The organism is Marinobacterium weihaiense, assembly GCF_019061305.1.
Taxonomy (GTDB): Bacteria; Pseudomonadota; Gammaproteobacteria; order Pseudomonadales; family Balneatricaceae; genus Marinobacterium; species Marinobacterium weihaiense.
This window is the reverse complement of sequence record NZ_JAHQZT010000022.1, coordinates 1-42,892: the sequence shown is the minus strand read 5'-3', so window position 1 is coordinate 42,892 and position 42,892 is coordinate 1. Positions and strand designations below refer to the sequence as shown.

The following is a 42,892-nucleotide window of genomic DNA, read 5'->3' as shown; positions in this document are numbered from 1 at the left end:
TGCTGGATGAATTGCTCAATGGCGTGGTACATGATGTCGCGAGCGACGAACCAAGGATAACGCCTTTGGCTTATATGATCATCCGGGATGCGACATTTAGATACTCCTGTATCCATTTTATTGACCGATCATTTCCCTCACGCCTTGCGTGCAACCGCCGCCACACCCTGCCAGTCTTCCAGCTCCAGCGCCGGTTGCTGCTGGCTAAAACGGGCATACAGCTCAACGCCCCGAGCATCTTCCAGAATATCCACCTGCACACCCTTGCGGCGCAATAGATCCTCGGTGCCGCAGGCACTGGTGACATCGCCCACCACCACGCGGCTGAAACCGCGCATAGACACCAGTGTGGCACAGACCTCACAGGGGCTGAGCGAGGTAAACAGCGTGCAGCGGCTGAAATCCTGACGACCGGCATCGCGAATGGCTGAGGTCTCGCCGTGATTATAGGGGTGGTTTTCCTGCACCAGCGTATTGTGGCCCTTGCCCAGAATCCGGCGACTCTTTTGATCGATAATCACCGCCCCGATCGGGCAACCGCCCTCGTCCAGGCTTTTCTGCGCCAGCAACACGGCAATACGCATGAAATCGGCATCGCTCAGGCGCCGGATAAAGGCATCATCGAGCAGCACCGGCAAACTGGCCGTGGGCATATGGGCGATGGCATTGAGTACCGGGATGGTCACGGGGGTATCAACGGAAAACAGCGAATCACTCATACAAGCCTCCTGTGCAGATCATCATCCTGGCTTGAGCCTACCGGCAAAACCAATGTGGCTCCAGCCACACAACAACCGGCTGATCAGCACAAACACCAGAGTCCAGCGTATAACAGCCACTGCCCTCTACCGTTTCGCAGGTCTCAGTAACGGCTTGTCCGTGGACAGGCACGCCATATCAACAAAAAGGTTATAATCTTATTCTTTTAGGTTGGATCGCCAAAGCAGACATGATAGCGTCTGATCATTAGAGCACACTAATTAAGCGAAGACTGGCAAAGGAGATGCTAGATGTCCGTAGACCCCCGTAACGTTATCCTTGCGCGTATTTCAACCGGCCTGTCCGACATGCTCGGACAAATGGGCGCACACGCCACCATGCGCGACATGGGCACCCACAGCAGTCACGAACTTTGGCCGGACTGGCCTGAGAACCAGAATATTGATGACGCCTGTACCCTGCTGAGCGATGCACTTAGTCGCATAGGCACCTTTGATAGCGTTAATCTGACACCTGCAGGTGAAAACATCCGCATCGACATTAAGGGCTGCGAATTCAATCGGTTGGGCAAGATTGAAGCCAACCCGGTGGGTGAACGCTCCATCTGTTTCTTCGGTTTCGGCCTGATCGAGAAGTCACTGGAGCGTCTGACTGGCCACCATTACCGCGTCGAACTGGTGCACCATAACGCCGAGCAGGATACCTGCGAAGAGATTGCGCGCTTTCGGTAATTGATACCTCGAACACTCCCCCATTGGCGGGCACTTTTGCAAAGAGTGCCCGTTTTTTTATTGCAGCTCCGTGCAGCTGATCCCGTAAAACACCACCGATGCCTAACGATAGGTGGGTTCAAGCGCACGCATCACACCGCGCATTGCCACACACGCACTTGCCCGTTTTCCTGAAACTTTATTCAAACCGCTCCAACCCATCCCAGTTTGATATAACCGGCAGACGCTTGAACGGGTGCTCCAGGCCGACATCAGTCAGGCTATACCCGCCGCGTCCGTAATTGCAGGCGGCGCAGGTTATGGCGATGTTGTCGAGTTCATTGCCGCCGCCTTTCGAGTGGGGCCGCAAATGGTCGTACTGTAACCACATGGCAAAAAAAGCAGCGTGGCGCTCGGCGTTGCGTTTACCCCAGCGCAGCGCATCCGGGTAAGCCTTGCCGATTTTTTCACGAATTTCACGGCGGATCACCGGGATGCCGCAGAAGCGGCAGTGGTAGCCATCGCGCTGAAGCAGTGCCGCTTTCACGGCCGCATTGGGCATACGCGCGGGCTCGCGCTGCTCTTTGGGTAATACCAGCTCAAGCACGGGCGCCAGCCTGACCCAAGGGCTGCTTTTACCGATGATCGACTCAATCCACTGTGCAATCACCGGCATATCGGCCTGGCGGATCAGTACCGCAGCCCTGTACCGATCACCGGCCAGATGTGCATCCACAGCCTGACTCAGCAGTTCGGCGGCCTGCCCTATTTCAGCAATGGGAGGCCGAAAACAGGGTTTCAGTATATTTGTCACCTTGGGTCATCCGCTTCCTTGTTGGATGGCGATGGGTTCGTTCCCAGTACCCGACAGGCCGAACCTGGCATCGGTATTTGACAGCCTGTATTAAGGGCCGGTTTGTTCTAGAATCCGCATGGCTGCTTTAGGGTCGGCTGCAATGAGTTGCAGCAGTTTCCGTGTTGGGCCGGTCGGGTTGCGCCTGCGGGTTTCCCAGCTTTTTACGGTTTCAGCGCTGGCACCGATGATACGGGCAAATTCCTGGCGGTTTTTGCCGGATACTTCACGGATCTTTCGCACATCCGGCGTATCGAAGTGGTGAACGGACTTTTCGTCAGGCGTGCGCTCACCCTTTTCAATGGCGACCATCTCTTCGGCACTGGCGAGGAGATCGGCAAAGAGTTCATCGTTCATAGTGGCCTCCCTTATACAAGCTTGTCGGTGAGTGCTTTAAGCATGGCTTTCTGCGTGTCGGTGAGGGTATCTTGCTCGTTCTTCGCATAGATAACCGCCAGATACAGACGCCCAGTTTTGGGCACAAGGCTGTAGTAAATTACCCGTACACCCCCGCTTTTGCCCATGCCGGGCAATGCCCAGCGCAACTTCCTGAAGCCACCTGTGCCTTCGATACGGCGACCGGCCTCGGGGTTGACGATCAGTGCTTCTTGCATAAGTCGAAAGCACTCATCCGTGAGCAATTCTTTTCTGCGCTTGCTGAATCCGTTCAGCTCAATAAATGTAATCATGGGTACATCCGTGTACTTTGTACATGATAGATTTGTCCGAGTCGTTTAACAACCGGCGTTTTGGTCGGCCAACACCTCCCACACCAGTTGGTAGTCCCGTTCGCGGTCGGGTTTGACGAAGGGGGCGAGGTAGTCCAACGTGCGTTCGATGGGGCCGCCGGGTTGGGTGTGGTCGGTGTAGGTTTTGCTGACCTTGTAGCCGGCGGGGAGGTGTTTGATGTCGTCCCAGCCGAGGGATTTTTTCTCAGCCTGAGCGTTGAGGGCGTCCAGGTTGATGTCGGTTTCAGCCGGACCATCGCAGCGGTGGATGCGGTAGCGGGTGCCGTCTTTGAGGTCGGCGGCTTTGGCTTTGCGCGGCAGGCCGACGCCGACCAGGCCTTTGCTGGGGGTGAAGATGATGCGGCCGGTTTGGTCGTACCAGGTGTCGGCTTCGTATTGGCGCATCACCGGGAACTGGACGCGGTAGATGGTGTTGAGTTCGTCCAGGGTCATGCCCAGGGCTTGGGCCACGAGCACGTCGATTTCGACCAGGGCCATGCGGCGGGCGAAGTCGGTGCGCAGGGCGCAGTGGCGTTGCCAGTGGGGTGTCAGGTTGGCGAAGAAGTCGGCGTCGAGCAGTGGGGCCATTTGGCGCAGGTAGTCGGCGCTGCCGTTGGGGGCCAGGCGCTTGGCGGCGTGCAGCAGTGCCCACTGCTGCTGACGGAAGCTGTCCTGCCAGCAGGATTGCCAGAGGTCGGCGTAGTGGGTGGTCATCGCACTTAGTGCAGCCAAACGAATCCAACACCGTTGACGCTTTTCATTCGAAAATTTCACAAATGTAAAATCGTCTAGCATCTGGTGCAAATTGGCTTTCCCTGTGGACTTACATATAAAGTCGAAAGGTAAAGAAATGACCATAGATGCATGATCTAACAACAGCTTTTTACTTCTATAAACATACGAACGTGCACCATTCATATGTCCAACTCCAGGAGGAATAACGGCTGAAATCAATGTCCTTTCACCTGACTGTGACAGCATCCCTCTACTTGCCAACCGATAATACTCCGTCACTCGCTTCGGCTCGGTACGGCCCTCTTCCACCCAACTGACCTTGGGAGTGCGGGCGCGGTATTCGTCGGCGCTGCAGGCGGGGATGTAGTTGGTGCGCGGCAGGTAGTCGTCCGGCAGGGTTTGCAGGTCGAGGCAGTCGTAGTCGCTATTCAGCTTGCAGGGATCACGCGGCGTCTTGTTGAAAGGGTTGCCGACGAAGAAATGCGGACCGGAAAGTATCCACTGGCCGGCATCTTGCGGGAATTGAGTGGCACGTTTGATGGTGCCATCGCGCTGTGCGTAGGTTTCATCAAACATCACCGTGGAGAAATATTCCCCTTTCAAATCTCCCAAACGGCGGGGCTGGGCGGCAAACTTTTCCAGTACGTTGGTCAACTGGCGGGCATGAAGCGCAGGCAAACGGGCCTGCAGCGACGGGGTTCCCGCTTCATCATAGAGCTGGGCAAAGAGCGCCAGTTCGTGATCATGCACCTGAATCAAACGGTCGTGATGGCCTTTGATGTTCCAACTTACCTTCACCTTGCCATCCACTTCCTGCTCGTCCTTGATACCGGGAACATCGCCACTGCCATCATGTTCGAAACAGGCATCAATAGAGCCGGGCACGAACATATTAGCCAAGTGTGTAAAGCTGACCCTTTCCTGCACAGGGCCATACACATTGACGCTATACATGGTGGCGTGGTGCACCTCGGCAAACAGGCGCAGCTCATTGTGAAACTGAAAATGCGCCCTAAGCCGCGGATACACCTCGGCCCTGAACGCCCCGCCTTTGGGGTCGTCGTAAATCCCTTCCGGATGCAGAAAGCCTGCCACGCCCTTGCTGTTACCGATGCGCCAGGCCTGGGGCAAAAAGCATTTATACAGGTTGGTCTGCACGCCTTTAAGCTGCGGGTAGTTCACCGTCGCATTCAAGAAATTCTGGGTGCCTTCCGCCTGCTGGTATTCGGTGAGCCAGGCCTGCTCCACTTCGGGGTAATCGCTGAACAGCTCGTCGCGCAGGGCGTTGAGCCGGCTGGCGGAGAACTTGCGCAGTACAAACAGCGGGTTGTGGTCGCCCAGCACGCCGCCTTCCTGCCATTCCACCTTGAGCCAGGGCGGGTTGCCCAAAATCAGGTCGAAGCCACCGGGGGTGGATTCATCACGGGCGGCGAAGATGTCGGCGTAAACCAGTTCCCAGTGGAAGAAGCGTTCGCGGTCGGCAATCTCCTGGGCCAGTTGCAGGCGCGGGAAGTGTTGGCAGAGCACCTTGAGGTTGACCACGCCGAACTTGTTTACAAACGCCTTGCCCTCGGCTTCATCGGCGGTTTCGGCAAACAGATCGCGCACTTCGCCGCTGGGGCCTGCGCTGAGGGTATCGCCCAGCAGCAGGTTTTCCAGGTCGAATAGCCATTCTTCGCGGCCGGGCAGATCATCGGCGCGGTCGATGGGCCAGAACCAGAGCGCACACCAGTAGTCCATGGCCAGCTTCAGGCGGCGGAAGGCGCTGGCGTTGTTGAGCTGCTCTGAAAGTAGTTCGCCGCTGAGCGCCTCGTCCTTGAAGCTGAGGCTGGTGGTGCGGCCACGGTCCTGGTGGCCGTATATATCGTAAGGGTCGGTGGTTTTGTCGCGCAGCCGCTTGAGGCTTTCGGTGTGCTGCTGCCAGAGTTCATCGATCTTGCGGCTGAGCAGTTTAAGGCGGTCCAGCTCGGCGGCGCTGAACGGGCTGCAAAACGCCTTGCGCCAGTCACTGATCGCCTTGATCTCAAGCGGGTAACGCTGTTTCACCACCTTGTCGGCGTAGCTGGCCATGTTGCTATCGGGCAGCAGGAAGTGCCAGATCTCGTCGGCTGCGCGTTGGCTCTGCCCGGTCAACCCCAGTGGGCTTGGGCGCGGGGCGCTGTTGAGCCAGCAGCCGTCCTGTTTGGCCTTGAGTTTGAGGCTGGACAGCGGGAAAACATCGCGGCGCGCGCCGATCAGCGAGTTGCCGCAGTTGAGCTGCAGCCCCAGCCAGGGGATGAAGCGGTCTTTCGACAGGGCGTTCAGCCAGATGGAGACTTCCGCCAGCTCCACGGCGATGGGGTTCAGGTCCACGCCGAACACGTTGTTGTCGGCCAGGTACATCTTCACCTGCTGCTTTTCCTGCAGGTATTGGTGCTGGGGGATGCGTTCGTTGCGGGCGCGCTGGGCCAGTTCCAGATACCGGTCGGCGAGCTGGTCGATGGCTTCGTTCAAGAAGGCCGCGCTGCCCATGGCCGGTTCGCAGATGTTCAGTTTGAGGATACGCGCGGCGCGGGCCTGCCAGTCCGGTTCGCCCTGCTCGTTTACCAGGGGGTCGAGCTGTTCGGCGTAGAGTTCCTTGAGGGCGTATTTCACCAGTGAGCGGGTGAGCACCTCGGGGGTGTAGTAGCTGGCGGATTTTTCCCGGTCGCGCCCGGCCAAGCGGTAGATGAAGGTGTCGCGCGGGTACACGCGCAGGCGGCGCAGGCCCTGCTCATCGCGGTCGTAGACGCGCTCCTCGTCGCTGTAATCCTCCAGCTCGTCGGCGGTGACGAAGTAGCCGGTGTCCAGTTCGTTGTGCTTGTCGCCTTCGCGTTTGACTTCGTACAGGTCTTCGGTGGCGAAGAAGCCGCGGTAGCTGAGCAGCGCCTCGTACACGGCACCCAACTGGTTGATGCCGAGCTGGGCGTAGCTGATACGGCCACGACGCCTGCGCCCGCGCCCGCTTTTGCCCTCGCGGGACAGGGACATGAGCTGGATCACACGCTGCAACAGGGCGTTGGGGAAGACCACCGGGTTGAGCATTTTGGTGCGCTCGGGATCGAACAGGTGGCTTTTCAGCGAATGCAGGGTGAAGGCATCGGCTTCGATGGCCTCGAACGCCAGGTCGGTTTGCGCCTCGGGCCGGTAGCCTTCATGGATGAGGCGAAACAGGGTGTTCAGGGTGTCGTGCAGATAACGGCCGTTGCGTTCGCGTTCGCTGGTGAGCGGAACCAGTTCCAGTTCGCGCAGGCTCTCCAGCGAGTAGCCCTTGAGGTAGGTTTCGTTGTCGATGGGGGCGTAGCCCAGCTCCGGGCGGGCCTCGATGTAGAACAGGAACAGCAGGCGGTACATGTAGCGCAGGCATTCCAGCGAGAGCTGCGCCGGGTCCAGTTCGTTCTGGCCGGAGTAGATGCCCTTCTTCTGCTGTTTGGCGCGTTCCACCAGCTGACGGGCGGCTTCGTTGCCGAGCAGTTCAATGGATTCGCGCAGGGCGTATTTCAGGTCTTCGGAGACGCCATAGGCGTGCTTGTGGGCGTTTTCGTCCAGGGTATCGAGCAGCGCCTGGCCCTGATCGGCCAGCAGGCTGGTGCGGTGCAGCAGCACGGCCACGGCCTTGAGGGTGTCGGTTTCGCGGCGGCTGAACAGTTCCAGCCAGTCAAAACGCAGCAGACGGCCCTGGGCAAACTTGGCACGGTCGAGCAGCAGCCACTGGCGGGCGCTGCACAGCAGTACCCAGCGCGGCGGGGTGCGCTGGCTGAACACGCCGGTGGCGATCAGTTCCTGCCAGTCGCGCCCTTTCAGCGCCTTGGCCACGGGAGTGGACGCAAGACTGTCGAGCTGGCGCGGCTGCACCGGCTGGGTGAGCGGGTCGGCATCGGGGTCGCCTTCGGGCAGGGCTTCCAGAATCCACAGCAGCGGCCGGCCCTGGCTGTCGGTGAGTTCGGCCAGCAGCGGCAGTTCAAGATCGGTGCCGCCTTCGGTCAGCGGCAGGCGCTGGGGCTTGGCCTCAAAGCCGAACAGCGCCAGCAGTTGCTTGAGCCAGGGGCGCTGCAGGGCAAGCTGGTCGTGCGGGGTTTTCTCGCGCTCCAGTTCCTTGAAGGTATTAAGGGCATCACGGGCGATACGGTTCAGGGCGTTGTGCGGGGCCAGTTGATGCAGCGGCAGGCCGGAAGAATCGCCCTGCTCGCGCCGGGCCTCGCGGGCGGCGTCTTCCTCGCCCTGCCAGCGATCAAGCCGCTCGGTGATGTCGCTGCGGAAAATCTCGCTGAGGTAGTGCTCGGAGTAGAATTCGTTTTCGTTGGAGATGCCAAACCACGCCATGTGTAGTGCTCCTTATTGCTGCTGCCCGGTCAGAACGGCGACGATCTGGATGTAGGGGTCGGTTTCGGTGTGCTGGGTTTCGGCCAGCCAGTGCTGGTATTCGGTGAATACCTTTTCGATCTGGTGCATGCGGTCCTGCTTCATGCGCTGCTTGAAGGCTTCGGGCTGGTCGGAGCGCTCCAGTTGCAGTTCCAGCTGGCTGACGTGCTTGTTGCGCAGGGCTTCCAGTTTGGCCAGGTGTTCGTTCAGGCGCTGGTGGCGTTCGCGTTCGATGCCGTCGCGGCGCTGTTTGAGTTCCTGACGCACGCTGGCGACCACCGGCTTGAGCAACTGTTGCAGGCGGCGGGTGTCCTGTGCAAGCGCGGGGTTGGCGATGGGGGTGCCGTTGAGCTTGAGCTGCTGCAGCAGTTCCATGGCGTCCTGCACGATGCCGACCCGGTTGCTGCGCACCTGCACGGCGAGGGTGGCCTGAATCAGTGCCTGGCCGCGCTTGTTGGGGAAGCCGCCCTGGACGATGAACCAGTGCTCGTCGCGGCCCAGTTTGTCACCCATGCGCACCACCGGCGCGGTGTGACGACCAAAGGCATCCTGCACCCGGCTTTGCAGCCACTCCATCACCGGGTGCAGCGGCCAGAGATATTGCACGGCGCTGAAGGCGGTGTCGTCCCCGTCGCGGCGGCGCTTGATCGCCTGCTGCACGCGCTGCTTGTCGGTGCTGAGGATGAAGCGCTGATCCTCCGGCTGAATTTCACGGGGCAGGAATTTGATCCGCTGTTGCAGATCGACCGGGGCGGTCAAGTCGAGCTGCTGTTTGGCCTCATCCACGCTGAAGGTGACACCGCCCTGCTGCTCGCTGAGCCAGTTCAGCGCCTCGCGGGCGTAGGCCAGATCGGTCGGATACAGGCGCGGGGTTGGCGCGATGGCATCGGGCAGTTCGGCCAGGGTGGTCACCTGCTGGTGCGGCAGGAATTGATCCAGTGCGGTTTCGGCCTGTTCGGCGGTATCGCCAAAGAGATCATCGAACAGGTCGCTCAGATCATCCGCATCCGGCTCGGCTTCGCGGCGGGTTTCCATTACTTCGGTGACTTTGGCCTCTTCCGCCTCTTGGCTGAACAGGCCCATGAATTCGGACGGGTCGCCGATGTTGCGCCCGGCCTGTTCGTCTTTTTGTACCAGCACCTCAAGGATGCGCTGATCACCGCGCACCTTGGCGTCGGTGGATTCGGTCATCAGGTAACGGATCTGCGGCTGGCGCGTTTGGCCGTAGCGGTCGATACGGCCGTTGCGCTGCTGAAACACCATCAGCGACCAGGGAATGTCGTAATGCACCATGCGGTGGCTGAGGTGGTGCAGGTTGATCCCTTCCGAGGCCACATCGGAACAGAGCAGCAGGCGGATTTTGCTCTCGCGGCGGTTGAACTGGTCGACGATGTCGGCCAGATCGGTATCGCGCATGGTGCCCTTGAGGATCGCCAGTTCGCCCTTCTTCAGTTTGAGATCCTGCTGCAACTGGTGCTCCAGGAAATCGAGGGTTTGCAGGCTTTCGGTGAAGATCACCAGGCGGTCGTCTTCGGCTTTTTTCCAGCCCAGCGCCGCGTCGCCCTTGTTCTTGAGCATATCCAGCAGCAGGCGGTATTTGGAATTCTGCTCCGGGGTGATCGCCCGCAGCGCCAGCGCCAGCCCTTCCAGCTGGCTGATGTCGGCGGCGATCTCGTCGGTGATGTCCGTTTTCTGCTGCAGCCGCTTGAGGCGGTTTTCCACCGTGCTCATGCAGGCGGCCGGGCTGGAGAACAGCGCCTTTTCCAGCGTGGTGCGGAACAGGCCGGAGCCGGTCTGACGGCCCGAATCCAGCGAATGGAAATCGGCTTCGGCCAGGTGGCGGTACGCCTGCTCTTCGGCGGCACTGGCGACAGTTTTTTCCAGTTTGATCTCGCGCTGCGGAAAGGCGGTGGCCAACTGCTGCGCCACATCCTGCTTGAAGCGGCGAATCACCAGCCCCTTGTCGCGGAAGTCTTCGTGGGCGTAATCACCGGGGTTGGCGATGGCGGTGGGGTCGAGCATGTTCATCAGGCTGGCAAAACTTTCCGGCTTGCCATCGTGCGGCGTGGCCGAGAGCATCACCAGGGTATCGGAACGGGTCGACAGCAGTTCGGCCAACTGGTGACGCTGGGAGTTGTTGGAGCGGCGCGCCACGTTGTGGGCCTCATCGATGATGATGATGTCCCAGTAGGCCTGCTCCAGATAATGGCGGTATTCCAGCGTCTGCTTGAGCGTATCGATGGAGATGATCGCCCGATCAAAATAGTGGAAAGGGTTGTGGTTGGTGGGGATCTGGTTGCGCACCCGCTGCAGGCCCACGGAATCCAGCCGCACCAGCGGGATGGTAAAGCGCTGCCAGAACTCCTGCTGAAACTGGCCCAGCATGGATTTGGTGGCCAGCACCAGAATGCGCTTGCCGCGCCCGCGGCGGATCAGTTCGCTGGTGAGAATGCCCGCTTCCAGCGTTTTACCCAGGCCCACGGAATCGGCAATCAGAATACGCTGCCGCGGTTGCTGCAATGCCTGACGCACGGGATCGAGCTGGAACGGTAATACATCCATGGCGGCTTCATGGCCCAGGTACACCCGCTCATCGGTGGGCGGCGTCTGCCGCAGCGCGGTGCCGATATAGAGTTGGGCGGCACGGTAGCCGCTGGAGAGATCGTCCACCAGCTCGGTGCTGACCGGATCAAGAATACGGGCGTTCTGTTCCAGCTTGCTCAGAAACAGGGATTCGCGCCCACGCACCAGCTCGGACAGGCCAATGCAGTGCAGCCGAAAGCCGCCATCACTGGCACGATCCACCCGCTGAATACGCCATTCGGCATCACGGATTTCCACTCGCATTCCGGGAATAAACTGGGCAGACATGACACGCGCTTCCTGTATTCGGGGAGTGACAGCAGGGTGTCGGGTGAGGCGTGTAGCACAGCCCTTGCGATCCCTGCGGGCCTGAATTTTCGCCGGGGGATTCTAACACTTCGGCTGGGGGTTGGGGCGGGTATTTTTTAACGGCAAACGACAGGATGTGACGGTTGGAAAGTGTATGAAACCTTCTACGCTTGATATGTCCCACACCTCAAGAGGCTCGCCATGCATCCTTTTGCCTGTTTTGACTTTACCCAAAAACCACCACTGTCACCCTTGGATGAACTGCTGCAGATTGAGTTGGCCGAAGCGTTGGAGAATAAAACGCATACAGGCTGCTTCGTTCCCCTGCCCGCACAAACAGGAATCGGCAAAACCCACAGTGCCGCGGCGCTGATGCTTGAGCGCATGCTGGCGCGAATCGAAGCCGAATTGACCGGTGAGGAACTGCCAGGACCAGTCAGTTACATGACCAGCACTGTGGATAATGTTCAATCCGCTTTTCGCTTGTTACAGCAGCTGATCTCAACACAAACCCTGGATGACAAGCCAAGATTTACCAATGATCAACAGGCTTATCTGCTGAGCAGGATTATTTATTTGCCGGCCCAATCCGAGCAGATGCTGACGATGCAGCATGATGACGTCGAAATCCTGCTTGATGCTTTCGACCTATGGCAGTTACCGCAATTGACCAAGGACTGGAAAAGCCTGCAGAACCTGAGCAGCCATCTGGATGAACATCCCCGCCTGAAAGCCGAGATGCGTGAGGAACTGCACAGCCGTGCGGGCCAGCTATTTCATCGTATCGTGGATGGTATTCAGCGCCAGAACCGACAACATGAGGTGTGTTTAAACCATCGCCAACAACAGGCTGTTGACAGGCTCTTGCCCGGCGACAAGGTGAGGCGTCAATGTGCCGATGCACTGTTTATGACCACTCACAAGTTTTTTAATGGTTACCAAAGTGCATGCCACCGTATTTACCCTTTGCGCAAACTGGCCGGGCAGCTCCTGATCATTGATGAAATCGACCGGCAGAACGAGGTCATGCTGGATCTGATGTGTCAGCAGCAAGTGCGTGACCTGATCAACGTCACTCGCACACTGAGCACCAACCTTTCCCGTCACCGCATTGAGGATTCGCCCCGTTATACCGATGTGGAAGCGCTGTTTGAGCCATTGATTCAGCAACTCGAAGCCTTCGAGACCCATTGGCAGACCGCCTTTTCCTTCAACGTGTCCGGTGACAGCCTCGGAGACAAACCGGTGCGCCTTTTTTCCGATCGGACACTGACGCATGTAAACAGCCATACCCACCGTCTGTTTCTTGAGTCCGACAACGTCAAACGCAAAAACCTGATTGTCAGCCATGACCGTGAACTCGCCACCGAAGATGGTGCCCATCTTGACCGCCTGACCCGCTTTGTAAACGAGGCCGACTGGATTTATCGCGGTTTTCTGACCTGCATGCGCAAGGCTGTATGGCTAATTCTACGCAACACCACACATCAGGCTCCCGGCATCGATGGTGCCTTTCAGGAAGCGGTGCTGTCACTACTGGCGCAGCTCAATCTGTCCCAGTTTGCCGAAGATGTATTTGCATCCTTTGACAGCCAGATTCCTACCCGCGGGAGCAAACCTGACCAGCAGTTACGGATGGCACAGCGCAGTTATCATGACAGCGGTCTTAAAATGATCGATATCGCCCGCGCCCCAGGGGTGACCGATAGTGTAGGTTGCCATTTTCATGGTTTGACCGTGTCGCCTACCGGTTTGCTCGCACGGATGGTGGGTGCGGGTGCTGCCATTCTGGGGATCAGTGCTACGGCGGCATCGGAGACAGTGATTGGCAACTTTGATCAGCAGTACCTGCGTACCCGTTTGGGGCAAGGCTACCGCCAGCTGACGCCCAAGGAACAAACGCGTATTCATGACTACTATAGAAGCCGCCGTAACTACACCGCAGCCGGTGTTGAAGTGAATGTTCAATCATTACGCCACTCCCAGGCCTGCATTCAAAAAATTCTTGGCTCCAGCTCGCCAAGGCCGGGGGCCATTCTGATGGGCTTGCTTGGCAAGGAAGACTTCAAGGACAACCAGGCCAACCTGATGCTTGAACGTTTTTCAAAGGTCATTCAGGCCGTTGAGTATTTTGCCACCAGCAAGCATGGGCGCTATATGTTGGTCATGCTGCCGGCAACACTGAAAAAACAGCAAAGTAGTGGTTTTATCGAGCAACTGCAGTGTCATCTTGCTCCCTTGTCGACACGGCCGATCAGAATATTTGCCGGCATGGATGCGCAATCGATGCGTGAAGGACACTTCACGGCGCTACAGGACCATTTGTCATCCACCACCGACAAGGTGGTTGTCTTTTCCACCTATGCATCCATGGGCGAAGGCAAAAATCCCGATTACCCCGTTGGGGTTCAAGCGGATCTTGAGAACTTGGTGTGGGTGGGTGAAGGGCCGGCACCCGCACAGGCCACAACCGATATCGACACACTGTATTTGGCACAACCCACTCACCTGCTAATGGATGACGCCGAAGAACCCTATCGCCGTCGCCTGAAACTGCTGCACCAGGTATTGAGCCTGCAGGAGTCCGGCTGGATCGCACATGAAGAGGCCCGCTCATGGTCCTTTCAAATCCTGCAAGGCCAGGAGCAGATGCGTAATCTTGGTCGCTATTATCGTACCGGTGATGCGGACCGCGCCATCCGCCGCATCATCGAACAGGCCGTTGGGCGCACCGCACGTACCGCGTTCAAGCGACCGCAGATTGATCTGCTGCTCGATCAGGCGCTGGTAACAAAACTGGCGGATGACCACCGTAGTCACCACACCCTATCCCACGAATATAGGGCGCTACGTGACTACTGCCGCGCGGCGCTGAATAGCACGCCTGAGCTGACACCCGATACCCGACAGGCGTATAACCGCGCGCGGCTATTCACGCTGGATACCCTGGCACTGATACGCGAGTTGCTCAACGGTGTACGTGAGGGTCGCCGTGACGCCATTCATAACTGGGAAGCCCTGCGGCATCAGCTATTACGTCACCCGACACTGCCGGAACCGGATACCCGCTGCCCCAAGTTATATTTGTATTCACCTGAATTGCCCTATGCCTACCAAGGCTCACTGGAAGTGGACGGACCGACGCAGGCATCGAATCCGGCGGATATCAAACTGTTTGATCAGGTTGAAAAGCCGCGCTGGGTGGGTGAAGAGCAGAGTCGATTGGCCTTGCTGATGCGCAACCCGGTTGCACGGGCCCACTTTGAACAACAGGGGTTTGCACGCCAATGGCTGCAGGCGTCTTATGTGATGACGCCGGGGGCATTCAGCAATATTTATCTTGGCGCCCTTGGCGAAGAATGTGTCAGGGCGCTACTGACCGATGCGGGGTTTACTATTACCCCTATGCCGGAAAATTTGTATGAAGTGTTCGACTTTATCGCAACATCGCCAAACGGGGTACGCCTTGCCATTGATGCCAAACACTGGCAACACAGCGGCGATGCAAGTTGGCACAGGGTAAAAGCCACCAAGCTTGAGCACCATAGCGATATCCGCCATGTCGTCTACATTAACGCTATTGCGCTGGACAGCCCGATGCAGACGCTCGATCACGACCTGAAACCGGCACCGCCCTCGGAGGCCGAGGTGCTCTGCCTGCCGGGCCTGATCGATACCGAAACCGGCGCTTCGATTAGCCAACATCTGCACCAGCTGATCACATGGACAGGAGAGATTGCATGACTCTGATTCATACCAGCCTCATCGATTCAATGGATTACAAGGCTGATGCCTTTGACGAACGTTTTGATCTTGTTGCCATCCAGTATCCGGGACTTGATAAGCAGGCGCTTGCGACACTTGTTTCGGCTGTCTACAGAGCCGCCGGTGGCAACATGCTCGCTCTGGCGCAGTACGGGAAGGAGAAATGTTATGTCCTGATGTTCAAGAAAGGCCAAACGGTTGAGTTTGATTTATCTGATGTCGGGGTCAGACAGATCCAATCCGTTGATACCTTGCCCCAATGGCTGGTCAGTATTTTGCTGGTACGAGCCCTACCACACCTGCAACCGAGTGCAACTCACGACTGGTTTGAGGCCAACGGTTTTTATTACTGCGTAGAAACCAAACACTACAAAAATCGTCTGGGTAAGGAACTGATCTGTGTGGAGGTCGAACCATCCTGGGCAACCGGTACCCCTTGGCAACATATTGCACTCAAAACAGCCAGTTTTACCCCCGCCCACTGGCATCTGGATGCCGACGGTCAACCTTACCCAAGGGCGAGATTCAAACCCCGCTTTGCATTTGATCTGTTGAGCCAAAACGTTGGGCGCAAGCACGATGGCGAGTACTTCAAATTGCCCCGTTACAGCGACAGGCGCAACCGGTCAAAAGCACTGCATATCGATCAAAACAACCCAGAGGCTTTTTATGAATCGCGCGCGGGTGTATTGGCACTGTGTCTGGAAACCTTTACTCAGGTATACAGCGGGCTTGCCACTCTGCAACTTAAAACGCTGGATGTAGAGCAGGTCCGTATCGCGGAGAAAGATGCGAATCAGCAGTACGCCGGGCTACACGCGTTGATTGCAGAGACGCCACTCAACATCGTCGATCTTGCCGTTGACCCATCCGCTTCACATCGCCTGCAAACCCTGCTGAAAACACTGGGCCATACCGCGGTGATCGGAGCACAAGTAAAACCGGGGCAGTACAACCTTGTGCTTGCTGAAAGCGCTGATTATTACAAAGAAAACGGGCTGACTGATCCTTACCCCGAGCTTTATCAATCACATGCCAATGAGCTACTGCAGTTTTGTGATGCCGGTCGCCTCATGAAAGCCAGCAAGAAACAGGCGCCTAAAATCTGCGAAGTGCTGCTGAAGGAGCTGTTGATCAAGCGGGAAGTCAAGGAGCGCTGCCTGCTCGCTCCCTATCCTGACATACCGGAAGCACTCGTGTTCATTTATCCGGTCAAGCCGGACGTACCTAAACTCAAGTGGGACGCGCCCTGGCCCTGGGCCTGCGCTGAAGTCAGTCACAAGCGTCTTGATCTGTTTTACGCCACTGAAGACTTGGTAGAAGAGATCATGCTGGCACTGGATGACACCCAGATCAAAACACTTTGCACGGGGTATCAGCGGCCGCATTTTATTTTTAATCGGAACACCAAGACCGTCCTGCTGATTCATGATACCGGCGCCGTCACACTCCCCAACCATGAGAGCCTGCATCAGCAGATGCAGCTTTTACTGCAAAAGACCGGGCAGGCCATTCCTGTAGAGCTGCTCAAGCGCTACCTGAATCAGGCCGAGGAGGTCAGCCAAACGTTCAGTAAACAGTTGAATCAGGCCATACAAAACGCCATCAACAGTGAAGTTGAGCCCGGCACACTGAAAGCAATTGGTTACAAGAAAAATGAGCACAAGGTCTTCCACGACTGGCTCAATGAGCATGGCTACCCTTTGCGGGGGTCTTATGCAGCAAAAGGAGGGGTTTTGGAAGGCATGACCAGTATCTGGTTCAGCCATGCGCACAAGCTGTACTTCTGCGGCTTGAAAGGCGCCCCTCAGAAAAAAATGATGAATTTTGGCCGCATATACCGTTTGCAGCACGATGAGGACGGCTTACCGGAATGGTATCTAAAGTCGCTGGAGGTGTTACATGTACGCCACCGTAATCCGACTGTTTACCCCTATGTATTCAAGCACCTGCGCGAGTTTGTCGAGCATGGAAATAAAACATCCAGCGACAGTGCCTCTGCTGGTGAGGGGTGACCGACCTCACTCCACCCAGCGCTGACGATCGCTGTCCACCACCGTCTGCCCCACTGGGGCCAGGGCGATCATCGCCAGTTTGAGGTGCTGAATGCCGAAGGGGATGCCGATGATGGTGATGAAGCAGGCCACGGCGGACATCAGGTGACCGATGGCGAGCCAGACGCCGGCAAAGATGAACCAGATGATGTTGCCGATCAGGCCCAGCACGCCGGTGCCGATGTCATCGCGGCCGGTGAGGTCGCGGCGGTTGACCGGTTCCTTGCCAAAGGGGAAGAAGGAAAAAGCCCCCAACACGAAGCAGGAACGTGCCCAGGGGATACCGACGATGGTGATCAGCGCCAGCAGGCCAAAGAACCACCAGGCCAGCCCCATGATCAGGCCGCCGAATACAAACCAGATGATATTGCCCAGTAATCGCAGCATTGTGTTTCCCTCCTTGGCAGCATCGATGGGTTTCCACGCTGCACATGTTGATGTGATGAGCCGTGTTGCGCCCGGCTCAGGGCTTAGGCATTTAGTGATCGGCCAAAGCGTTCGAACTGCATCTCGCGCAGCCGGCTAAGGGTGCGCTTGAAGGCAAAGCCCAGATACCCATCGGGGTACAGCGCGTCCATCGGCACCTCTGCCTCGATCAGCAGGGGGACGCCGCGGTCGTAGCATTCATCGACCAGAGCAATAAAGCGGCGGACGCCATTATCACGCACCGACATGCGTGGCAGCTGACGGTCCCCTGCCACTACGCGACTGGCACCATCCTCGGTACCACGAGCGATGCGTGCTTCCTGACGCTCGGCCACCAGGCAAGGCACCTCACTGAGCAATATCTGGCGAAAACGATCGCAGAGTTGGATGTAATCGTTGGCCGCCAGTGGCACTTCACAGAGCTGATCATAGCGACACCAGAGTTGATATTCATCCTGTTGCACCACGTGGATCTGGCGGCTGCCCAGCGTCAGAGGCTCGGAACGACGCTCACCCTGCCGGTGGGCATTGAACGCGGTTGCCAATGGCGTCCGCCCGCTCTGCTGCACCCAGTAGCGCTGCACCGTCACACCCGGATGCAGGCGGTGATCTTCAGGGCCGTTCACCGCCAGTATCTGCATACCGGCCTGGATCGCGTTGATGGCGGGCACAAAGCGTTCACGGTTGAAGCCGTCAGCATAGAGCTGCTCCGGCGGCTGGTTGGAGGTCGTCACGATGACCACACCTTGCGCCAGCAAGCGCTGTACCAGCCCGCCCAGCACCACCGCATCGCCGATATCACTGACGAAAAACTCGTCCAGACAGAGCACCCGCACCTCTTGCCCAAGCGTAAAGGCCAGCGCGTCCAGCGGGTTGACGGTGCCCTTGAGCTGAAACAGGCGCTGGTGCACCCAGCGCATGAAGTGATGAAAATGCTGGCGGCGCGCAGGCACTCTCAGGCTGTTATGGAAGCTGTCCATCAGCCAGGTTTTGCCACGGCCTACCGCTCCCCAAAGGTAGAGCCCCTGCACCGCAGCACCCCGCGTGCGTAATGGATCATGCAGCTGGTCGTGCAGCTGCTGCAGACTATCCACGGCGGTGGACTGGGCAGCATCGGGCGCAAAGCCTTGGCGCAACGCCTGCTGATAGTACTGCAGCGGGCCCGGCTTCATCCTTTGCCCTGCTCCTCCAGACGACGCTCGATACGCTCAAGCTGTTCGCTCATCAGCACCATACGCTCACGCATCCAGTGGACTTCGGCCGCTTCGCCTTCGCCGCTTTCCAGCTGTTCGGCTGCGCTTTCCTTCTGCATCACGTCCAGCACGATACCAATCATCATGTTAAGGAACACGAATGCCGTCAGGAAGATGAAGGTCAGGTAGTAGATCCAGCTGTAGGGGTAATCATCCATGGTGGCGTACATGACATCGGTCCAGTCCTCGAAGGTGGCGACGCGGAACAGGGTCAGCATGGCGATACTGATATTGCCCCAGAGCACCGGATCCACGCTGTTGAACATGAAGCTGCCGATGGCGGCATAGATATAGAAGATGATGAACATCAGCAGTGCGACATAGCCCATGCGCGGAATGGACTTGACCAGTGCCGCCAGCAGTACGCGCAACTCGGGAATCATCGACACCAGTCGCAACACGCGGAAGACGCGCAACAGGCGTGCGACCAGTACCATTTCCGAATCATTGATCGGTACCAGACTCGCCACCACGATGATGAAGTCGAAAATGTTCCAGCCGCTGCGGAAGAAGTTCAGCAGGCGTTTTTCCGCCGCCATGCGCACGATGATCTCGAACAGGAAGAACAGGGTAACGCCCAGGTCCAGCCAGCGCAGCAGCTGATCAAAGCGAGAAGCCTCTTCATAGGTTTTGGCACCGATCAGCAATGCCGAGGCGATAATCACGCCGATGACGAAGGTCTCGAATAGCTTGTTGGCGCGCAGACGTTCCAGACTGTCCTGCAGGCGGTTCCAGTAAAGCTTCATGGTGAACACTTCTCCGCAACAGATGCGATGGGAATTGATAACGGCCGCGGATTATACGCCAGCGCCGCTTCAGCCCCAATGCTCCTCTTCATCGCTCAGATCGAAGCGTACGTCATGACCATCCGCCCCCAGCTGCCAGACCTCTTCCGGCTCGCCGTCTGCAGCAAAACGTACCAAGCCGATGCCGGCATTATTGACCAGTCGACACCCTTCCGCCGCACCTTCGGGCCGGCGTGGCGACACCCGCATCAGACGTCGACGGGTAAACCAGTTCAGCGGCGACGACGGTGCGTAGAGCCAGCGGTTCAGGCGGTCGAAAATTTTCAGCAGGCGGTGCGGAAATTCATTTTTCAGGCCGCTGCTGGTGATCTGCCAGATCTTGGGGCTGCCCTTGCGGAAACGGATTTCGATGTCGTAGACAAAGGAATAATGCACATCACCCGAGAGGATCACGAAGTGCTCGGGCGTGCGCGTGTGACGAAAAATGTTCAGCATCACGTTAGCGGCACCGGGGTGCGACATCCAGTTTTCGGCGTCCACCATCAGCGGCTGGCCAAAAGCGGTAAATGCCTTTTGAATGGTCTCGATCAGCTTCACGCCAAAGATCGGCGCCGGTGATACCAGAATGACAGCCTTGCGATCCAGCAGCTGTTGTTGCAGTTCCGTCAAGGCTTCCCAATCCATCAACCCGGAGGGGCTGCGCAGGTTGCGCTCGGCACGCCAGCGCCGGGTGCGTGTATCGAGCACCAGCACGCCCGGGTCAATCGGGATCAGGTAGTCCCAGCGCTGGAAAGCAATCAATTCACCGATCAACGTCTGTTGATCGTCAGGCGCCTGACTGTCCAACCATGACTCGACATGCTCACCCAGGTGCTTGCGGATCTTGCGGGGATCATTGCCACTGCCCTGACACAGCAGGTAACCGATCAGGGCGTTGCCGATGATCTGGCGCGAGAACGGGTGGCCATAGGCCGACATCTCCCAGGCGGCCGACAGGTTCCAGTCATCGGTCACATCATGGTCATCGAAAATCATGTAGGTGGGCAGGTGCGCCATGACCCGTCGCACCTGCGGCAGCTGGGCACGAAAACCGCTGACGGCTTCATCTTCGCTGTCGTATAGGGCTGCATGCCCCGGCGATAGGGGCGGTGCTGTCAGCTTCAGGTTCTGCCAGGCCAGCGGCGACCATACCAGGCAGTAACTGGCGATCACTTCCGCAAAGGTAATCAGGTGGTTATGCGCCGAGTCGCTGGTGAAGATCGGCTTGCGCACCCCCGCAAAGAAGCGCTCGCGCACATCTTCACTCAACGGGTCTTTCGGCAGCAGCTGTTCACGTTCGTAGTAACAGTGCGGGCTCTGCCGCAGGGCCACACCATTGGCCACCACGTCACCCGGCAATTGCTCGTCCCAGAGCCCAAGGCGGTCACTCAAGCAATGTGCCGCTCGTAACATGGGGCCAGCCACATCGTCGGCATACAGCTGATCACCGCTGAGCATCAGCGCGGCCGGCAACTGCTCCGGTACATCGAGGTGGCGCTCAACCCAGGCATCCGCCCGTGCCAGTCCGTCCTTGGACGGGTGATGCGGCTTGCGGCAGGAGCCATGCAGAATCGAGGTCAGGCGCGGCTGTAGTACAAAACCGGGCAAGCGCTCGCCGGGGTACAGCAGTTCAGGCCCCCATTCGGTCAGTGAGCACCAGCCCTGCCCATCGATCCGCGTCCTCAAGTCATATTCGATTCGCTCGCCCTGAGGCAGGGCCTGGTCGGTTGTCACGTGCAGCAGGCAGACCCAGGCCCGTTCCCCGACCTGCAATGACCAGCATTCGTCAGGATGCAGGGGACGGTCCAGCAGAGTTGACTGCGTTGACTTCAACTGCAGCGCAAACTCAAGCGGACGTGTTGTCAGGCACCAGATCGTGATCTCTTCCGGGGTCACCCGGCGCAGGATGGGGCCAACAAGAACGGCAGGCAGTGTAGCGGTAGTGGCGGGGGTATGAGCTTCAGACATGGGCAAAAGCCGGATGCCAGGCATCCGGCGCAGGTCTCCGAATCGGGCGTGATATCAGTGCAAGGGTTCCTCGTATTTTTTACGAATGGCCATTAAAGCAGGCTGAATATCCAGCGGGGCATAGTTCATCGCCTGTTCAAACAACTCCTTGTTTGCCTCAGAAAGACGCTCTTCTTCGCTCATGGCAGACAGCTGCTGCATCGCTTCAATAAACTTGGGATGGGGGGTGTTCTGGCTCATGGCATGCCCTCTTCTATGACGGCAGATCGGAATGACTCTGCTCAGGGCCTATTGTGCCTAGGAGTGCGCTCAAGCACCACCCCAACCACAAACCCGCGCCAGATCAAGGCCAGCCCCGATAGCAATTGTTGATATGCCAAACGGGTGTTAGCTTATGTCCATTACTGCCGCGCTGACGGCAAATAAAGGATCATTCATGCAAGGAGATGCAACCATGTCAGTCGACCCCCGTAACGTCATTCTCGCCCGTATTTCCACCGGACTGAGCGAGATGCTTGGCCAGATGGGTGCTCATGCCACCATGCGCGACATGGGCAGTCACAGCAGCAGCGAATTGTGGCCAGACTGGCCCCAGCAGCTGCCGCCGGCGGAAGCCTGCAGCCTGCTCGCCGATGCACTCAGCAATATCGGTACCTTTGACAAGGTCAACATGGAACCCGAAGGCGATAGCGTCAAAATTCGAATCAAGGGCTGTGAGTTCAATCACCTGGGCCAGGTGGAATCGTCACCGGTCGGCCAGCGTTCCATCTGCTTTTTCGGCTTTGGCCTGATCGAGAAATCACTCGAACGTCTTACCGGCAATCAGTATCGCGTTGAGCTGCTGCATCATGACACGGCTGAAGATACCTGCCACGAAATTGCCCGTTTCCGTTAAGCATAAAAAAGGGGGAAGTCACTTCCCCCAAGTCCGAGAGTATCAATCCGATAAGATCGATCTGCGTGGGGAAGCCGATTTCGGCTCCCCGTTAGCGATAATCAGGCAATACCTACCGCTTTAATTTTGTCTTCGATCTCACCCAGGATGCTTTCATCGTCGATGGTAGACGGTGTTGTGTAGCTTTCCTGAGCCGCGATCTTGCGCAGGATGGCACGCAGAATCTTGCCCGAACGCGTTTTGGGCAGGCGCTGCACCACCACGGCACGACGGAAGCAGGCCAGCGCGCCCACTTGCTCACGCACCATCGCCACTAGTTCCTGCTCCAGTTGCGTTTCGTCGATCTCGACGCCGCCCTTGAGCACGATCAATCCGACCGGCACCTGCCCCTTCAGCTCGTCCGCAATGCCGATCACGGCACATTCGGCCACGGCGGCATGGGCAGATACGACCTCTTCCATCTCCCCGGTCGAGAGGCGATGGCCGGAGACATTGATGACATCATCGGTGCGCCCGGTGATATACACGTAGTTATCGGCATCCTTATGGCCGCCATCGCCGGTGTGGTAGTAACCGGGGAAGGTGCTCAGATAGGAGCTCACAAAGCGGTCGTTATTGTTCCAGATGCTCCAGGCGACACCCGGCGGCAAAGGCAGCTTGATACAGATATTACCCGCCTCACCGGCTGCCACCGGCTCGCCATCGCCGTCCAGTACCTGAATGTCATAGCCCGGAATCGGCTTATTGGTCGAGCCCAGACGCGGCGCGGACGGGTTGTCCCAGCCCATCATCGGTGCCGTCACCGGCCAGCCAGTCTCGGTTTGCCACCAGTGGTCGACCACCGGCACCTGCAACAGGTCGCTGAGCCATTGATAAGTGGAGGAATCCAGCTTCTCACCGGCCACCATCACCCGGCGCAGACTGCCCAGGTCGTACTGCTTGGCCAGTGCACCTTCGGGGTCTTCCTTGCGCACGGCACGAAACGCCGTGGGCGCACAGAACATAGAGTTGACCTTGTACTCCTCGATGATGCGCCAGAAAGCACCGGCATCCGGGGTTTTGATCGGCTTGCCTTCATAGAAGATGGCGCTGCAGCCGCCCATCAGCGGGCCGTAGACGATAAAGGAGTGGCCCACCACCCAACCGATATCGGAGGCGCCCCACCAGACATCACCGGCTTCCATGCCGTATACGTTGTTCAGGGCAAAGCGCAACGCCACGGCATAGCCACCGTTGTCACGCACGATGCCCTTGGGCTGGCCGGTAGTGCCGGAAGTATACAGGATATACAGCGGGTCAGAGCCTTTCACCGGCACACACTCGGCCGGTTCGACGCCTTCCTGGGCCTGATACCAGTCCAGATCACGGCTAGGGTCCAACTCGGCCTTCAGCATCGGTCGCTGGCACACCAGGGTATGCAGCGGCGTATGCTCGGCCAGTTCTATCGCTCTGTCGACCAGCGGCTTGTAGGCGATCTGCTTGTCGAACTCGATGCCGCAGGACGCCGTCAGAATCACCTTGGGCTTGGCATCGTCGATACGGATTGCCAATTCGTGGGGCGCAAAACCGCCAAAGACGACCGAGTGCACCGCCCCCAGGCGGGCGCAGGCCAGCATGGCCACGGCCGCTTCGGGAATCATCGGCATGTAGATGACCACGGTATCGCCCTTTTCAACCCCCAGGTTGCGCAGGGCACCGGCAAAGCGGCTGACGCGGCCCTGAAGGTCGTTGAAGGTGATCGCTTCCTTGGTGTTGGTCACGGGTGAATCGTAGTATAGCGCGACCTGCTCGCCGCGCCCCTGCTCGACCTGATGGTCAACGGCCAGGTAACAGGTGTTCAGCTCACCGTCGGCGTACCAGCTGTGGGTGCCCCAGTCGGTGGTGGTCAGAATGGTTTGGGGCGCCTTGTACCAGGCGATGTTGTTCGCCTGCTCGGCCCAGTAGGCTTCGGGGTTGTCGATGGAAGCCGCGTACTGCTCGTTATAATCCATGCTCTACCTCGTATTATTCTTGTTATCACGGGCGGCACCTGCAAGTACCGCCTCAAGGCCCGGCGTTCTGAATGCGCCGGTTCAGCCGGGTATCAGTCGACGTCCTGATACAGCTTGATCAGGCTGGAGAAATCGAGTCCACCATGACCGGCCGACTTGTGCAGGTTGAACAGTGCACGGGCCGCCGACCCCATCGGGGTGGCCGCCGCACTCTGCTGGCTCACTTCCATGGCCAGTCCCAGGTCCTTGAACATTAGATCCACCTGGAAACCGCCCTGGTAGTCACGGGAGGCCGGCACGCTGTCCATCACGCCCGGGAAGGGATTGTAGACCTGCAGTGCCCAGTTATTGCCGGAGCTCTGCTTCATGATGTCGGACAGCACGGCCGGATCCAGCCCGTTCTTGACGCCCATGTTGAGTGCTTCACAGGTGCCGGCCATCAGAATGCCCAGCAGCATGTTGTTGCAGACCTTGGCAATCTGCCCCGCACCGTGGTCACCGGCATGGAAGATGTTCTTGCCCATGCACTCCAGAATCGGCTGTGCCAGCTGGAACTGCTCTGGCGAGCCACCGACGATAAAGGTCAGCGTGCCAGCCTGGGCACCGCCTACACCGCCGGACACCGGTGCATCAATAAAGCCAATGCCCTTTTCGGCACCGGCAGCGGCGACGCGGCGCGCGGTTTCGGCATCGATGGTGGAGCAGTCAATGACCAGAGTATGCGCATCAACCAGGTCAAACAGGGGCTGGTCACCGGATACATAAAGGCCTTCCACATGCTTGCCGGCCGGCAGCATGGAGATAACGAAATCAACGCCCTTGGCCGCATGCTGGGCACTGTCGGCAATCTGGCAGCCCTGCTCGGCCGCCACTTCCAGCGCCTTGGGAGAAAGGTCGAACGCCTTGACGGCATGACCGGCCTTGGCCAGGTTGGCCGCCATGGGGCCGCCCATGTTGCCCAGGCCAATGAATGCAATTGTTGCCATGATGTAAGTCCTTGTTGTTATTGTAAAAGTATACCTTAGGGGCTGCCAAAGCCGCCCCGTTCAAATATCAGAGATCCGCCAGCGGGTGCTTCGGCCACGGGGCCTCGAACAGGCCGTTGAGGAAGTCCGGATCAACCTCTTCAACGCTGTCGAACGTCCAGTTCGGCTGGCCGTCCTTGTCGATCAGCAGGGCGCGCACGCCTTCCTGCAGCTCGCGGTGACGGCAGCACTGCACCGATACAATCAGCTCCTGCTGGAACACCTCGCGCAATGACAGATGGCGGCAGCGGCGCAGCTGTTCGTGGATCAGCTTGATCGACAGCGGACTGCCGTGTCCGATCGCCTTCTGTGCCCGCTTGACCCATTTGTCGTCGGACTCGACTGCCAGCAGGGCCTCGACCATCTCTTCAACGGAGTCATGGTCGGTCACCTCGCGGATCAGGTCCTCGTGCGCACGAATGGGGGCCGGCATGTCGGCAAAAGTCGCGCGGCATTCTTCCTCGAGTTCACGCAGCACGCGACTGACCACACCGCCAGCATCCTCGCCCCATTCTTCATCGCGCAAACGCTCCAGCATGCCGTCACGCATGTCGGTGGTCAGGGCACGGTCAGCCAGCCCAAGATGCAGGGCATCCGCGGCATTGATCGGATTGCCGGTCAGGCCAAGGAACAGGCCGGTGCCGCACTGCATACGGTTGAGGAACCAGCTGCCACCGACATCCGGGTACAGGCCGATGGTCACTTCCGGCATCGCCAGGTGGGTTGTTTCAGTCACCACACGGTGGCTGCAACCATTCATCAGACCCATGCCTCCGCCCATGACGATTCCGCTGGCCCAGCAGATGACCGGTTTGGGATAGGTGTGCAGTGCGTAATCAAGCCGGTACTCGCGGCTGAAAAACTGATCCGGAAACTCGGTATCGCCTTCAACCATCGACTTGTACAGGTTGACGATGTCGCCACCGGCACAGAAAGCCTTGTCGCCACTGCTGTCCAGCAGGACGGCCACCACATTGGGGTCATCACGCCAGGCATCCAGTTTGGGCTGGATCAGGTCAATCATTTCCAGGGTCAGGGCGTTCAGCGACTTTTCCGCATTGAGGCGGATTTCGCCGATGATCTGACCGTCCCTGGTCGTGTGTTCGGTAAACAGTACACAGCTCATGCTCGGACTCCCGATTGATTGCCGGCGATTAGCGATTTTTCCATTCGGCCTTGCGCTTCTCGAGGAAGGCATTGACCCCTTCGCGCTGATCTTCAGTGTGGAACAGGTCCACGAACAGCTCGCGCTCGATAATATAGCCCTGATCCAGCGGACGGCTGCGACCGGACTGGATCAACGTCTTGCAGGCCGCAACAGCCGAGGGGCTCTGCTCGCCGACCTGCTCGGCCAGCTGCAGCGCACGCTCCAGAGCCTGCCCCTGCTCGACAACTTCTTCCACCAGGCCGATCTCCAGCGCCTTGTCTGCCTTGACACGCTCGCCGCATAGAATCATTTTCTTGGCCCAGCCCTCACCCACCAGCCAGGTCAGGTTCTGGGTGCCGCCGGCACAGGGCAGCAGCCCTACTTTCGCTTCCGGCAAGGCCATCTGCGCTTGAGCTTCGGCCACACGCAGATCACAGGCCAGCGCCACTTCCAGGCCGCCCCCCATGGCAAAACCGTTGATTGCCGCGATGGACACGCCTCGGAAACGGCTCAGGGTTTCGAAAGCCTCGCCAAACAGGCGGGCCATATCACGGGCCACGCTGCGATCACCATCGGCAAATAGCTTGAGGTCGGCCCCGGCAGAGAAGAATTTCTCGCCCTCGCCCGTGAGCACCAGACTCCAGATATCGCGGTCAGCATTGAGACCTTCGACAATCTGCACCAGCGCCTGCAGACTATCAGCCGTCCAGGTGTTGGCCGGCGGGTTGTTCATGGTCAGCAATGCCGTGTGACCACGTTTTTCGACACGAATCAGTTCAGACATCCCCTGCTCTCCTTATAGCTCGGCTGCGCCGTCCGCCAGCACGCGGCGGGAAATGATCAGGCGCATCACTTCATTGGTACCTTCCAGAATACGGTGAACGCGCGTATCACGCAGGTAGCGCTCCAACGGATATTCCTTGATATAGCCATTGCCACCGTACAGCTGCAGGGCTTCGTCGCAGATGTTGTAGCACACATCGGTGGCGAAACGCTTGGCCATGGCACAATAGGTTGTGGCATCCGGATGACCCAGATCAAGCTTGCTGGCGGCAAGGCGTACCATCTGACGCGCCGCAACCAGCTCGGTCTGCATGTCTGCCAGACGGAACTGCAGTGCCTGGAAATCGGCCAGACGCTTGCCGAACTGCTTGCGCTCCAACATGTATTCACGGGCCTTGTTCAACGCCTGCTGGGCGGTACCAACGGAACAGGTGGCAATGTTGATGCGGCCACCATCCAGTCCTTTCATGGCAATCTTGAAGCCTTCGCCTTCCTCCGCCAGCAGATGTGAGGCCGGCACACGCACGTCTTCGAAGGTCACCATTCGCGTGGGTTGGGAATTCCACCCCATCTTGTCTTCCTTGCGGCCATAGCTGATGCCATCACTTTTGGCATCGACGGCAAAGGCAGAGATCCCGGCGGCACCCTCGCCGCCGGTACGCGCCATCACCACCAGCACATCGGTACTGCCGGCGCCGGAGATGAACATCTTGCTGCCGTTGAGGATGTACTCGTCACCTTCACGGCGGGCGGTGGTTTTCAGCGAAGCGGCATCGGAACCCGCATTGGGTTCGGTCAGGCAGTAGGATCCCAGCAACTGACCGCTGGCAAGCCCCTCGGCCCACTGTTCGATCACAGCCGTACCACCGAACTCCGCCACCATCCAGCTCACCATGTTGTGAATGGTGATATACGCCGTGGTGGAGGTGCAGCCCATGGCCAGCTGCTCGAAAATGATGCTGGCATCCAACCGGCTCAAGCCCAGACCGCCCACACGATCAGGGGTGTACAGCGAGCAGAACCCCAGCTCACCGGCTTTTTGCAGCACATCAACCGGAAACACGGATTCCTGGTCCCACTCGGCCGCGTGCGGTTCCAGTTCGTTCTGAGCAAATGCCCGTGCCATGTCGGCAAAGGCGATCTGATCTTCGTTCAGTTCAAAATCCATTCCATACCTCGGACACGCTTTATTATTGTTATGGCCCGGCTGCGGCATGCACCTCCACCGGGCTCTCGGCTATCAAAGCCGCGTTTTATTTCAGCTGGATGGTCATGTTCGGACCGGAGGCGATATCGTCCTCGAACCAGCGTGCGGTAACGGTCTTGGTTTCGGTGTAGAACTTCACCGCCTGCTTGCCATAGGCGTGCTGATCGCCGTAGAACGACTTGCGCCAGCCGGTGAAGGAGAACATCGGCAGCGGCACCGGCACCGGCACGTTGATGCCGACCTGGCCTACCTTGATCTCGTGCTGGTACTTGCGCGCCGCCGCACCTGAGGAGGTAAAAATGGACGTGCCGTTGCCGTAAGGGTTCTCGTTGATCAGGGCGATGGCTTCTTCCAGTGTATCCACCTCAAGCGCGATCAGCACCGGTCCGAAGATCTCTTCCTGGTAGATGGACATGTCGCGGGTGACGTTGCGGAACATGGTCGGGCCGACCCAGTTGCCGTCCGGGTAACCCTCGACGACACATTCACTGCCATCCAGAATGCAATCCGCACCGGCATCCTTGCCTTCCTGGATCAGACCCAGCACACGCTCACGTGCCTGAGGGTTGATCAGCGGACCGTAACCGGCTTCGGGATCGTTCCAGGCGCCCGGGCGCACCTTGGCCAGAGCATCACGTACTTCCGGGATCCACTCGCGGGATTCACCCACAAAGACCGCCACGGAGATTGCCATACAGCGCTGGCCACCGGCGCCGACGGAGGCACCGGCGATGTTGTTGACCACCTGATTCTTGGAGGCATCCGGCATTACGACCATGTGGTTCTTGGCACCGGCAAAGGCCTGTACACGCTTCATGTGATCAGTACCGGTACGGTAGATATGCTCGCCCACGTTGACGGAACCCACGAATGAGATCGCCGGGGTATCCTTGTGGGTCAGAAGCTGGTTGACCACATCCTTGGTGCCGTGGACGACCTGCAGTACGCCATCCGGCGCACCGGCTTCCTTGAACAGCTCGGCCAGACGCATCGGCGTAAGCGGGTCCTGCTCGGAAGGCTTGAGCACGAAGGTGTTGCCGCAGGCGATTGCCATCGGGAACATCCATAGCGGGATCATGGCCGGAAAGTTGAACGGGGTAATACCGACACAAACGCCCAGCGGCTGGGTGATGCTGTAGCAGTCGATTTTGCGGGCCACGTTTTCAACGGTTTCACCCATACTCAGGGACGCGATGTTGCAGGCATGTTCCACCACTTCGATACCACGCCAGACATCACCCTTGGCATCTTCGAAGGTTTTACCGGTTTCCTGAGCCAACAGCTCGGCCAGTTCGTCATGGTGTTCTTTCAGCAGGTGCTGGTAACGCAGCATCAGGCGGGCACGGTCGCCGATGGAGGTTTCTTTCCAGGTCTCAAACGCCTGCTTTGCCGATTCAACGGCACGCTCGACTTCCGCTTCAGTCGCACAGGGCACCTGCGCCAGCACTTCCTGTGTCGCCGGGTTGGTGACCGGCAGCCACTGGCTGGCTTCGCTCTGAACAAATTCGCCACCAATCATGAGCGGTACATGCTGAGTCATTCGTTTCACCTTCACAGTCTTCGGTTTTTGTTGTTATGCCTGACAGCCACGCTGCTGATGTTTACGTCAACGTAAGCTCTTGACCATTTTGTAACACAGCCACTGCGGCCTCAGGATTGATAATGTTGCTCAGATGATGGACTATATTGTTCACAAATAAGGGTTTTCACCAAGGTCTTAGATACCAAGGTCTAATCACACCGATGAGTACGCCGTCGCGCTGGCCATTACCGCCAGAGAGTATCCGCTTTGTACTGCCGCGCCGCATGGTGACGCAGCTGGCATCACATCCGCTGAGCGAACAGCTGTATCCGCTGGGCATTGGCTATTACCAGCTGGCCCGTGGCCACGAGATGCGCCGGGAACGGCATGACGACTTTCTGCTGATCTATTGCCTGGAAGGCAGCGGTCGCGTCACCTTTGGAGAGAGTCAAAAACGGCGGGTGATCAAGGCCGGTGATCTGCTGGTACTGCCGCGCGGCACCCCCCACCATTACTGGACGGAGCAGAAAGATCCCTGGAGCATCTACTGGATCCACTTTGACGGCTCGCTGAGCCAGGCCTTTGTCGATCAGCTCAATATGGACCCGCAGCTGCCGCTGCTGCATCTGGGCATCCATTCCCGCCTGGTGGCGGATTTCGAGGCCCTGCTGGATACCCGACAGGCGCGCCATCATCTGGAATCCTATCTGCACAGCGCCAATCAACTGCGACAGTTACTGTCACATATTGCGCTTTTGAGACCGCTGGCACGGCTGCAGCAGGATGAGGCGATGGATCTGGAGAAGGTACACAGCCTGATGCAGGCTCGGCTGCATGAGCAACTGGATGTGGAGACCCTGGCCAACGCAGTTAGTCTGTCGAAGTTTCACTTCATCAAGAAATACAAGGCATTGACCGGTACTACGCCGATCAACCACTTCATTCAGCTCAAGATCGAGCGCGCCTGCCACCTGCTCGACGTTACCAACAAGGGCATCAAGGAGATCGCCTGGGCCGTCGGCTATGAAGATGCCTACTATTTCTCACGCATATTCCGCAAAGTGATGGGCATTTCGCCCAGCGAGTACCGTGCCATCCGTCTCGGTCAATCATCCTACACAAGCTGATTTGCAGCCGCCGTAAAACACCACCTGGTTGCGGCCACTGTATTTGGCGCTGTAGAGCGCAGAATCAGCCCGCGCCATCAGAGTCTGCATATCGCCTGCGTCCCCCGGGAAACCCGATACTCCGATGCTCATCGTTACCTTCAGGTCACTCATCTCATTACTGAACCGCAGGTACTCAACACCCACCCTGAGCTTCTGCATCAGGATATCCATTCCAGACAGGGACGTGTCAGGACACATCAACACAAACTCTTCACCGCCCCAGCGGAACACCAGATCGGTGGTACGGACAAAGTCGGCAATAAACCGTGCCACCTTCCTTAATACCTCGTCCCCGGACAGATGCCCGTATACATCGTTGATACGCTTGAAGTGATCGATATCCAGCAATGCAAACCCCAGCGGCCGGTTCTGACGTCGCATCAGCGCAATCATCTGCTCGGCCAGCACCTCTCCACGGCGGCGGTTGAAAAGGCCTGTGAGCAGATCGAAGTCGGCCTTGTGCTGCAGGTCCTGCTCCTGCAGTTTAAGATCAGTAATGTTGTGCACCATCCCTACCACACGGGTGGGGCGCCCTTCTGCGTCCCGCTCCCGCACCTGACCACGGTCCCGCACCCACAGATAGTGGCCGTTGCGATTGCGCAACCGATATTCCGCCTCGTACAGGTGGCGTGTGCCCTTGAGGTGCTCCTTGAGCACACTGAGTACCAGCGGGGCATCCTCGGTATGAATGCTGTCGGTCCAGGTTTGCAGGTGCGGCTCCATCTCGTCCGGCCCGTACCCCAGCATGCGCTTCAGGTTGGGACTGAAGTAGAGCGTACGGGCCTGAGGCTGCCAGCTCCAGCAGCCATCGGCGGTATCATGCAGCCCCTGCCAGTGCTCAAGCGTATCGCTACAGCAGGCTGTCAGCTTCTCTACCCGTGAACTGATGTCACGGACAATGGATACAAACAACTCACGCCCCCGATGCCATTGCACGCGGGTGCTGACTTCAACCGGGAAACGGCTGCCGTCCGGTCGTTTGTGATGGCCGATAAACAGATAGGGTTGTTGCTTACGAATGGTATCGGCGATGCTGCGCCAATGACTAAGGCACAGAACATCATCCTGCAGGTCAAGCACGGTTTGAGTACGTAATTGCTCTGCAGTACGACCCATCGACTCGCAAGCAAGATGATTGCACTCCACGATCTTCGCCGTCTCCGGATCGATGACATAGAGTGCATCAGGAAGAAATGTTAAAAGCTGTTCCAGATCCATCGGGGGCTCCTGTCCCCCTCCATCCGTTGGTCGGGGGTTAACCGATAAGACTTTACTCTTACGGTTGAAGCAACTGAAGCGATCATCGCCCCCTTATTTGTCAGCACCTTGAGCCTGCGCAAACTTTTGGCGCAAATTCATGTCCTGGTCATCCGGGATCGTCCACCCCTGCAGATGCTGTCGCACCAGCTGCTCGATGGCATCAATATGCTCGGGCTCGGCATTCAGCGCCGGGATATATTCATAACGATCACCGCCAGCCTCGGTGAAGTACTCGAAGTTTTCCTGACCAATTTCTTCAATGGTTTCCAGGCAGTCAGCCGAGAATCCGGGGCACACGATTTGAACCGATTTTACACCCTGACTGGGCAACGATTTCAGCGTCTCATCCGTGTAGGGTTTGAGCCATTCCTCGCGACCGAAACGGGACTGGAACGTCGTCATCCATTCTCCCTCTTTCAAACCCAAACGCTCGGCCAGCAGGCGACTGGTCTTGTGGCATTCACAGAAGTAAGGATCGCCCTGCAGCAGGTAACGCTTGGGCACACCATGATAAGACATCAGCAGGCGATCGGCTCGTCCATTGGCCTGCCAGTGACGTTCGATGGAAGCCGCCAGGGCTTCGATATAGGGCGGATAATCATGGTAGTGATTGACCATGCGCAGCTCGGGTAGCCAGCGACGCTTGCGGAAATCTTCGGCCACGGCATCAAAGGTAGATGCCGTGGTCGCACCCGAATACTGCGGGTACATCGGCATGACCAGTAGCCGACGCACGCCGGCCTGCTGCATGCGATCAATAGCACTGGCGATGGACGGGTTGCCATAACGCATGGCGAACTCCACCACCAGGTGCTCGCCATATTCCGCTTGCAGACGCTCGCGCAGACGATCAGCCTGATCGCGGGTGTGCAGCAGCAGCGGAGAACCCGCCTCGGTCCACACTTCCTTATAGGCAGCGGCCGAGCGACGCGGGCGAATGTTAAGGATGATGCCGTTGAGAATGCACCACCAAATGGGGCGCGGCACTTCTACCACGCGCGGGTCCCAGAGAAACTCCTTGAGATAGCGCCGCAGTGCCGAAGGCGTGGGAGCGTCGGGCGTGCCGAGGTTGGTAATCAGCACGCCAGTGCGGTCCTGCTGATTGTGACTAAAGTTTTCGACCCCGCGATACGCCATTATGACTCCTTATGAATGCCGACCATTAGTGATGCGCTGAGCGCGAATCCTAGCCCATACGGTGCAGGCGGCCAAGCGGTTCAGCGCAAAACAAAAAACGCCCGCCGGGGGCATCACCGGCAGGCGAAAGGCTCGACGCATCTCCTCAGCCGAAATTGCGTTTCCACACCTTCTGGAATTCGCCCACGATTCCGCTGCGAAAAGCCAGTACACAGACCACGAAGATGAAGCCCATGATGATGTGGATGTAGTTGCCCAGCTCACCGCCGGACAGGTAGTTTTGCATGGTCACGATGACACCGGCACCGACCACCGGGCCGAAGATGGTACCCACGCCGCCGACCAGCGTCATCAGTACCACCTCACCGGACATGTGCCAGTGCACATCGGTCAGTGATGCCAGCTGGAATACCAGCGTCTTGGTGGAACCGGCCAGGCCCGCCAGTGCAGCGGAAATGGTGAACGCGACCCATTTGTAGTCATTGACGTTGTAGCCCAGCGATGTCGCACGCGGCTCATTCTCGCGAATGGCCTTGAGGACCTGGCCAAACGGCGAGTGAATGGTGCGATGAATCAGCCAGAAACCGAACAGGAAGATCGCCAGCACGAAATAGTACATGTTCATGTTGTCCGACAGATCGATCAGACCCAACAGATGACCGCGCGGTACCCCCTGCATGCCATCTTCACCGCCGGTGAACGGCGCCTGCAGGTAGATGAAGAACACCAGCTGGGACAGGGCCAGCGTCACCATCGCAAAGTAGATCCCCTCACGCTTGACTGACAGCTTGCCGTACAGTGCGCCCAGGGCGCCGGATACCACTGTTCCCAGCAGAATGGCCAACTCCGGCGTAATGCCCGAATTCATCATCAGCCAGCCGGTGATGTAGCCCCCCGTGCCCAGAAAGGCAGCGTGACCGAAGGACAGCAGCCCCACATAGCCCAGCATCAGATTGAAAGCACAGGCAAAGAGTGCGAAGCAGAGCAGCTTGGCCAGGAACACCGGGTAGAGGAAAAACGGTGCCACCAGGGCCAGCAGCAACATGACGACATAGAACTTGTTGATTTTCATGATTACCCCCTCAGGCTTCCTTGCCGAACAAGCCTGCGGGCTTCAGCAGCAGGACAATTACCATCACCAGAAAGATCACCGTATTGGAGGCTTCCGGATAGAAATACTTGGTCAGGCCTTCGATGACCCCCATGCCCAGACCGGTCAAAATGGCGCCGCCGATGGACCCCATGCCGCCGATCACGACAATGGCAAACACCACGATCAACAGGTTGGAGCCCATGTCCGGCGAGACCGAATAGATCGGCGCTGCCATGACGCCTGCCAGACCGGCCAACCCCACCCCGAAGCCGAACGTAAGGGTCACGATCAGGGGAACATTGATGCCGAACGCCTGCATCAGCTGCGGATTTTCGGTCCCCGCGCGCAGGTAGGCCCCCAGCTTGGTTTTCTCGATCATCCACCAGGTCAGGCCGCACACCACCACTGAGGCGCAGATGATCCAGGCGCGGTAATCCGGTAGATACATGAACGGCAGTTTGGTACCGCCGCGAAGGGCTTCCGGAATACTGTAGGACAGCCCGGAGGAACCGTACATGTGGGTAAAGATCCCCTGCAGCATCAGCGCAAAGCCGAAAGTCAGCAGCAGACTGTACAGGTGGTCTTCATTGGCGATCGGGCGGATGAGGAAGCGTTCCATCAACACCCCCACCAGGCCCACCGCCAGCGGCACGATGATCAATGCCGCCCAGTAGTTGATGCCCATGTACTGCAGCGCCAGCCAGGCGGCAAACGCGCCGAGCATATACATGGCACCCTGTGCAAAGTTGATGATCTTGAGCAGACCGAAAATGATCGCCAGCCCCAGACTGAGCAGCGCGTAGAAAGATCCGTTGATCAGCCCGACCAGCAGCTGACCGAACAGACCGAAAAGGTTGATACCAAGAAAAGTCACCATAGCCTTGTCCCGTTCCCGCCGCTGCGGCTGCCGCTCGGCAACACCTGTCCAGACCTCTGCCAAGAGAGGCAGAGGCGGACATGCGCAGCGGTTTAACGCCTGTTGTTTTTGTTATTTGAAGTTGCACTCGGGCAGCATGGGCGCGTAGGCCTGATCACCCGGGATGACACTGACGACTCTCATGATGTCGTTGCTGTCACGGCGCTCATCCGGCTTCTTGATCTCGACATAGTACATGTCATGGACCATGCGGCCGTCGGCACGGAGGGTTGCGTTGCGCGAGAAGAAGTCGTCCGGTTTCATCTCCTTCATCTTCTTGATGACGGCATCGGAGTCGTCAGTACCGGCCGCCTCGATCGCCTTGAGGTAGTGCATGGTCATGGAGTAGGCACCGGCATGACCCATGGCCGGAATGGAACCGTGGCGCGCCATGAAGCGTTCGCTCCACTCGCGGGTCTTGTCATCATAGTCCCAGTAAAAACCGGTGGTGGTGCGCATGCCGCCAGCCACGTTGGCATCCATGGCCTGAGCATTGGGGGTGAAGACCAGCAGGCCGGCCACATCCATCATGTCGGTCAGGCCAAACTCGGCCGCTGCTTTCAGGGCGTTGACGGTATCGTTGCCGGCGTTGGCCAGCGCAACCACATCCGCACCAGATGACTGCGCCTGCAGAATGTAAGAGGAGAAGTCGGTCGTACTCAGCGGCGCACGGGCAACCCCCACAACTTCACCACCATTATCGTTGATCACCTTGGATGCCACCCCTTCCAGGGCATGACCAAAGGCATAGTCGGCGGTAATGAAGAACCACTTTTTCTTGCCCGCTTCCACCATCGGTTTCACCGTACCGTTGGCCAGCGCCGCTACGTTGTAGGTCCAGTGTACGTTATAAGGCGAGCAGGCCTTGGTGGTGAAGGCGTTGGATGCCGCAGTGGAGATCAGGGCAATCTTCTTGGCATCGGTCAGCACCTTGGTGGCCGCACCCACCACAGCCGAGGAAACCAGGCCGCCCACAGCGTCCACCTGCTCGTTCTCAACCCACTTGCGCACGATGGCGGAGCCGACATCCGGCTTGAGCTGATCATCGGCGCTGACGACTTCGATCGGCATGCCCAACACTTCACCCCCAAAGTCCTCAACCGCCATCTGTGTGGCCGTCACACAGCCTTGGCCACAGATGTCGGCGTATACACCCCCCATGTCCGCCAGCACACCGATTTTCACTTTACCATCGGACACATTGGCCATGGCGGCAGAGGATGCAATCGCGGCAACAGACGCGGCCAGCAGGGTTTTTTTCATCATTTTCATCAGTACTCTCCTGTCGAGCATTTTTATTGTTATTTCTCACACTCGGGCGTCAGACACCCAGATAGGTATTCAGGAGCTCCGTCTTGGCTTCCAGCTCATGGGCATGGATCTCCTCGACGATATGACCGTGCTCCATCACGTAATGGCGGTCGGCAATCGGGCCGGCAAAGCGGAAGTTCTGTTCCACCAGCAGAATGGTGAGGCCACGCTCCTTGAGCTTGACCAGCACCTCGCCCAGCTTCTGGACAATCACGGGCGCCAGCCCTTCGGTAATTTCATCCAGCAGCAGAATGTTGGCGCCCGAGCGCAGAATGCGGGCCAGCGCCAGCATCTGCTGCTCCCCCCCGGACAGCCGGGTGCCCTGGCTGTAGCGGCGCTCATAAAGGTTGGGGAACATCTCGTACAGTTCTTCCACGCTCATGCCATCCGAGCGCACCGACGGTGGCAACAGCAGGTTCTCTTCCACGTTGAGACTGGAGAAGATGCCCCGCTCTTCCGGGCAATACCCCAACCCCAGGTGGGCAATCTTGTGCGCCGGCATGTTGATGGTTTCGGTACCGTTGATATTGATCGATCCGGAGCGGCGTCCGACCATGTTCATGATGGCCCTGAGCGTGGTACTGCGTCCCGAGCCGTTACGGCCCAGCAGCGTGACCAGCTCGCCCTGCATCACGTGCATGTCGATGCCGTGCAGGATATGTGATTCGCCGTAGAAGGCATGCAGATCGTCGATGCGCAGCTTTTCCCGATGCGTGCTCATGCTTCCACTTCCTCCTTGCGTGCCGTGGCGGCTGCCGCTTCCTCGTTGATCCGGTCCTGCTCCTCACTGGCGGCGGTCCCCATATAGGCTTCTCGCACGCGTGGATCGGAGGAGACGGTGGCATAGTCGCCTTCGGTGAGGATGGCCCCGCGCTGCAATACCGTGATGCGGTCAGCGAGTTTGGACACGACATGGAGGTTGTGCTCTACCATCAGGATGGTGCGTCCCTTGGAGACCTTCTTGATCAGGTCTGCCACCAGGCCCACATCCTCATGCCCCATGCCCTGGGTCGGCTCGTCCAGCAACATCAGTTCAGGTTCGAGCGCCAGCGTGGTGGCGATTTCCAGCGCACGCTTGCGACCGTAGGACAGGTCGACCGTCTGAGCATCGGCGAATTCTGCCAGACCCACTGAGTCCAACAGCTCTACCGCGCGATCATTGAGCTTGTCGAGCACCTTCTGCGAGCGCCAGAAATGGAAGCTGTTGCCCTCCTTGCGCTGCAGGGCGATACGCACGTTCTCCAGCACGCTCAAGTGCGGAAACACGGCGGAAATCTGAAAGGAGCGCACGACGCCGGCACGGGCGATGGCCGCCGGCTTCATGGATGTGATATCGCTGCCGTTGAACAGGATCTGGCCGGATGTCGGCGTCAGAAACTTGGTCAGCAGGTTGAAAACGGTTGTCTTGCCGGCGCCGTTGGGGCCGATCAAAGCATGGATATGGCCGCGCGTCACTTGCAGGTTGACGTCGTCGACCGCGGTGAAACCCTTGAACGCTTTAACAAGGTTACGGGTTTCGAGAACGTAGTCTGCACTCATGTGTAAACCAAGCCTCTTGTTGTTTTTATGCTGGCTTTTCGCACTGGGCGTCGAATTTTTACCTTCACGGAAGGCACGGAAGAAAACTAGCAATTTACCTTAGGGGAATACAATTACTACTTTGGTCTAACACCTATTGACATTTGATATATAAAACCGTCTTAAAACCAACAAATTCAATCAGTTGGAGCGGGCAACCCCCATGCAAAAGTGGTCATAAAAAACACAATCAGCACTTTACGTTAACGTAAACTTGTTTTAGCCTCGATTTAAACGATGACACAGGATTAAACATCCCGATGAGCAAGACCTTTTCCATCAGCGAACTGGCGGCCGAGTTCGATATCACCACCCGCAGCATCCGCTTCTATGAAGACCAGGGCCTGCTGCACCCCTCGCGCCGTGGACAGACGCGTATCTACAGCAGCAAGGACAGGGTACGACTGAAGCTGATACTGCGCGGCAAGCGCCTGGGATTTTCTCTGGCGGAAACCCGCGAACTCTTCGATCTCTGGGATGAGACCCTCAGCGGCAGCGAAAAGCAGCTGCAATTGCTGCTCAAGACCATCAACGGCAAACGTGCCGAGCTTGAACAGCAGCTGAAAGACATTGCCATGGTGCAACTGGAACTGGACAGCGCCGAGGCGCGCTGTCTGGAAGCACTGCAAGAACTGGAACAGAAGAAGATGACTGTCGAGTAGGCGCCCACGGGCCCCCGGCACAATAACAACAAAAGGTGGACTAGATGATCTCTGCATACTCTGAACTGAACTTCGGACTGGGCGACACCCTGGACATGCTGCGCGAGCAGATCAACAGCTTTGCCGCACAGGAAATCGCACCCCGCGCGGAGGCGATTGATCATGAAAATGCCTTCCCGAATGATCTCTGGCGTAAGTTCGGCGACATGGGCCTGCTGGGCATTACCGTCAAGGAAGCCTGGGGCGGCGTGGAAATGGGCTACCTGGCGCACGTCATCGCCATGGAAGAGATCAGCCGCGCCTCGGCCTCCGTGGGCCTTTCCTACGGCGCACACTCCAACCTGTGCGTGAACCAGATACACCGCAACGGCACCGATGAGCAACGTGCCAAATACCTGCCCAAGCTGATCAGCGGCGAGCACATCGGCGCCCTGGCCATGTCTGAGCCCAATGCAGGCTCCGACGTGGTCTCCATGAAACTCAGTGCACGTGATGCCGGCGACCACTATGTCCTCAATGGCAACAAGATGTGGATCACCAACGGCCCGGACGCCCACGTCTATGTGATCTACGCCAAGACCGACCAAAGCGCGGGTCCCAAGGGAATTACCGCCTTCATCGTCGAACGCGACACCCCGGGATTCACTCAGGCGCAGAAACTGGACAAGCTCGGCATGCGCGGCTCCAACACTTGTGAACTGGTGTTTCAGGATGCCATCGTGCCCAAGGAGAACATTCTGGGCGAACTGAACGGTGGCGTACAGGTGCTGATGAGCGGCCTGGACTACGAACGCCTGGTGCTCGCCGGCGGCCCGCTGGGTATCATGCAGGCGGCCATGGACATCGTGGTGCCCTATATCCGCGACCGCAAGCAGTTCGGCCAGTCCATCGGCGAGTTCGAGCTGGTGCAGGGCAAGGTCGCTGACATGTATACCCAGATGAATGCCGCCAAATCCTACGTTTACATGGTGGCCATGGCCGCCGACCGCGGCGAAACCACCCGCAAGGATGCCGCCGGCGCGATTCTCTACTCCGCCGAAATGGCCACCAAGGTGGCACTTGATGCCATCCAGCTGCTGGGCGGCAACGGCTACATCAACGAGTTCCCCACCGGGCGCCTGCTGCGTGACGCCAAGCTCTACGAGATCGGCGCCGGCACCTCTGAAATCCGTCGCATGCTGATCGGCCGTGAGCTGTTCCTCAACAAATAACAATAACTGAACCCTCCCGGGCAGCCGACTGCCCGGTGCAGCGAGGAGCCTTTCGATGACTCAACTGCAGAGCAAGGTAAACCCGCGCGCGGATGAATTCCGTGCCAACCACAGCGCCATGGAAGCGGCCGTGGGCGATCTGCGTGACAAGGTTGCCCAGATCGAACAGGGCGGCGGCCCCCAGTACCAGGAACGACACGTTTCGAGAGGCAAACTGCTGCCTCGGGACCGCATCAACACCCTGATCGATGCCGGCTCACCCTTTCTGGAACTTTCCCAGATGGCGGCCTACAACGTCTATGAAGAGGTGGTTCCGGCCGCCGGTATCATCACCGGCATTGGCCGCGTCAGCGGCGTGGAATGCATGATCATCGCCAATGACGCCACCGTTAAGGGTGGCACCTACTTCCCGATTACCGTCAAGAAGCACTTGCGTGCCCAGGAGATCGCCGAGCAGAACCACCTGCCCTGCATCTACCTGGTGGACTCCGGCGGCGCTAATCTGCCGCGTCAGGATGATGTATTCCCCGACCGCGACCACTTCGGCCGCATCTTCTTCAATCAGGCGCGTATGTCGTCGAAAGGCATTCCGCAAATTGCCGTGGTCATGGGCCTGTGTACGGCCGGTGGTGCCTATGTACCGGCCATGGCGGATGAATCGATCATCGTGCGTAACCAGGGCACCATCTTCCTGGCCGGCCCGCCGCTGGTGAAGGCCGCCACCGGTGAAGTGGTCAGCGCCGAGGATCTGGGCGGTGCGGATGTGCACTGCAAAACCTCGGGGGTGGCCGATCATTACGCCGAAAACGACCAGCACGCCTTGCAGATCGCGCGTGACTGCGTGAAGAACCTGAATCACCGCAAGCAGATCAATGACCTTAACCTGCGCAAGCCCGAAGCCCCGCTTTACTCCGCCGAGGAGCTGTACGGCATTGTCGGCACCGATCTGCGCAAGCCGTTTGACGTGCGTGAAGTGATCGCGCGCATCGTTGACGGCTCGGAGTTTGACGAATTCAAGAAGTACTACGGCACCACCCTGGTGACCGGCTTCGCCCATATCCACGGCTACCCGGTGGGTATCGTCGCCAACAACGGCATCCTGTTCGGGGATTCAGCGCAAAAAGGCGCCCACTTCATTGAGCTGTGCTGCCAACGCAAGATCCCGCTGCTGTTCCTGCAGAACATCACCGGTTTCATGGTCGGCCAAAAAGCCGAGTCCGAAGGTATCGCCAAGCACGGTGCCAAGATGGTGACCGCCGTGGCCTGTGCCAATGTGCCCAAGTTGACGGTACTTATCGGCGGCAGCTTCGGCGCCGGTAACTACGGCATGTGTGGCCGCGCCTACAGCCCCAACTTCCTATGGATGTGGCCCAATGCGCGCATCTCGGTGATGGGCGGTGAACAGGCCGCTGGCGTGCTGGCAACGGTCAAGCGCGATGGCCTGGAGCGCAAGGGCGAAGACTGGTCGGCCGAGGATGAATCCGCATTCAAGCAGCCGATCATCGATACCTATGAACACCAGGGACACCCCTACTACGCCAGTGCACGCCTCTGGGATGATGGCGTCATCGATCCAGCGCAGACACGCGACGTGATCGGTATGGGCCTGTCCGCCGCGCTGAACAAGCCGATTGACGACACCCGCTTCGGCGTCTTCCGCATGTAAGCCAGCGTTTGCAAACACAGGTATAAGGAAAGCGCTATGGACAATAACAATAATACCCTGCTGTTGGAGATCTCCGCCGAAGGCGTGGCCAGGCTAACGCTGAACCGGCCGGAGGTACACAACGCCTTTGATGACCGCCTCATCGCCGCATTGATCGAGGCACTGGAGGCCACCGACCGCAATCCGGATGTGCGCGTGCTGGTACTGCGCTCCAACGGCCGCAACTTTTCGGCTGGTGCGGATCTGGGCTGGATGAAGCGGATGGCGCAGAACAGCCATCAGGAAAACTTGGAAGATGCCGCTCAGCTGGCCCGTCTGATGGAGGTGCTGAACAACCACAGCAAGCCCACCATCGGTCTTATCCAGGGTGCGGCCTATGGCGGTGCCGTGGGCCTGGCCGCCTGCTGCGATATCGTCATCGCCACCGAACAGAGCCAGTTCTGCCTGAGCGAAGTGAAGATCGGCCTGATTCCCGCCGTGATCAGCCCGTATGTGGTGCGCGCCCTCGGTGAACGCCTGTCGCGGCGCTACTTCCTCACCGCCGAGCCTTTCAGCGCCAAAATCGCGGCCGAAGCCGGTCTGGTGCACGAGGTGGTACCCCATGCGGATCTGCTGGACGAAGCCTGTCAGCGTTTCGTCAACACCCTGCGCCGCAACAGCCCCCAAGCGATGAATGCGGCCAAGGCACTGATCTTTGCCGTCAGCCAGAAACCCATTGACCCGTCGGTCATCGATGACACGGCTCACCGCATTGCCGATATCCGTGTCAGTGAAGAAGGCCAGGAAGGACTCAGCGCCTTCCTGGGCAAGCGCACACCGAACTGGATCGAGGAATAAGTCATGTTTAATAAAATTCTGATCGCCAACCGTGGTGACCAGTTGCAACAGCAACTGGCGGCGAAGCCAAATCGCATGCCGATGCGCGCAACGCATGCAGGCGATCTCGACACGGAGGCCTCCCATGTTTAATAAAATTTTGATCGCTAATCGGGGTGACCAGTTGCAACAGCAACTGGCGGCGAAGCCAAATCGCTTGCCGATGCGCACAGC

At 58.4% G+C, this 42,892-nt stretch carries 34 protein-coding genes; 10 read left to right on the top strand and 24 right to left on the bottom strand.

What is annotated here, in order from left to right; all coding sequences use genetic code 11:
- Window positions 1–137 precede the first annotated feature (137 nt).
- Complete coding sequence (locus KTN04_RS13770; protein WP_217335818.1) at window positions 138–719, bottom strand: nucleoside deaminase; 582 nt, start codon at window positions 717–719, stop codon at window positions 138–140.
- A gap of 291 nt (window positions 720–1,010) precedes the next feature.
- Between KTN04_RS13770 and KTN04_RS13765 the strand changes: the two genes are divergently transcribed.
- Complete coding sequence (locus KTN04_RS13765; RefSeq protein WP_217335817.1) at window positions 1,011–1,451, top strand: hypothetical protein; 441 nt, start codon at window positions 1,011–1,013, stop codon at window positions 1,449–1,451.
- A 178-nt stretch (window positions 1,452–1,629) separates the two neighbouring features.
- Here the strand turns inward: KTN04_RS13765 and KTN04_RS17300 are convergent, their stop codons facing one another.
- From KTN04_RS17300 to KTN04_RS13740, 5 genes are all read right to left on the bottom strand, one after another.
- Window positions 1,630–2,244: an HNH endonuclease gene (locus KTN04_RS17300; RefSeq protein WP_217335816.1), complete on the bottom strand. Its 615-nt coding sequence runs from the start codon at window positions 2,242–2,244 to the stop codon at window positions 1,630–1,632.
- 90 nt (window positions 2,245–2,334) lie between these two features.
- On the bottom strand, window positions 2,335–2,640 hold the full coding sequence (gene nadS / locus KTN04_RS13755; RefSeq protein WP_217335815.1) for a NadS family protein: 306 nt from the start codon (window positions 2,638–2,640) through the stop codon (window positions 2,335–2,337).
- Between the two features lie 11 nt (window positions 2,641–2,651).
- Window positions 2,652–2,972: a type II toxin-antitoxin system RelE/ParE family toxin gene (locus KTN04_RS13750; RefSeq protein ID WP_217335814.1), complete on the bottom strand. Its 321-nt coding sequence runs from the start codon at window positions 2,970–2,972 to the stop codon at window positions 2,652–2,654.
- 45 nt (window positions 2,973–3,017) lie between these two features.
- Window positions 3,018–8,087, bottom strand: a complete 5,070-nt coding sequence (locus KTN04_RS13745; RefSeq protein ID WP_217335813.1) for an Eco57I restriction-modification methylase domain-containing protein — start codon at window positions 8,085–8,087, stop codon at window positions 3,018–3,020.
- 12 nt (window positions 8,088–8,099) lie between these two features.
- A complete protein-coding gene (locus KTN04_RS13740; protein WP_217335812.1) occupies window positions 8,100–10,997 on the bottom strand; it encodes a DEAD/DEAH box helicase in 2,898 nt (965 codons plus the stop codon).
- Window positions 10,998–11,219: 222 nt separating this feature from the next.
- On the opposite strand from KTN04_RS13740, the gene KTN04_RS13735 reads away from it, so the two are divergent.
- Together KTN04_RS13735 and KTN04_RS13730 are read left to right on the top strand one after the other, a co-directional pair.
- Window positions 11,220–14,762, top strand: a complete 3,543-nt coding sequence (locus tag KTN04_RS13735; RefSeq protein WP_217335811.1) for a hypothetical protein — start codon at window positions 11,220–11,222, stop codon at window positions 14,760–14,762.
- Window positions 14,759–16,798: a hypothetical protein gene (locus KTN04_RS13730; RefSeq protein WP_217335810.1), complete on the top strand. Its 2,040-nt coding sequence runs from the start codon at window positions 14,759–14,761 to the stop codon at window positions 16,796–16,798. The genes KTN04_RS13735 and KTN04_RS13730 overlap by 4 nt, the downstream gene beginning before the upstream one ends.
- Before the next feature lie 6 nt (window positions 16,799–16,804).
- Here the strand turns inward: KTN04_RS13730 and KTN04_RS13725 are convergent, their stop codons facing one another.
- The 5 genes from KTN04_RS13725 to KTN04_RS13705 form a co-directional block, all read right to left on the bottom strand.
- Window positions 16,805–17,224: a YccF domain-containing protein gene (locus KTN04_RS13725; protein ID WP_217335809.1), complete on the bottom strand. Its 420-nt coding sequence runs from the start codon at window positions 17,222–17,224 to the stop codon at window positions 16,805–16,807.
- Window positions 17,225–17,307: 83 nt separating this feature from the next.
- Complete coding sequence (gene zapE / locus KTN04_RS13720) at window positions 17,308–18,435, bottom strand: cell division protein ZapE (RefSeq protein WP_217335808.1); 1,128 nt, start codon at window positions 18,433–18,435, stop codon at window positions 17,308–17,310.
- On the bottom strand, window positions 18,432–19,262 hold the full coding sequence (locus tag KTN04_RS13715; RefSeq protein WP_217335807.1) for an ion transporter: 831 nt from the start codon (window positions 19,260–19,262) through the stop codon (window positions 18,432–18,434). The genes zapE and KTN04_RS13715 overlap by 4 nt, the downstream gene beginning before the upstream one ends.
- 69 nt (window positions 19,263–19,331) lie before the next feature.
- Window positions 19,332–21,269 (bottom strand): alkaline phosphatase D family protein, encoded by a 1,938-nt coding sequence (locus KTN04_RS13710; protein WP_217335806.1) that lies wholly within the window; start codon window positions 21,267–21,269, stop codon window positions 19,332–19,334.
- Between the two features lie 54 nt (window positions 21,270–21,323).
- Window positions 21,324–21,509, bottom strand: a complete 186-nt coding sequence (locus KTN04_RS13705) for a hypothetical protein (protein ID WP_217335805.1) — start codon at window positions 21,507–21,509, stop codon at window positions 21,324–21,326.
- Between the two features lie 214 nt (window positions 21,510–21,723).
- On the opposite strand from KTN04_RS13705, the gene KTN04_RS13700 reads away from it, so the two are divergent.
- The gene (locus tag KTN04_RS13700; protein WP_217335804.1) at window positions 21,724–22,164 is read left to right on the top strand and encodes a hypothetical protein; all 441 of its coding nucleotides are present in this window, start codon (window positions 21,724–21,726) and stop codon (window positions 22,162–22,164) included.
- A gap of 101 nt (window positions 22,165–22,265) precedes the next feature.
- Here the strand turns inward: KTN04_RS13700 and KTN04_RS13695 are convergent, their stop codons facing one another.
- The 6 genes from KTN04_RS13695 to KTN04_RS13670 all read right to left on the bottom strand — a co-directional run bounded on the left by KTN04_RS13695 (window position 22,266) and on the right by KTN04_RS13670 (window position 29,857).
- Window positions 22,266–24,155, bottom strand: coding sequence for a propionyl-CoA synthetase (locus KTN04_RS13695; protein WP_217335803.1), 1,890 nt, complete (start codon window positions 24,153–24,155; stop codon window positions 22,266–22,268).
- A 92-nt stretch (window positions 24,156–24,247) separates the two neighbouring features.
- Window positions 24,248–25,141: a 3-hydroxyisobutyrate dehydrogenase gene (mmsB, locus tag KTN04_RS13690; RefSeq protein WP_217335802.1), complete on the bottom strand. Its 894-nt coding sequence runs from the start codon at window positions 25,139–25,141 to the stop codon at window positions 24,248–24,250.
- Window positions 25,142–25,208: 67 nt separating this feature from the next.
- Complete coding sequence (locus KTN04_RS13685) at window positions 25,209–26,306, bottom strand: enoyl-CoA hydratase/isomerase family protein (RefSeq protein ID WP_217335801.1); 1,098 nt, start codon at window positions 26,304–26,306, stop codon at window positions 25,209–25,211.
- A 28-nt stretch (window positions 26,307–26,334) separates the two neighbouring features.
- Complete coding sequence (locus KTN04_RS13680; protein ID WP_217335800.1) at window positions 26,335–27,111, bottom strand: enoyl-CoA hydratase; 777 nt, start codon at window positions 27,109–27,111, stop codon at window positions 26,335–26,337.
- Window positions 27,112–27,123: 12 nt separating this feature from the next.
- Entirely contained in the window at window positions 27,124–28,278 is a 1,155-nt protein-coding gene (locus tag KTN04_RS13675) for an acyl-CoA dehydrogenase family protein (protein WP_217335799.1), read from the bottom strand.
- 85 nt (window positions 28,279–28,363) lie between these two features.
- Entirely contained in the window at window positions 28,364–29,857 is a 1,494-nt protein-coding gene (locus KTN04_RS13670; protein ID WP_217335798.1) for a CoA-acylating methylmalonate-semialdehyde dehydrogenase, read from the bottom strand.
- A gap of 203 nt (window positions 29,858–30,060) precedes the next feature.
- Here KTN04_RS13670 and KTN04_RS13665 point away from each other — a divergent pair, with 203 nt between their 5' ends.
- On the top strand, window positions 30,061–30,966 hold the full coding sequence (locus KTN04_RS13665; RefSeq protein ID WP_217335797.1) for an AraC family transcriptional regulator: 906 nt from the start codon (window positions 30,061–30,063) through the stop codon (window positions 30,964–30,966).
- On the opposite strand, the gene KTN04_RS13660 is transcribed toward KTN04_RS13665, so the two are convergent.
- The 7 genes from KTN04_RS13660 to KTN04_RS13630 form a co-directional block, all read right to left on the bottom strand.
- A complete protein-coding gene (locus tag KTN04_RS13660) occupies window positions 30,949–32,226 on the bottom strand; it encodes a sensor domain-containing diguanylate cyclase (RefSeq protein WP_217335796.1) in 1,278 nt (425 codons plus the stop codon). The genes KTN04_RS13665 and KTN04_RS13660 overlap by 18 nt on opposite strands.
- 93 nt (window positions 32,227–32,319) lie before the next feature.
- Window positions 32,320–33,405: a ferrochelatase gene (hemH, locus tag KTN04_RS13655; protein ID WP_217335795.1), complete on the bottom strand. Its 1,086-nt coding sequence runs from the start codon at window positions 33,403–33,405 to the stop codon at window positions 32,320–32,322.
- Between the two features lie 145 nt (window positions 33,406–33,550).
- Entirely contained in the window at window positions 33,551–34,477 is a 927-nt protein-coding gene (locus tag KTN04_RS13650; protein WP_217335794.1) for a branched-chain amino acid ABC transporter permease, read from the bottom strand.
- Between the two features lie 10 nt (window positions 34,478–34,487).
- On the bottom strand, window positions 34,488–35,375 hold the full coding sequence (locus KTN04_RS13645; RefSeq protein ID WP_217335793.1) for a branched-chain amino acid ABC transporter permease: 888 nt from the start codon (window positions 35,373–35,375) through the stop codon (window positions 34,488–34,490).
- Window positions 35,376–35,486: 111 nt separating this feature from the next.
- The gene (locus tag KTN04_RS13640) at window positions 35,487–36,686 is read right to left on the bottom strand and encodes an ABC transporter substrate-binding protein (protein ID WP_217335792.1); all 1,200 of its coding nucleotides are present in this window, start codon (window positions 36,684–36,686) and stop codon (window positions 35,487–35,489) included.
- A 49-nt stretch (window positions 36,687–36,735) separates the two neighbouring features.
- On the bottom strand, window positions 36,736–37,446 hold the full coding sequence (locus KTN04_RS13635; RefSeq protein ID WP_217335791.1) for an ABC transporter ATP-binding protein: 711 nt from the start codon (window positions 37,444–37,446) through the stop codon (window positions 36,736–36,738).
- Window positions 37,443–38,264: an ABC transporter ATP-binding protein gene (locus tag KTN04_RS13630; RefSeq protein WP_217335790.1), complete on the bottom strand. Its 822-nt coding sequence runs from the start codon at window positions 38,262–38,264 to the stop codon at window positions 37,443–37,445. The genes KTN04_RS13635 and KTN04_RS13630 overlap by 4 nt, the downstream gene beginning before the upstream one ends.
- A gap of 299 nt (window positions 38,265–38,563) precedes the next feature.
- Between KTN04_RS13630 and KTN04_RS13625 the strand changes: the two genes are divergently transcribed.
- Genes KTN04_RS13625 through KTN04_RS17110 form a run of 5 tightly spaced genes read left to right on the top strand, consistent with a single transcriptional unit; the run spans window position 38,564 to window position 42,811 of the window.
- Window positions 38,564–38,965, top strand: a complete 402-nt coding sequence (locus KTN04_RS13625) for a MerR family transcriptional regulator (protein WP_217335789.1) — start codon at window positions 38,564–38,566, stop codon at window positions 38,963–38,965.
- A 44-nt stretch (window positions 38,966–39,009) separates the two neighbouring features.
- Entirely contained in the window at window positions 39,010–40,176 is a 1,167-nt protein-coding gene (locus KTN04_RS13620) for an isovaleryl-CoA dehydrogenase (protein ID WP_217335788.1), read from the top strand.
- A 55-nt stretch (window positions 40,177–40,231) separates the two neighbouring features.
- Window positions 40,232–41,842 (top strand): carboxyl transferase domain-containing protein, encoded by a 1,611-nt coding sequence (locus tag KTN04_RS13615; protein ID WP_217335787.1) that lies wholly within the window; start codon window positions 40,232–40,234, stop codon window positions 41,840–41,842.
- Between the two features lie 36 nt (window positions 41,843–41,878).
- Window positions 41,879–42,679 (top strand): enoyl-CoA hydratase/isomerase family protein, encoded by an 801-nt coding sequence (locus KTN04_RS13610; RefSeq protein WP_217335786.1) that lies wholly within the window; start codon window positions 41,879–41,881, stop codon window positions 42,677–42,679.
- A 3-nt stretch (window positions 42,680–42,682) separates the two neighbouring features.
- Window positions 42,683–42,811, top strand: a complete 129-nt coding sequence (locus tag KTN04_RS17110) for a hypothetical protein (protein ID WP_256449091.1) — start codon at window positions 42,683–42,685, stop codon at window positions 42,809–42,811.
- The last annotated feature ends 81 nt before the right edge of the window (window positions 42,812–42,892 follow it).

Bases quoted from the DNA above. Each gene is read 5' to 3' on its own strand.
- KTN04_RS13770 (WP_217335818.1), bottom strand. From the start codon at position 719: ATGAGTGATTCGCTGTTTTCCGTTGATACCCCCGTGACCATCCCGGTA.
- KTN04_RS13765 (WP_217335817.1), top strand. From the start codon at position 1,011: ATGTCCGTAGACCCCCGTAACGTTATCCTTGCGCGTATTTCAACCGGC.
- nadS (WP_217335815.1), bottom strand. From the start codon at position 2,640: ATGAACGATGAACTCTTTGCCGATCTCCTCGCCAGTGCCGAAGAGATG.
- KTN04_RS13750 (WP_217335814.1), bottom strand. From the start codon at position 2,972: ATGATTACATTTATTGAGCTGAACGGATTCAGCAAGCGCAGAAAAGAA.
- KTN04_RS13745 (WP_217335813.1), bottom strand. From the start codon at position 8,087: ATGGCGTGGTTTGGCATCTCCAACGAAAACGAATTCTACTCCGAGCAC.
- KTN04_RS13740 (WP_217335812.1), bottom strand. From the start codon at position 10,997: ATGTCTGCCCAGTTTATTCCCGGAATGCGAGTGGAAATCCGTGATGCC.
- KTN04_RS13735 (WP_217335811.1), top strand. From the start codon at position 11,220: ATGCATCCTTTTGCCTGTTTTGACTTTACCCAAAAACCACCACTGTCA.
- KTN04_RS13730 (WP_217335810.1), top strand. From the start codon at position 14,759: ATGACTCTGATTCATACCAGCCTCATCGATTCAATGGATTACAAGGCT.
- KTN04_RS13725 (WP_217335809.1), bottom strand. From the start codon at position 17,224: ATGCTGCGATTACTGGGCAATATCATCTGGTTTGTATTCGGCGGCCTG.
- zapE (WP_217335808.1), bottom strand. From the start codon at position 18,435: ATGAAGCCGGGCCCGCTGCAGTACTATCAGCAGGCGTTGCGCCAAGGC.
- KTN04_RS13715 (WP_217335807.1), bottom strand. From the start codon at position 19,262: ATGAAGCTTTACTGGAACCGCCTGCAGGACAGTCTGGAACGTCTGCGC.
- KTN04_RS13710 (WP_217335806.1), bottom strand. From the start codon at position 21,269: ATGTCTGAAGCTCATACCCCCGCCACTACCGCTACACTGCCTGCCGTT.
- KTN04_RS13705 (WP_217335805.1), bottom strand. From the start codon at position 21,509: ATGAGCCAGAACACCCCCCATCCCAAGTTTATTGAAGCGATGCAGCAG.
- KTN04_RS13700 (WP_217335804.1), top strand. From the start codon at position 21,724: ATGTCAGTCGACCCCCGTAACGTCATTCTCGCCCGTATTTCCACCGGA.
- KTN04_RS13695 (WP_217335803.1), bottom strand. From the start codon at position 24,155: ATGGATTATAACGAGCAGTACGCGGCTTCCATCGACAACCCCGAAGCC.
- mmsB (WP_217335802.1), bottom strand. From the start codon at position 25,141: ATGGCAACAATTGCATTCATTGGCCTGGGCAACATGGGCGGCCCCATG.
- KTN04_RS13685 (WP_217335801.1), bottom strand. From the start codon at position 26,306: ATGAGCTGTGTACTGTTTACCGAACACACGACCAGGGACGGTCAGATC.
- KTN04_RS13680 (WP_217335800.1), bottom strand. From the start codon at position 27,111: ATGTCTGAACTGATTCGTGTCGAAAAACGTGGTCACACGGCATTGCTG.
- KTN04_RS13675 (WP_217335799.1), bottom strand. From the start codon at position 28,278: ATGGATTTTGAACTGAACGAAGATCAGATCGCCTTTGCCGACATGGCA.
- KTN04_RS13670 (WP_217335798.1), bottom strand. From the start codon at position 29,857: ATGACTCAGCATGTACCGCTCATGATTGGTGGCGAATTTGTTCAGAGC.
- KTN04_RS13665 (WP_217335797.1), top strand. From the start codon at position 30,061: ATGAGTACGCCGTCGCGCTGGCCATTACCGCCAGAGAGTATCCGCTTT.
- KTN04_RS13660 (WP_217335796.1), bottom strand. From the start codon at position 32,226: ATGGATCTGGAACAGCTTTTAACATTTCTTCCTGATGCACTCTATGTC.
- hemH (WP_217335795.1), bottom strand. From the start codon at position 33,405: ATGGCGTATCGCGGGGTCGAAAACTTTAGTCACAATCAGCAGGACCGC.
- KTN04_RS13650 (WP_217335794.1), bottom strand. From the start codon at position 34,477: ATGAAAATCAACAAGTTCTATGTCGTCATGTTGCTGCTGGCCCTGGTG.
- KTN04_RS13645 (WP_217335793.1), bottom strand. From the start codon at position 35,375: ATGGTGACTTTTCTTGGTATCAACCTTTTCGGTCTGTTCGGTCAGCTG.
- KTN04_RS13640 (WP_217335792.1), bottom strand. From the start codon at position 36,686: ATGAAAATGATGAAAAAAACCCTGCTGGCCGCGTCTGTTGCCGCGATT.
- KTN04_RS13635 (WP_217335791.1), bottom strand. From the start codon at position 37,446: ATGAGCACGCATCGGGAAAAGCTGCGCATCGACGATCTGCATGCCTTC.
- KTN04_RS13630 (WP_217335790.1), bottom strand. From the start codon at position 38,264: ATGAGTGCAGACTACGTTCTCGAAACCCGTAACCTTGTTAAAGCGTTC.
- KTN04_RS13625 (WP_217335789.1), top strand. From the start codon at position 38,564: ATGAGCAAGACCTTTTCCATCAGCGAACTGGCGGCCGAGTTCGATATC.
- KTN04_RS13620 (WP_217335788.1), top strand. From the start codon at position 39,010: ATGATCTCTGCATACTCTGAACTGAACTTCGGACTGGGCGACACCCTG.
- KTN04_RS13615 (WP_217335787.1), top strand. From the start codon at position 40,232: ATGACTCAACTGCAGAGCAAGGTAAACCCGCGCGCGGATGAATTCCGT.
- KTN04_RS13610 (WP_217335786.1), top strand. From the start codon at position 41,879: ATGGACAATAACAATAATACCCTGCTGTTGGAGATCTCCGCCGAAGGC.
- KTN04_RS17110 (WP_256449091.1), top strand. From the start codon at position 42,683: ATGTTTAATAAAATTCTGATCGCCAACCGTGGTGACCAGTTGCAACAG.